Source organism: Chthoniobacter flavus Ellin428 (assembly GCF_000173075.1).
Classification (GTDB): Bacteria; Verrucomicrobiota; Verrucomicrobiia; order Chthoniobacterales; family Chthoniobacteraceae; genus Chthoniobacter; species Chthoniobacter flavus.
Window position 1 is genome coordinate 511,462 of the sequence record NZ_ABVL01000003.1, and the last position, 46,533, is coordinate 557,994.

41 protein-coding genes and 1 pseudogene (1 of these 42 only partly in view) are annotated in these 46,533 nt (G+C 61.6%); 27 read left to right on the forward strand and 15 right to left on the reverse strand.

Features of this window, described 5'->3' with window-relative positions:
- Positions 1-23, forward strand: the end of a protein-coding gene (gene aroC, locus CFE428DRAFT_RS07680; protein WP_006978926.1) for a chorismate synthase. The gene continues 1,060 nt to the left of window position 1, outside the view; 23 of the gene's 1,083 nt are visible here — the last part of the coding sequence; its start codon lies off the left edge, out of view; its stop codon occupies positions 21-23.
- Between the two features lie 285 nt (positions 24-308).
- Here the strand turns inward: aroC and CFE428DRAFT_RS07685 are convergent, their stop codons facing one another.
- Positions 309-1,271, reverse strand: coding sequence for an NADPH:quinone reductase (locus tag CFE428DRAFT_RS07685; RefSeq protein ID WP_006978927.1), 963 nt, complete (start codon positions 1,269-1,271; stop codon positions 309-311).
- 139 nt (positions 1,272-1,410) lie between these two features.
- Here CFE428DRAFT_RS07685 and CFE428DRAFT_RS33220 point away from each other — a divergent pair, with 139 nt between their 5' ends.
- On the forward strand, positions 1,411-1,806 hold the full coding sequence (locus CFE428DRAFT_RS33220) for a DUF6572 domain-containing protein (RefSeq protein WP_006978928.1): 396 nt from the start codon (positions 1,411-1,413) through the stop codon (positions 1,804-1,806).
- A 220-nt stretch (positions 1,807-2,026) separates the two neighbouring features.
- Here CFE428DRAFT_RS33220 and CFE428DRAFT_RS07695 read toward each other — a convergent pair whose 3' ends face one another.
- A complete protein-coding gene (locus tag CFE428DRAFT_RS07695) occupies positions 2,027-3,418 on the reverse strand; it encodes a Gfo/Idh/MocA family oxidoreductase (protein ID WP_006978929.1) in 1,392 nt (463 codons plus the stop codon).
- A 137-nt stretch (positions 3,419-3,555) separates the two neighbouring features.
- On the opposite strand from CFE428DRAFT_RS07695, the gene CFE428DRAFT_RS07700 reads away from it, so the two are divergent.
- Positions 3,556-4,440: an alpha/beta hydrolase gene (locus tag CFE428DRAFT_RS07700; protein WP_006978930.1), complete on the forward strand. Its 885-nt coding sequence runs from the start codon at positions 3,556-3,558 to the stop codon at positions 4,438-4,440.
- 153 nt (positions 4,441-4,593) lie between these two features.
- Here CFE428DRAFT_RS07700 and CFE428DRAFT_RS07705 read toward each other — a convergent pair whose 3' ends face one another.
- From CFE428DRAFT_RS07705 to CFE428DRAFT_RS07710, 3 genes are all read right to left on the reverse strand, one after another.
- Positions 4,594-5,805, reverse strand: a complete 1,212-nt coding sequence (locus CFE428DRAFT_RS07705) for a phospholipid carrier-dependent glycosyltransferase (protein ID WP_006978931.1) — start codon at positions 5,803-5,805, stop codon at positions 4,594-4,596.
- 346 nt (positions 5,806-6,151) lie between these two features.
- Positions 6,152-6,355: a type II toxin-antitoxin system HicB family antitoxin gene (locus tag CFE428DRAFT_RS35495; protein ID WP_006978932.1), complete on the reverse strand. Its 204-nt coding sequence runs from the start codon at positions 6,353-6,355 to the stop codon at positions 6,152-6,154.
- 111 nt (positions 6,356-6,466) lie between these two features.
- Positions 6,467-9,319, reverse strand: a complete 2,853-nt coding sequence (locus tag CFE428DRAFT_RS07710) for an aconitate hydratase (RefSeq protein ID WP_006978933.1) — start codon at positions 9,317-9,319, stop codon at positions 6,467-6,469.
- 194 nt (positions 9,320-9,513) lie between these two features.
- Here CFE428DRAFT_RS07710 and CFE428DRAFT_RS07715 point away from each other — a divergent pair, with 194 nt between their 5' ends.
- The 5 genes from CFE428DRAFT_RS07715 to CFE428DRAFT_RS07735 all read left to right on the forward strand — a co-directional run bounded on the left by CFE428DRAFT_RS07715 (position 9,514) and on the right by CFE428DRAFT_RS07735 (position 14,903).
- Positions 9,514-9,909: a (R)-mandelonitrile lyase gene (locus CFE428DRAFT_RS07715; protein ID WP_006978934.1), complete on the forward strand. Its 396-nt coding sequence runs from the start codon at positions 9,514-9,516 to the stop codon at positions 9,907-9,909.
- 173 nt (positions 9,910-10,082) lie between these two features.
- Positions 10,083-11,999 (forward strand): trypsin-like peptidase domain-containing protein, encoded by a 1,917-nt coding sequence (locus CFE428DRAFT_RS07720; RefSeq protein ID WP_006978935.1) that lies wholly within the window; start codon positions 10,083-10,085, stop codon positions 11,997-11,999.
- A gap of 57 nt (positions 12,000-12,056) precedes the next feature.
- Positions 12,057-13,925: a trypsin-like peptidase domain-containing protein gene (locus CFE428DRAFT_RS07725; protein ID WP_006978936.1), complete on the forward strand. Its 1,869-nt coding sequence runs from the start codon at positions 12,057-12,059 to the stop codon at positions 13,923-13,925.
- Between the two features lie 144 nt (positions 13,926-14,069).
- Positions 14,070-14,483 (forward strand): hypothetical protein, encoded by a 414-nt coding sequence (locus tag CFE428DRAFT_RS07730; RefSeq protein ID WP_006978937.1) that lies wholly within the window; start codon positions 14,070-14,072, stop codon positions 14,481-14,483.
- Between the two features lie 39 nt (positions 14,484-14,522).
- A complete protein-coding gene (locus CFE428DRAFT_RS07735) occupies positions 14,523-14,903 on the forward strand; it encodes a J domain-containing protein (RefSeq protein WP_006978938.1) in 381 nt (126 codons plus the stop codon).
- Between the two features lie 163 nt (positions 14,904-15,066).
- Here the strand turns inward: CFE428DRAFT_RS07735 and mfd are convergent, their stop codons facing one another.
- Positions 15,067-18,315, reverse strand: coding sequence for a transcription-repair coupling factor (mfd, locus tag CFE428DRAFT_RS07740; protein ID WP_006978940.1), 3,249 nt, complete (start codon positions 18,313-18,315; stop codon positions 15,067-15,069).
- A 470-nt stretch (positions 18,316-18,785) separates the two neighbouring features.
- Between mfd and CFE428DRAFT_RS37115 the strand changes: the two genes are divergently transcribed.
- On the forward strand, positions 18,786-19,178 hold the full coding sequence (locus CFE428DRAFT_RS37115; RefSeq protein ID WP_006978941.1) for a hypothetical protein: 393 nt from the start codon (positions 18,786-18,788) through the stop codon (positions 19,176-19,178).
- Positions 19,179-19,197: 19 nt separating this feature from the next.
- Positions 19,198-20,238, forward strand: coding sequence for a DUF3500 domain-containing protein (locus CFE428DRAFT_RS07750; RefSeq protein WP_006978942.1), 1,041 nt, complete (start codon positions 19,198-19,200; stop codon positions 20,236-20,238).
- 8 nt (positions 20,239-20,246) lie between these two features.
- Here CFE428DRAFT_RS07750 and CFE428DRAFT_RS07755 read toward each other — a convergent pair whose 3' ends face one another.
- Positions 20,247-21,482, reverse strand: a complete 1,236-nt coding sequence (locus tag CFE428DRAFT_RS07755; protein WP_006978943.1) for a hypothetical protein — start codon at positions 21,480-21,482, stop codon at positions 20,247-20,249.
- Between the two features lie 209 nt (positions 21,483-21,691).
- On the opposite strand from CFE428DRAFT_RS07755, the gene CFE428DRAFT_RS07760 reads away from it, so the two are divergent.
- The 7 genes from CFE428DRAFT_RS07760 to CFE428DRAFT_RS07785 all read left to right on the forward strand — a co-directional run bounded on the left by CFE428DRAFT_RS07760 (position 21,692) and on the right by CFE428DRAFT_RS07785 (position 29,766).
- Positions 21,692-22,963 carry an adenylosuccinate synthase gene (locus tag CFE428DRAFT_RS07760; RefSeq protein ID WP_006978944.1) on the forward strand — a complete coding sequence of 424 codons (1,272 nt, stop codon included), beginning with the start codon at positions 21,692-21,694 and terminating at the stop codon, positions 22,961-22,963.
- 426 nt (positions 22,964-23,389) lie between these two features.
- Complete coding sequence (locus CFE428DRAFT_RS07765) at positions 23,390-25,390, forward strand: hypothetical protein (protein WP_006978945.1); 2,001 nt, start codon at positions 23,390-23,392, stop codon at positions 25,388-25,390.
- 176 nt (positions 25,391-25,566) lie between these two features.
- Positions 25,567-26,277, forward strand: coding sequence for an isoprenyl transferase (locus tag CFE428DRAFT_RS07770; protein ID WP_006978946.1), 711 nt, complete (start codon positions 25,567-25,569; stop codon positions 26,275-26,277).
- An 8-nt stretch (positions 26,278-26,285) separates the two neighbouring features.
- Positions 26,286-27,020 carry a sigma-54-dependent transcriptional regulator gene (locus tag CFE428DRAFT_RS38810; protein WP_006978947.1) on the forward strand — a complete coding sequence of 245 codons (735 nt, stop codon included), beginning with the start codon at positions 26,286-26,288 and terminating at the stop codon, positions 27,018-27,020.
- Complete coding sequence (locus CFE428DRAFT_RS40345) at positions 26,935-27,735, forward strand: sigma-54-dependent Fis family transcriptional regulator (protein WP_049975574.1); 801 nt, start codon at positions 26,935-26,937, stop codon at positions 27,733-27,735. The genes CFE428DRAFT_RS38810 and CFE428DRAFT_RS40345 overlap by 86 nt, the downstream gene beginning before the upstream one ends.
- 328 nt (positions 27,736-28,063) lie before the next feature.
- The gene (locus tag CFE428DRAFT_RS07780) at positions 28,064-28,840 is read left to right on the forward strand and encodes an aminotransferase class IV (protein WP_157447453.1); all 777 of its coding nucleotides are present in this window, start codon (positions 28,064-28,066) and stop codon (positions 28,838-28,840) included.
- A 413-nt stretch (positions 28,841-29,253) separates the two neighbouring features.
- Positions 29,254-29,766, forward strand: coding sequence for an REP-associated tyrosine transposase (locus CFE428DRAFT_RS07785; protein WP_006978950.1), 513 nt, complete (start codon positions 29,254-29,256; stop codon positions 29,764-29,766).
- 160 nt (positions 29,767-29,926) lie between these two features.
- Here CFE428DRAFT_RS07785 and CFE428DRAFT_RS07790 read toward each other — a convergent pair whose 3' ends face one another.
- The 4 genes from CFE428DRAFT_RS07790 to CFE428DRAFT_RS07805 form a co-directional block, all read right to left on the reverse strand.
- Positions 29,927-30,556: a DUF417 family protein gene (locus CFE428DRAFT_RS07790; RefSeq protein ID WP_006978951.1), complete on the reverse strand. Its 630-nt coding sequence runs from the start codon at positions 30,554-30,556 to the stop codon at positions 29,927-29,929.
- A gap of 50 nt (positions 30,557-30,606) precedes the next feature.
- Positions 30,607-31,506: an AraC family transcriptional regulator gene (locus tag CFE428DRAFT_RS07795; protein ID WP_006978952.1), complete on the reverse strand. Its 900-nt coding sequence runs from the start codon at positions 31,504-31,506 to the stop codon at positions 30,607-30,609.
- A 470-nt stretch (positions 31,507-31,976) separates the two neighbouring features.
- Positions 31,977-32,858, reverse strand: a complete 882-nt coding sequence (locus tag CFE428DRAFT_RS07800) for a hypothetical protein (RefSeq protein ID WP_006978953.1) — start codon at positions 32,856-32,858, stop codon at positions 31,977-31,979.
- Positions 32,859-32,959: 101 nt separating this feature from the next.
- Positions 32,960-33,457, reverse strand: coding sequence for a hypothetical protein (locus CFE428DRAFT_RS07805; RefSeq protein WP_042724563.1), 498 nt, complete (start codon positions 33,455-33,457; stop codon positions 32,960-32,962).
- Positions 33,458-33,564: 107 nt separating this feature from the next.
- Between CFE428DRAFT_RS07805 and CFE428DRAFT_RS07810 the strand changes: the two genes are divergently transcribed.
- Positions 33,565-33,951, forward strand: a complete 387-nt coding sequence (locus tag CFE428DRAFT_RS07810; RefSeq protein WP_006978955.1) for a DUF488 domain-containing protein — start codon at positions 33,565-33,567, stop codon at positions 33,949-33,951.
- A 59-nt stretch (positions 33,952-34,010) separates the two neighbouring features.
- Here the strand turns inward: CFE428DRAFT_RS07810 and CFE428DRAFT_RS07815 are convergent, their stop codons facing one another.
- From CFE428DRAFT_RS07815 to CFE428DRAFT_RS07825, 3 genes are all read right to left on the reverse strand, one after another.
- Complete coding sequence (locus CFE428DRAFT_RS07815) at positions 34,011-35,660, reverse strand: sigma-70 family RNA polymerase sigma factor (RefSeq protein ID WP_006978956.1); 1,650 nt, start codon at positions 35,658-35,660, stop codon at positions 34,011-34,013.
- Positions 35,661-35,741: 81 nt separating this feature from the next.
- On the reverse strand, positions 35,742-36,212 hold the full coding sequence (locus CFE428DRAFT_RS07820) for a hypothetical protein (protein ID WP_006978957.1): 471 nt from the start codon (positions 36,210-36,212) through the stop codon (positions 35,742-35,744).
- A 103-nt stretch (positions 36,213-36,315) separates the two neighbouring features.
- Complete coding sequence (locus CFE428DRAFT_RS07825) at positions 36,316-36,762, reverse strand: arsenate reductase ArsC (protein ID WP_042724640.1); 447 nt, start codon at positions 36,760-36,762, stop codon at positions 36,316-36,318.
- Between the two features lie 156 nt (positions 36,763-36,918).
- Between CFE428DRAFT_RS07825 and CFE428DRAFT_RS07830 the strand changes: the two genes are divergently transcribed.
- From CFE428DRAFT_RS07830 to CFE428DRAFT_RS07855, 7 genes are all read left to right on the forward strand, one after another.
- Complete coding sequence (locus CFE428DRAFT_RS07830; RefSeq protein WP_006978959.1) at positions 36,919-39,543, forward strand: bifunctional YncE family protein/alkaline phosphatase family protein; 2,625 nt, start codon at positions 36,919-36,921, stop codon at positions 39,541-39,543.
- Positions 39,544-39,807: 264 nt separating this feature from the next.
- Positions 39,808-40,023 (forward strand): hypothetical protein, encoded by a 216-nt coding sequence (locus tag CFE428DRAFT_RS37120; RefSeq protein ID WP_006978960.1) that lies wholly within the window; start codon positions 39,808-39,810, stop codon positions 40,021-40,023.
- Positions 40,024-40,087: 64 nt separating this feature from the next.
- Positions 40,088-40,840 carry a DUF1028 domain-containing protein gene (locus tag CFE428DRAFT_RS07840; RefSeq protein ID WP_006978961.1) on the forward strand — a complete coding sequence of 251 codons (753 nt, stop codon included), beginning with the start codon at positions 40,088-40,090 and terminating at the stop codon, positions 40,838-40,840.
- Positions 40,841-40,912: 72 nt separating this feature from the next.
- Positions 40,913-41,137 (forward strand): hypothetical protein, encoded by a 225-nt coding sequence (locus CFE428DRAFT_RS07845; protein WP_006978962.1) that lies wholly within the window; start codon positions 40,913-40,915, stop codon positions 41,135-41,137.
- A 959-nt stretch (positions 41,138-42,096) separates the two neighbouring features.
- Positions 42,097-43,377, forward strand: coding sequence for a Gfo/Idh/MocA family protein (locus CFE428DRAFT_RS07850; RefSeq protein WP_006978964.1), 1,281 nt, complete (start codon positions 42,097-42,099; stop codon positions 43,375-43,377).
- A 562-nt stretch (positions 43,378-43,939) separates the two neighbouring features.
- Positions 43,940-44,125, forward strand: coding sequence for a hypothetical protein (locus CFE428DRAFT_RS37125; RefSeq protein WP_006978965.1), 186 nt, complete (start codon positions 43,940-43,942; stop codon positions 44,123-44,125).
- Positions 44,103-44,342: a hypothetical protein gene (locus tag CFE428DRAFT_RS07855; RefSeq protein WP_006978966.1), complete on the forward strand. Its 240-nt coding sequence runs from the start codon at positions 44,103-44,105 to the stop codon at positions 44,340-44,342. Before CFE428DRAFT_RS37125 ends, CFE428DRAFT_RS07855 begins: the two co-directional genes overlap by 23 nt.
- Positions 44,343-44,460: 118 nt before the next feature.
- Here CFE428DRAFT_RS07855 and CFE428DRAFT_RS07860 read toward each other — a convergent pair whose 3' ends face one another.
- Positions 44,461-45,210 carry an SDR family NAD(P)-dependent oxidoreductase gene (locus tag CFE428DRAFT_RS07860; protein WP_006978968.1) on the reverse strand — a complete coding sequence of 250 codons (750 nt, stop codon included), beginning with the start codon at positions 45,208-45,210 and terminating at the stop codon, positions 44,461-44,463.
- 233 nt (positions 45,211-45,443) lie between these two features.
- Between CFE428DRAFT_RS07860 and CFE428DRAFT_RS07865 the strand changes: the two genes are divergently transcribed.
- Positions 45,444-45,782 carry a cupin domain-containing protein gene (locus tag CFE428DRAFT_RS07865; RefSeq protein WP_006978969.1) on the forward strand — a complete coding sequence of 113 codons (339 nt, stop codon included), beginning with the start codon at positions 45,444-45,446 and terminating at the stop codon, positions 45,780-45,782.
- 291 nt (positions 45,783-46,073) lie between these two features.
- Positions 46,074-46,533, forward strand: a pseudogene (locus CFE428DRAFT_RS07870) (hypothetical protein); the annotation flags it as partial.

Consider the following 46,533-nt stretch of genomic DNA (forward strand, 5'->3'; position numbering starts at 1 on the left):
GTCAGCGCGGGCAGGTGGGGTAATCCGCCAGACTGAATCTGGCATTCGCTGAAAGCGTGCGTTGGCGATTCTTCTAATCGCGGAGCGATTCATGCCTGTAGCCGTGGACTTTAGCCCACGGAAACCTTTTCCCAGCGGCCTCGTCGCGGAGCGACGTTGGCCTTTTGGCGGTGAGTCGCGGTCGCAAACGTCGCTCCGCGACGCGCCTCATGGACGCCCTTCCGTGGACTAAAGTCCACGGCTACAGGCAAACATCGCTCAGCGATTGAAAAGACCGCTGTCGTCCACTGGCTGAATGTCGATTTAGCCTAGTTCACCAGCACGATCTTCCCCGAAGCTCCCGGAGCCATCACGGTCTTGTGCGCTTCGGCTGCATCCGCGAGCGGAAACTCGCGGGCGATGATCGGGTGGAGCTTGCCTTCCTTCAGCCCCGAGACGATGGCCAGATGCGCTTCGGTGAGCACCGGTGCGGGTGTGCCGAAAACCATCACGCCGCGAACATCGGCGTTGCGCGCCATGAGGTCGCGCGGATTGATTTCCACCGGTCCACGGCTGCCGACGATGACTACGCGGCCGTTGTTGGCCAGCATGGGAAGGTCTTTGCCCAGATTGACGCTGGCCAGCATCTCCAGGATGAAATCCACCCCGCGCCCGTCGGTCGTATCGAGGATGCGTTCCGGATAGTCCTTCGAATGATGGTCGAAAACCGCGTAGGCGCCTTGATCGAGCAGTAGCAAACGTCCTTCGTCGGTGCCACCGGTGGCCAGCACACGCGCTCCCACGGTTTGCGCGAGTTGCACAGCGGCGAGACCGACTCCGCCTGTGGCGCCGTGGATGAGGATGATCTCGCCCGAGCGCAGATGGCCACGATGAAACAGGGCGACGTGGGCCGTCGTGTAGGGCACGCCGAGCGCCGCGCCTTGGGTAAAGGAGACGTTGTCGGGCAGGGGATGAAGATGGACGGGTTCGCAGAGGGCCTGCTCGGCGTAAGTGCCAGTGACCGAACCGGCGAGATAAACACGATCGCCCACTTTCCAGCCGGTAACGCCGCTGCCGAGCGCGGCGATCGTGCCTGCGCCATCGGTACCCGGAGTATAGGGCGGCGGCGGCAGCTTGGCATACTTGCCGGAGCGGATGTAGGTTTCGACCGGGTTGATGCCGATCGCCTGGATGCGGACGAGGATCTGGCCGGCGGCGGGAGTGAGATCGGGGACGGTGGCGACCTGGAGGACATCAGGCTCGCCGAATTGCTGGACGCGGATGGCTTTCATGAACGCGGAGGAGGTTCGCTGTTAGCGGATGTTTGCGGAAGAAGGAAGTCCGAGTTCTTTCGCGAGGGGGCGGAAGGCTGCGCGTAAGCGGCGAGGAACTTTTGACATTCGGCCCCGGCTGGACAATTCATTGCACCCTGTGAGTTCTGAATCCATCGACCCATCTCCGCGCGGCGTAGAGTTTGCGGATGTCATCGACGTCATCGCCGAGGACGCGAATACCGGCGAAGTCACGCTGATCATGCTGGAGCCGCGTCCTTGGGACGGATCGGAGGTGCGCCTCTTTCAGCTCCAGGAGAAGATCAACGCGTATCTCTCCTTCGCGCTCGATGGCGAGATGGCCGAGTCGTTTCCGCAATTCGACGGAAAGAAGATCCGCGTCCAGCTCGATTGCGTGGGCATGCCACCGAACGACGTCGTCGGCTTCCTGAGCATGGTGCGCGACCAGATTGCGTTTCAAGGCATCAATCTGGAAGTGCGGGTGATGGGCGAAGGCGGTTGCGGTCCGGGCTGCGGCTGCCACGAAGGCCATTGACCGGCTTGGGAAAAGCCGCAGTTCTTAATCTTACTCTTAATCGTAATCTTACTCTTCCGCCGTCCGCTGGCCGAGGGGATTAAGATTAAGATTACGATTAAGATTAAGAGTTAAAATAGAACTGCCGGGGAAGCATGGCCTCCCCGGCAGGTACCCTCCATACGGAATCTTTCTTCGGCTTCTGCGCGGGTTAAACAGAAGCGATGGCGAATCGAGCGGCTTAGGCTTTGTCCTGAGGCTGGTATTCGTACTTCTTGACGATGCCCGGCTCCGGCACAGGATACTTGCCGTCCTTGTCGCACTTGACCGGCGGCGGTCCGTCCATCGTGAACTTGTCCGCGTCGGGCGCGAAGGCGTGGTCGCAGTTGAGGAAGTCGTCCCAGGTGATCTCCTGCGCGGTGTGGCCGGCCATACGGCCCATGCCCGTCGCCACGCTGGCGTCGACGCCGCGCTTCACTTCATGGTGCGGTTGGTCGGTGCGGATGGCGCTGACCAGCGCATCCCATTCGTTCTGGTAAGGATTCGTCGTGTCCGTGCTCTGCCAGATCTGGTTGGCGCGGCTCGGGTTCTGGCCCTTGTAGGTGCTGGAAGGCGTGCCGATGTCGCCATTCTTGGAGACGATCGCCAGGCCCTTGCTGCCGTGCAGATAGCTGGAATAGAGGGGCAGCGCGCCGACCATGCAGCGGCCGTCCATGTAGAACTTGCTGCCGTCCTCGAAGGTGTATTCCACCGAGTAGCTGTCGAAGTTCTGGTCGACGTAATTATAGCGATAGTGACGTCCACCCACCGTCTGCGCCTTGATCGGCCACGCATTCTTCATCCAGCAGAGATGATCGATGTGATGGATGTAGAAGTCGGCGAAGCAACCGCCGCTCGCCCAGAGGAAGCTGTGGAAGCGGCTGATCTGCCAAAGCAGTTCGGTCGGCGCCGACTTGTCGGTCAGGCCGGGCCACTTTTCCGAAAACGCGGAAGCCAGCGGGCCGGACATGCGATAGCCGCGCATGTTGATGATCTCGCCGATTTCGCCATCCTGCACGCGCTTGTGCAATTCCTGCATCGGCTTGCTGTGGCGGGACATGAGACCGACGCCGACTTTCATGCCTTTCTTTTCCGATTCCTCGGCCATGGCATACATCTTCTTCGCGCTCGCACCATCGGCGATGAGCGGCTTTTCCATGAAGACGTTCAGCCCCTTGTCGATGGCATAACGGAAGTGCACCCAGCGGAACGCGAGGGGGGTGGTGAAGATGGCGATGTCGCCTTTCTTCAGCGAATCCATCGCGTGCTTGTAACCATCGAAGCCGATGAACTTGCGGTCATCCGGCACGTCGACTTTGTCTTCGTGCTGGGTCTTGAGCGACTTGTAGCTCTTATCGAGCCTTTCCTGATACACGTCGGCCATGGCCACGAGCTTGACCGGCGGCCCGGTGACCGACATGGCGTTGTGCGCCGCACCGGTGCCGCGGCCACCGCAACCGATGAGCGCGACTTGCAGCGTGTCGTCGCTGGCGCCGTGGACGAAGGGGACGCTGACGCCGGCGAGTGCGGAGGCAGCGGCGGTGGTTTTGAGGAATTGACGCCGAGTGGGCGTGTGTATGAGGGGGTCGTTCATGGTGAGAGTGCTAACGGTGCGCGGTGCGCGGATGTTCTGTCAATGCTTCAAAGAGCCGGAACCTTAGACGTACTTGCGTAAGGTTTTTGCACTTGCCGCCCTTGCACTGCCGGCGAAAAAGCGAAAGCATCCGCGACATGATTTCTCCCCGCGTTCTCTCGTTGCTGTGTGTCTTCGTCGTCGGTTCGGTGGTCGCCGCCGAGCATCCCACGGAACCGATGCGCCTCTGGGCGGGGAAAGCGCCCGACGCACTCGGCGACGCGCCGAAGGATATTCCGACGCTCACGCCGTACTGGCCGGCCGACGACCAGGCGAGTGGAGCGGCTTTCATCGTTTGCCCCGGCGGCGGCTATCGCAATCTCGCCGCGCACGAAGGCGAGCCTTTTGCCAAATGGCTGAACTCGCTGGGCATCGCCGCCTTCGTGCTGAAGTATCGCCTCACGACCGATGGCTATTTCGTGCCGACCACGTTGCTCGATGCGGCCCGCGCACTGCGCACGGTGCGCGCGCACGCCACGGAGTGGGGCATCGATCCGAAACGCATCGGCATGATCGGCTCCAGTGCGGGTGGCCATCTCACGGCCACGCTCATCACGCAATTCGACAACGGCAAACCGGATGATGCGGACCCTGTCGAGCGCGTGAGCTCGCGGCCCGATCTCGCGGTGCTGTGCTACGGCTTCATTCTTTTCGATCAGCCGAATCCGGAACGTGAAGCGCGTTTCCTCGGCGCGCATGCCACACCGGAGTTGAAGAACCTGCTCTCGCCGCGGCTCAACGTGCGGAAGGACACGCCGACGACATTCATCTGGCAGACGGTCGAGGACGAAAAGGTCCCGGTCGACAATGCCTTCGCCTTCGCCGACGCCATGCGCGAGAAGGGTGTGCCGTTCGATTTACACCTCTATCAAAAGGGCAAGCATGGCATCGGCCTCGGCTTCAAGACATTCGATCCCGAGAAGCTGCACCCGTGGACGCGCGACTGCGCGTTCTGGCTGAAGGAGCACGGGTTTATGAAGTGAGGTTCACACCCGCATTGCTCGCCTGAACCGACATTCGAGCTGGAGGCAGGGCGCATCGCGGAGCGATGCCAGGCCTGTAGCCGTGGACTTTAGTCCACGGTAGCCTCATCAGAGCGGCCCGTCGCGGAGCGACGCCTGCCTCTTATTCCAACGCTATTTCAGAATCCGCACCGCGCGGAGCATGTATTCCGGAATAGGATCGTAAAGATTCTGGCCGAGGGCATTTTCCCGAAAGATGACGTTGTACTGGCGAAAGGTCATCAGGCAGACCACTCCGGTCAACGCCGCCGCCCACACCACGGGATGCCGCCGCCGCGTGGTCAGCGATGAGATTGCCATGACAGCAAAGAGCGCGAGGGGAAAGTCCCACATCGCGGTGTAGCGCAGGTTCATCCCATACTGCACGTTACCCATGATGAGGTAAGTGGTGACGAGGAAGAGCAGCCAGTATCTCCCCACCGAGCCTTTGGGCTGGCCGCGGAAGATGCCGCACAGCGCCAGGAGAAAGACGAGCGGGCTGAGGAGGACCAGCTCGATGAGATAGCGGTTCCAAGGACCGTCGCCGGTTTTGACAGCGTAGGGGATTTGCGGTGAACGCTCGATGTAGATTCGGAAAGTCTCGCCCAACACGGAAACGCCGCCGGCGGTAAGGACGAGCACCAGCACCCCGAGCAATCCAGCGCAGGTCAGTGCGACGAAAACGGGTCGGCGATCGGTCGAGAAACCGAGGCGTTTACCGAGCAGCAGCGCCACGATCAGAAATAGCGCCACGAAAGCGGCGATCTCCTGTTTCGTGAGGAGCAGTGCCCAGGCGGCGAAGCCCGCGGTAATCGCCCATCCGAGGCGGCGCGGCTGTTGAAAGCATTCCCAAACCGAGACCGCCGTGAGCAGTGCCCAAAACGCCGCCACGCCATCGATAAAGACAAATTGCGAGAGATGAATCTGCAGCGGTGCACAGATGAGCAACCCGAGGACGGCCAGCGCCATGCGTGGGGTGACCCAGCGGCGGGCAAAGAAAAACCCCGTCAGCGCAAAGAGAAAGCTCCCCACTGCCGAGACCATCCGCAGCGCTTCGTAGGAATTCCACTTTGTCAACCGGGTGAGTAACCACGCCGGGACGACGTAGCCCACTCGACTCGGTGGCAGAAAGACGATTTCGGCTTTGCTGGCCTGCTCGACATAGTCATGGAAAATGGCGGGATAGGAAGCGATGCCGTGCTCCGCGAGACGGTCGACATAGGCGATATAGACCTGCTCGTCGAAGTTGCTCGGGAAACCCGGATCGCGATGGAGCGGGAAGCGGAAATACGCGCCGAAGATCGTTAGCAGGACGACTACGGACCAGTAGACGATGGAGCGGGGCATGGGACTGGGAGTTTGAAGGGCGAAAGGCAATCGAGCTTGGATAGTGTTCACGAATGGCTAAATGGCGTCGGGGAAGCATCGTCCCGGAGGGACGGCAGAATTTAGCCGGTGGCGAAAGCCACCGGAATCTCCCACCAACATACGCGAAGCCCCGGAGGGGTGCGGGACGCGACACTTTTTCATTTCCACCGCCCCTCCGGGGCGAATGATAGGTGTGCGGGTTCCGGCGGCTTTCGCCACCGGCTAAATTCCGTTGTCCCTTCGGGACAGTATCCGTTCAGCGGATACCCGGGACACATTCGCCGCCTTGCTTCTCCGGGATTCATAGGTACGACAAAGTGGTTGCTCAAGAGACAGCGATCTCGACGATCCTCGCATCTTTGGGCAATCGAAGCGGTGTGGGTTCGAACCACAGCTCCAGTGCCTCGCGGGCATTGGCGATCGCGTCCACCCCGCTGTCGCCGGTGGATGCGCACCCCGGAATTTCCGGAAAATACGAAGCCCAACGGCCCGTGGTAGCATGCTGTTCAACTACGAGGCGGAGTTTCATGGGCTGGTTCCGGTCGGAGCCTTAATCTTAATCTTACTCTTAATCCTAATCTGTCTCTTTCCGGTTGGGGATTAAGATTAAGATTAGGATTAAGATTAAGAAAACCTGGCGCTATGCGCCGAGCAATTGCCGCAACACATAGGGCAGGATGCCGCCGTGGCGCACGTAGTCGACTTCGATGCCGGTGTCGATGCGGCTCTTCACGGTGAGCTCTTCGCTCTTCCCGTTGGCGCGGTGGATGACGATCTTCACGTCGCTCATCGGCTTGATGTTGTCGTCGAGACCGAGCACGTCGATGGTCTCCGTGCCGTCGAGTTGGAGGGTCTGCGCGCTCACGCCTTCGGGGAATTGCAGCGGGACCACGCCCATGCCGCACAGGTTGGAGCGATGGATACGCTCGAAGGATTGGGCGATCACGGCTTTTACGCCGAGGAGCAGCGTGCCTTTCGCCGCCCAGTCTCGCGAGCTGCCGGTGCCATATTCATGGCCGGCGAAGATGACCAGCGGCGTGCCGGCCTGCTGATACTTCATCGAGGCATCATAGATCGACATCTGCTCGCCGTCGGGCTGATGCTTGGTCACGCCACCTTCCACGCCGGGCACCATGAGGTTCTTAATGCGCACGTTGGCGAAGGTGCCGCGGGTCATCACGCGGTCATTGCCGCGGCGCGAGCCGTAGCTGTTGAAGTCTTCCTGCGACACACCATTGTCGAGCAGGAACTTGCCCGCGGGGCTGGTCTTCTTGATCGCGCCGGCCGGGCTGATGTGATCGGTGGTGACGGAATCGCCGAAGATGCCGAGCGAACGCGCGCCCTTGATCTCGGTGATGTGTCCCGGCTCCATGCCGAAGCCCTCGAAAAACGGCGGCTCCTGAATGTAAGTCGACTTCTCGTCCCACGAATAAACTTCACCGACAGACGAGGGGACTTCGTTCCACTTCGGGTTCTGATTGGCGAAGTCGGTGTAGAGCTTGCGGAAGACCTCGGGCTTGAGTGCGCTGGTCATGGCTTCGCGGATTTCTTTGAGGCTCGGCCAGATGTCCTTGAGGAACACGTCCTGCCCATCCTTGCCCTTGCCAAGCGGGTCCTTGCTGAGGTCGATATCCACCGTGCCGGCAAGCGCGAAGGCGACGACGAGCGGCGGCGACATGAGGAAGTTCGCCTTGATATTCTGATGCACGCGCGCCTCGAAGTTGCGGTTGCCCGAGAGCACGCTGGCGGCCACGAGATCGTTCTTGTTGATCGCTTCCTCGAGCGCGGGATGCAGCGGGCCGGAGTTGCCGATGCAGGTCGTGCAACCGTAGCCGACGGTCTGGAAGCCGAGCGTGTCGAGATACTGCTGCAGGCCGGTCTTGGTGAGATAATCGGTGACCACGCGCGAGCCGGGCCCGAGCGAAGTCTTCACCGCCGGATTCACCATGAGGCCTTTCTCCACGGCCTTTTTGGCAAGCAGGCCGGCGCCGAGCATCACGCTCGGGTTGGAAGTATTCGTGCACGAAGTGATGGCCGCGATGAGCACGCTGCCATTGCCGACCTTCACGTCCGCCTTCTTGTAAGGCGACGCGGCGAGGTCCGCGGCGGAGTCCGGCGTCGGCCGGTTGGTGATCATCTCCGAGACGTGCTGTGGCGTGCCTTCCTGCAGGTGATTTTTCGCCTGCGCCGCGTCGGTGGAGAACATGTTGTGATGCCCATTGGTGTTGGAACCATTGATGTGCACCGGCACTTCGAGTGCGATGTCAGCTTCCTTCTTGCCGTAGCCGCCATCGGGCACGGACTTGGTGAGGAGCGAGCGGAAGGTGCTGCCGAGCTCAGGCAGGACGATGCGATCCTGCGGACGCTTCGGGCCGGCCACGCCGGGCACCACGGTGGAGATGTCGAGTTCGAGGTCGACCGAGTAATCGATCTGGCCTTTGTTCTCCGGAATGCCCCACAGGCCCTGCGCCTTGTAGTAATTTTCAAACGACTTTACGTGCTCTTCGCTGCGGCCGGTGCCGGTGAGGTAGCGCGTGGTTTCTTCGTCCACGCCGAAGAAGCCCATGGTCGCGCCGTACTCGGGCGCCATGTTGGCGATGGTTGCACGATCGACCACCGGGAGCGACTTCGCGCCCGGGCCGTAAAATTCGACGAACTTGCCGACGACCTTCGCCTTGCGCAGCATCTGCGTGACGTGCAGCACGAGATCGGTGGCGGTGACGCCTTCCTTGAGCGCGCCGGTGAGGTGGACGCCGACGACTTCCGGCGTGAGGAAATACACGGGCTGGCCGAGCATGCCGGCTTCGGCCTCAATGCCGCCCACGCCCCAGCCGACCACGCCGAGACCATTGATCATGGTGGTGTGCGAATCGGTGCCGACGAGGGTATCCGGATAATAGACGCCGTCCTTTTCCAGCATGCCCTTGGCGAGGTATTCGAGATTCACCTGGTGCACGATGCCGATGCCCGGCGGCACGACGCCGAAGGTCTGGAAGGCTTGCTGGCCCCACTTGAGGAGCTGGTAACGCTCGCGGTTGCGCTTGAACTCGAATTCGAGATTGAGCTCGAGCGCCTGGGCGGAGCCGAAGAAATCGACCTGCACCGAGTGGTCGACGACGAGGTCCACCGGCACGAGGGGTTCGATCATTTTCGGGTCGCGTCCCAGCCGCTCCACGGTGGAGCGCATGGCCGCGAGGTCGACGAGCAGCGGCACGCCGGTGAAGTCCTGCAAGACGACGCGGGCCACGAGGAAGGGGATTTCCACCTGGGCGGGCTTTTTGGCGTTCCAGTTGGCGAGGGTCTTGACGTCCTGCTCGGAGACCTTCTTGCCGTCGCAATTGCGGAGGACGGATTCGAGGACGATACGAATGGAAATGGGGAGGCGCGAGATCGGACCGACGCCTTGCTTTTCCAAGGCGGGCAGCGAGTAGAAGCTGCCTTGTTTACCGGAACCCAGTTCGAATTGCTGCTTGGTCTTGAATGCGTCGCTCATGATTAGTCATCCACAAAAGCGAATCGCGGCATGGGTCGCAAGAGAATCATATAGGGTGGGGTGGGGTGTTTTTAAACGCAGAGACGCGGAGACGCAGAGGTCGCAGAGATTTTGGAGCGAGCCGATAGCTGTGCATTCTCGAGCTGGAGCTGGGGCGCGAATGGGGTTATCAAAGAGGCTCATTCCCTATCTCTATGGAAATCAAAAGAATTGGCTCCCAAGCATCCAACCCTGGACCGGCGGATTGGTTTACCGGCACGGTACGGATTGATCCCTTGTTTCAGGCGGCGGCTCCGGGACGTGCGGTCGGAGCAAGTGTGACCTTTGAGCCGGGCGCGCGGACGGCGTGGCATACCCATCCGCTGGGGCAGACTTTGATCGTGACCTCCGGGTGCGGGCGCGCGCAGCGCTGGGGCGGACCGATCGAGGAGATCCGCCCCGGGGATGTCGTCTGGTTTGCACCCGGGGAAAAGCACTGGCATGGCGCGGCGGCGACGACGGCGATGACGCATCTCGCGATCCAGGAGCAGCTCGATGGCAAGGCGGTCGACTGGCTGGAGAAGGTGAGCGACGAGCAGTATCGCGGGTGAAAGGAAAGGCAGAACATCCAACACCCAACACCCAACACCCAATCACGCAAGCGCACTGCAGTACGCCTCTTCATTGGATGTTGAGTGTTGGACGTTGGATGTTGGGCGTTCTGCCTTCCCGCCGCCCCGTTTGACATTTGCATCTTGCCCAGGACGCGGCATCTTCGCCGCAGATGAATGGTGCCCCCTTTGCGGACAGCGCAGTAGAATACCACGTGCTGCGGCGTGGACAGATGTTAGGCCCCTTTTCCGAAGAGGAATTGCGGGCGGGGCTGGCCGACGGGCGGTTCGAGGAGACGGATTTTGTCCAGACCGAGGGGCAGAAGCATTGGCGTCCTCTCAAGCGGGTTTTCGGGGGGCAAGGACACGAGATGAAGGGCGCGCTGGCGCCGGACTGGAATAGTATCCTGAAATGGGCGTGGTGGCGGTTGCGGTCTCATTTTGATGAGCAGTTGGGCGGGATGGCGATTGTGTGTCTGTCCATCGGGGTGCTGTTTCTCGTGCTTTCCAAATGGCCGTTTGTCTTTTGGGTGCCGTGCTTTCTCCTCGCGGCGCTGGCCGGCGTGATCCTTTTCCGGCGCGAACGCAAGGTGCCCGCCGTGCTCGTGCTCGTGGGGGTGATTGCCGTGCCCTGGCTGTTTCTCCATATCGGCGCGAAAGCGGTGGCGGACAAGATTCCCGGCCTCACCTCGAGCGTGGCGATAGAAGAGAGCCCGAGCGACGCGCCGACGACGATTTCCGCACCTGCGGCAGACCCCGGAGCGGCGAAGGTCGAGCCTGCCGCGGCGCCGGCTTCGCCCAGCCTGCTCGATAAAGCGACGGGCCTCGCCAGCTCGGTCGTGACTCTTTTCAACCGGGTGAAGGCGCCGGCTCCCGATTCGTCGAATTCATCGCCCGCATCGGCCTCGCTTCCAACTGAGCCGCAACCCGCGCTGGCGCCGCCGCCGATTGCCTCCATTCCACAGGATCTGACCCCGCTGGCTCCGCCGAAAGCCCAGCCGCCGATCCCCGGCTTGCCGCCAGTCGGGCCGACGAAATTGGCGGCGCCGTCATTGGCGCCTTCCGCCGCGCCGGCGGGAAACAAGGAAGAGCCGCCCGCCTTCGTGCCGCAGAATGATGCCCTGGTCATCATCAAAGGGAGCAATGGTTCGGGCAGCGGTTTCCTGTGCCGTCTGGGCGATAAGGCGTGGCTGTTTTCCAATATTCACGTGATCTCCGAAGTGCGGCAGCCCGTGATCACGCGGCTCGATGGCGTCTCGATCACCCCGGGGACGGCGGAATTGGCTGTGGGCCGGGACATCGCGCGCCTGGCGCTGACCCAGCCGCCGCGGCATGTGCTGGAGGCGACGACGGATTTCGATAACGACGTGCACATCGACGATGATGTGATCGTGCTCGGCAACAAGGGTGGGGGCGGTGTGGTGACCGAGTTGAAGGGCAAGGTCGTGGGCATTGGTCCAGACCGGCTGGAGGTTTCGGCGGAATTCATTCCCGGCAATAGCGGCAGCCCGATTATCCACCTGAAGACGGGGAAGGTCATCGGCATCGCGACGTATCTTACGAAGCGCTACGAGGAGTTTTCCTTGCATCCGCAGGGCGGCGCGAGTGGCGTCCCGACGAATGGCAAGGGCGAGGTGGTGGTGCGCCGCTACGGATATCGGATCGACAAGGTGCCGGCGTGGGAGCCAGTGAATTGGGCGGAGATGTACGCGGAGGCCGAACAGATGGAGCAGGTCTCGAAATTGACCGAGGATATCTTCGATTTTCTGTCCGCGTTGCGGAATAAGAAGGAGCCGAATTTTGCCACGGATACGCTGCGCCGGCCGGCGGCGGATTGGATGAGCCGGGTGCGCGAGGGGCACCCGAGCGAATCCGATCGGCGCACGGCGACGCAGGGCTTTCTCAATTCGCTGCGGTTCATGGTGCGGATCGATGTGGCGAATCTCGATGGCCGCATGCGCTACACGTATTTTCGCAACAAGCTCAGCGACGAGACGAAGGTGCGCGATCAACTCTACCAGGCGTTCAATACCGAATTTGCCGACATCAGCGCTCCGGAATCGCGCCATAGCATGAGCCACAAACGGTGAACCGTTTTGCCGGTTTGCGATTGGCATCTCGGAACTAACGCGTCATTTTCGCCGCCGATGAATGGATCGCCCCCTGCGGAAACTGTCGCCTATCACGTGTCGAAGGATGGAGTAGTGTCTGGCCCGTATTCGGAAATGGAACTGCGCGAGGGCGTCGCGTCGGGGCGTTTTGCCACGGGCGATCTGGTGCATGGGACCGGGCAGGCCGACTGGCTGCCGCTGGATGAAATTCTCGCGATGCTGAAGCCAGCGCAGACGCCGCAAGCTCGGCAGGCATCGCCGCCAGTGGCGCCGGGCGATGTGCCGGATTGGCGGAGTATTTTAAAATGGGCGTGGACGCGATTGTGCCGGAGCGTCGTGGAGCGAGGATTGACCACGGGCGCGATCTGCCTGCTGCTCGGTCTGCTGGCGCTGGCGCTCTCGCGCTGGCCGGTGGTCTTTTGGGCACCGTGGCTGGCGATTGCGGTGGTGGCGGGTGTGGTGCTGCTGCGCGGTGGTCGCAAGGTGACGGGCGCGCTGCTTTTACTCGCGGTGATTTTGCTGCCGTGGTTGTGCCACCATTACATCATGTCGAAATTGCCGGCGGAGAAGACGGAACCGGTGACACGGATCGAACCAGCCGAGCCTTTGCCCGTGGAAGAGAGCCGGCCGAAAGGGCCGGTCGCGGCGGCACCGAGCGAGCCGGTTTCCGCGCCGGTCGTGGTCAGTGCGACGCCCGCGCCTTTGCCTGTCGCGGCGCCTGTGGCTGTCCACGCACCGACTTCTGCCGCGTTGCCTGCTCCGGCGGCCTCGATGGTCCCGGCGACACCGGTGCCGGATTCGTTTCTGACCAAGGCGGGCAAGCTCGCGGGTTCCGTGGTGCCTTATCTCAAGAAGGCGGGAGAGTCGCTGCCGAAGCTGCCGGATTTCTCGAAAAAGAAGGAACCGCAAGGCAACGTGCAGCCCAATGGCGATGTCATAGTGCCGGGCGCGGCGGAGGATCTCAGCACGATGCTCTTGCACCGGGATTCCATCGCCGCGGTGAAGGATGGGGCGGAGATCATCGGCAATGGATTCATTTGCCGCATGGGAAATCAGACGTGGTTGTTTTCGAACACGCACCTGTTAGGCATCAGCAGGCCGCCGCGCTTTGTTCTGTTGGACGGAGAAATGCTGACTCCCGATGCGGTCGCAGTGGCGGCGGGGCCGGATGTCTTTCGCTTCCCGGTGGCGAAGGCGCCCGAGCATGTGTTCGAGGCGATGCCGGACTTGGGGACGGCGGTGCAAATCGGCGATGGCTTGATGGTGATGGGCAATGCGCAGGGAGGCGGCGTGGTCTCTTCCTGGCAGGGGACGGTGACGGGCGTGGGGCCCGATCAGATCGAGGTGAGCGCTCCTTTTGCGCCCGGCACCAGCGGCAGCCCGATCATTCATCTCAAGACCGGCAAGGTCATCGGCATCGCGACCTATTCTCGACGGCCCTACGACGAATTTGGAAACGACGTCCGCTTGAACGGTACCAAGATCGGGCGCCATTTTGGCTATCGGATCGATAAGATACCCGGGTGGGAGCCGGTGAACCCGGGGGAGTTTTACGCGGAAGCGGACAAGCTCTGGAAAATCTCCCAGCTCACGGAGGACATTTTCAATTTTTACGAAAGCGTCTCCGCCCAGACGCCGACGCACTACCGCACCGACACGCTGCGCGTGGCCGGCATGCAATGGGAGCAAAAGGTTAACCGGCACGACCTGAGTTCGGCCGACCGGGTGCAGGCCGGGCAGACTTTCCTCAATGGCATGGCCTTCATGGTGAAAGCCGATGTCAAGGCGGTCGACGGGCACTTGAGCTACACGTATTTTCGCAATCGGCTCGAAGCGGAAATAAAGGTTCGGGAAAAGCTCTTTGAACAACTCAAACCGCTGCTCGAGGCGGCGGGGCATAAATAACGCATGATCCCGCGCAGCGGGAACGAATGACGAAACGCGTCCAATGTGGGAGCGATATTTGGCGTTCGAAAGTTCGTTCCCGCTCCGAGGGATCATTCTCATTGCTCTCCTCCCGTTCCTGAGTTGAGATGAGCCATCTCCTCCATGAATTCGCTCTTTCGCCGCCTTCGTGAATATCCGTGCGCGCCGCCGGCGGATGGAGGACCGGGTTCGCCTTCCGGTGCGGCGCCGTTGGGCGTGCAGCCGACCTTGGAGATTGCCGGGGAGCAACGAATTCCTTCGCCGACGGATGAGCAGATTCGCGCGGCGGTGGGGAGTCTGGATGCGTGCACGACGTACGCGTTTCTCATTCTCGATCGCGATGCGCGGCATTCCATGGAGATCAGTGGCGATGCACGCGAGGGTTTCGAGGTGGAACATTACGATGGCGTTTCGGGGCGGCGTTATCGCGGAGTCGGAGATTTTGGTGCGGAGCAGATCATTACGCTGCTCATTGCCTATCGAAATAATGCCGCCGGTTGGCCGGCGCTGGCGCAATGGGAGGAAGTGGATGAATAGTGGTGGTGTGATTCTGAAATCGATGAACGCACCGCAGCCATGACCACGCCGAAGAAACCAGGCGGGAGCATGAGCTGGCTGGATTTCGCCTTCGGCGTGGCGTCGCGCACGGCGAAAAAGCTGCATGCGGAATTTGAAGCAGGCCGCGAGGGCCGGCCTTCGCCCGCGGAGGAGCAACAGCGACGCGCGGCGTCGTCACCACGCCAATCGGCGCCGTCAGGGCCGCCATGGTGGGAGGTGCTGCGCGTGCCACGCGGCGCATCGCTGAAGGAAGTGACAGCGGCTTACCGCGAGCTCATCGCCCAAAATCATCCCGACAAGGTGGCGCATATGTCCGAGCGCATCCGCCGCGTGGCGGATGAGGAGACGCGGCGGATCAATGCGGCCTACGAAGCCGCGCGGCGCATGTTGAAGGGCTGAACCGCAAAAGCGGGATCGGGGATGGCCACAAAAAGGCGCAGGAGGAACAAAAAATTCATTCCCCAAGCCAGCGGGCGACACACATGGAAATAGGAGTGGCCTACGAGGGCTCTTCTTTTGTGTCTTTTGTGCCTCTTTGTGGCCATCCACCCAAAAACCGCTGCTACAGACTGCGAATCATCCCCAGCATTTCGCGCAGGCGTTCGCTGGGATCGGTGGCGGTGAGGCGCGGGAATTTGCCGCCGATCTGCACGTAATCGCCGCCACGGGTGAGGATGAGTTTGCCGTCGCGCGCTTCCACCATGGTGAATTTGCGCGCGGTCGCGGCGAGCTTGATCTCGGTCATCACGAGCAGATTTTCCGCGGCCTCAGGCAAGACGCCGTAACGATCGCGCCACGTCTTGCGAATCGTATCGAGTTGTTCCTGCGTCGTGACCTCGGCGAGCTTGCGATATGCCTGGATGCGTGGCTGGGATTCGCCGATGTAGACACTGGGAAGGAAGGCGGGGGCGAAATCGGAGATCGGAGTTCGGAGTTCGGAGTTCGCGGCCGATCCTCGTCCTGCCATTTCCGATCTGCCATCTTCGATCTTCGAACTCCGATTCAAAAATTCCGCCTCACGTGTGGCCACGAAGTCCGTGCGCAGCACGACCTCCAGTCGCGCGCGCACTTTCTCGCCCTTCAGCTTGGCGATGGCCTGCTTGAGCAGCGCGCAATACAGGTCGAAGCCAATGTTCACGATATGCCCGCTCTGGGCCGTTCCGAGGATGTTGCCGGCGCCGCGGATTTCCAGGTCGCGCATGGCGATTTTGAATCCGGCGCCGAGCGAACTGTATTGCTTGATGGCGTTGATGCGGCGGCGCGCCTCGCCCTGGGTCATCATCTCGCGCGGGAGCAAGAGGTAGGCGTAGGCCTTGTGCTGCGCGCGACCCACGCGGCCGCGAAGCTGATAGAGATCGGCCAGGCCGAAGCGGTCGGCGCGGTCGATGATGATCGTGTTCGCATTCGGAATATCGAGGCCGCTCTCGATGATCGTCGTGGAGATGAGCACATCCGCCGCGCCGCTGACGAACTCGTGCATCACGTCCTCGAGTTCATGCTCATCCATCTGACCGTGGCCGATCACGCAACGCGCCTTCGGGCAGAGCTTCTTGATCTTGTCGCGCATCATCTCGATGGAGTGCACGCGATTGTGCAGGAAATACACCTGGCCCTGCCGGCTGAGTTCGCGATTGATGGCGTCGCGGATGATCCGCTCGTCGTAGGGACAGATGAGCGTTTCCGTCGGGATGCGGTTGAGCGGCGGCGTCTCGATGGTGCTCATGTCCTTCGCGCCCATGAGCGAGAGATAGAGCGTGCGCGGGATGGGCGTGGCGCTGAGTGTGAGCATGTCCACGAGCTTGAACATTTCCTTGAAACGTTCCTTGTGCAGCACGCCGAAGCGCTGCTCTTCATCGATCACGACCAGCCCGAGATCCTTGAAGAGAATGTCCTTCGAGATCAGCCGGTGCGTGCCGACGACGATGTCCACGCGGCCGTCGGCGAGGCCTTGCACCGTCTTGCGCTGCTCGGCGGCGGTGCGGAAGCGGCTGAGCAATTCCACCGTCACCGGGTAATCGCTCATGCGCTCGCGGAAATTGCGATAGTGCTGTTCGGCGAGCACCGTCGTCGGCACGAGGATGGCGACCTGCTTGCCGCCCATCACCGACTTGAAGGCCGCGCGAATCGCCACTTCCGTTTTGCCAAAACCCACGTCGCCGCAGATGAGCCGGTCCATGGGCCGCTCGGATTCCATGTCCGCCTTGGACGCGGCGATGGCCGTGAGCTGGTCGACGGTTTCCTTGAAAAGAAACGACGACTCGAATTCGCGCTGCCATTTGTTATCCGGCGGAAAGGCGTAGCCGACGGCTGTCTCGCGCTCGGCATGCACGGCGAGGAGCTTCGAGGCGTAGTCGAAAACCGCTTTCTCCGCGTTCTTCTTCGCTTTGGCCCATTTGCCGTCGCCGAGCACGGAAAGGGCCGGATTCTTTTTGCCCACGCCGACGTAGCGCGAGACGAGGTAGCTTTGTTCCAGCGGCACGTAGAGCCGGGCGTCATCGGCGAAGGCGAGGACCAGCACTTCCTCCGTTTTGCCATCGGCGCGCGGGATGGATTTCATGCCCTCGTAGCGGCCGATGCCGTGCTCGAGATGCACGACGTAATCGTCCTCGTTTAGTTCGCTGAAATCGATCTGCGAACGGCTGGCCTGCTCGCGCGCGCGGCGCAGGGCCATGCGGCGGGCGCGGGTGTTGCGATAGCGGCCGAAGAGCTCGGCATCGCTGAGCACCGCGACCTTTGCCGAGGGAAAAGTGAAACCGCAATTGAGCGTGCCGACGGTGAATTGCAGGGCATCCGCCTCGACCGGCGGGAGCAGGTCGTGCAGACGTTCGATCTCGCCTTCGTTGTTGCAGAAGACGTGCACCCGCCAGCCCTCGGTGCGCCATTCGCGGAGCTGGGAAAAGAAACGCTCGCGCTTGATTTCATCGACGACGAAATCACCGGCTTCGAATTCGCCAAGGCCGTGATCGAAGAAGGCCGTGGAATAATCCTCCGCGCCCTCGGTGGCCGCGCCCTCCGAATGCTCCATGATCCGCACCTGGGCGGCGAACCAACTGGCCTCGGCATCGATGGTGATGTCGCGCTCGGTGACCAGTTCCTGGAGCTTGCAACTGGCCCGCTCCGCGGCGGCTTCGCCGAGCAGAAGCGTCACCGTGTCGAGATGCTGCACGCTGATCTGGGTATCGAGATCGAACTCGCGCAGGGAATCGATCTCGTCGTCGAACAACTCGATGCGCACGGGCAACGAATGGTGAAAGGAAAAGACATCGAGAATGCCGCCGCGCACCGCGAACTGGCCACGGGCCGAGACCTGAGGCACGTGCTCGTAACCGGCCTCGGCAAGTTGCTTGAGCAGCTTCTCGCGGTCGAGGCGCGTGGAGCGGCGCAGGCGGATCTCGAGTTGCTTGAGCGCAGCGGGCGAGGGGACTTCATCGTCCAGGCTGGCCCGGGTGAGCACCACCACCTGCCGGCCCTTCACGCTGGTCAGCCGTTGCACGATGCCCAGCCGCTCGGCGATGCTCTCCGGGTCGGGCAGCGCGCCTTCCACCGGCGCACGATCGATCTCCGGGAAAAACAGCGCGTCCGGGAACCACTGGAGCAGTTCATTGTGCATCGTCTCCTGCGTGCGGACATTCGGGCAGACGATCCAGACTCGGGCCTTGGCCTGCTGCACGAGCAGCGCGGCGAGAAAAGGCTGCGCCGCCGCCACCACGTGCTCGAACGACACCGCCTCGCCCTTGCGAACAAGCGCCAGCTTCGCCTCCAGGGGAGGCGCGGCAGCGATTTGCTCGAGCGGGTTGGGTGGTGTTTTCACGAAAAGGGCTGAAAGCTGTCGTTCATTCGGGGCGTGTTCGCAAGCACACAAAGGAGCCCGGGGCTAACATCCAACATCCAACGTCCAACACCCAACATCCAATGGCGCAAGCGCGTGACGCGCGCTCTTTCTTCATTGGGCGTTGGATGTTGGGTGTTCTTTCTCTCACGCTCCAAGATGACCGCCGATTTTGGGGTCCAACCGCGGCAAAATGTGTGCCTTTGGGGGCGGCGACTTCCCAGTCGCCGACCGAATCCAACGTGCGAAGCGCCATCCTCAAGGCGTCGCTCCGCGACGCAGGGCGACCTGGAGATCGCCCCTCCCAGGGTTTTCTGCCTCACGACTCCTCGTTTACTTCGGTTGTGCCTTCCTCCTTCGCGTTTGGAATTCGTGAGCGGGCCCGAAAACTTGCTCGCGGAGATCCATTTTCGGGTGGATACTCCGCTTGCCGTTCCATCCCCCATGCTCCCATGAAACGCGTGTCATTTCTCACTGCGCTGACTGTGTTCGCTGTCGCGATCGCGACCGCCAAGGCCGAAGACCCCAAGCCGCGCCCGCGCGGAGGCTTCGATCGTCCGCTGGCGGATACGCCGCGCTTTGGCAATCCCGGGGCGAGTCCGAAGCTCACCATGGTGGACTTCCGCGCGCTGCTGGAGCATTGGGCGGATTTCGATGCGAACAAAAACCAGCTCCTGGAAAAGAGCGAGGTGCCGGAGCTGTTTGGCAAACTCTTTGATGAGGCCGATCTCAATCACGACGGCGTTCTCGATGAACACGAGCGGACGTTGGTCACGCAATCGGCGACCACGAACACCACCACGGCCACGACCACGACGGTTCCCGTTTCCGCTGCGGCAAAATAAACCTCCACTCCTTCTTCCCATGAACACGATCTCTCCCGTCGATTGTCAGGAATGCGCGGGCGCTATTTCTCCCATATCCACCGTGGATCGCCGCGGTTTCTTCCGCCTCGTCGGCGGCGCGGCCGTGGGCTCACTAGCCGGCCGCCTTCTCGTGAATGGCGCCTCGGCTGCGCCGTTGCGGCCCGTGGATCATGTGGCCAAGCCGACGGAGGAGCTGGTGCGCGAGTTTTACGCCAGCCTGAATCCCTTTCAGCGGACGCAACTCGTCTTCCCGTGGAATTACACCGGCGCCGGCGATACCCCGGCGCGGCTCGGCGTTTACAATACGGCCATCGGCAAGGCGATCGGCGAGACTTGCACGAAGGCGCAACGCGAACTCATCGAGCGCATCATGATGTCCATGGCTTCGGGCGACGACGGCTGGCGCAAGATCACCCGCAACGGCGGTTGGGATACGAACGACGGCATTCTCTCCTGCGGCGCGTATGTCTTCGGCGATCCTGAAGGCGACCGGAAGTTCAGCTTCCTCTTCACCGGGCATCATCTCACCATGCGTTGCGACGGAAATTCCGAGCCGAACACGGCCTTCGGGGGCCCGATTTTCTACGGCCACATCGTCAATGGCTACAGCGAGCGCAATGTCTTCAACGAACAAACGCGCAAGGTGATGAGTGTCTTCGACGCACTCAATGCCGATCAGCAGAAGCACGCGATCATTGATGGACGCCCGGCGAATCGCGCGGACACCGTTTTCTTTCCGACGGAAGGGCGCGAATTGCCCGGCATTTGCGGCACCGACTTGAGCGCGGACCAGAAGGGGCTCATCGAGAACGTGCTCAAGGACGTGCTCGCGCCGTATCGCGAGGAGGACGTGGCGGAGGTGATGGACATTGTGCGGGCCAACGGCGGCATGGAGAAGATTCACCTCGCGTTTTATCGCGACACGGAGACGAGCGAGAAGGAACCGTGGAGCTACTGGCGTCTGGAAGGGCCAGGCTTCATCTGGAATTTCCGCGTGCTGCCGCATGTGCACACCTACGTCAGCGTGGCGAAGGTGTAGACGACGGACTACTTCGTGACCGCGAAGCCTTCCGCCATGCGCAGGCTCGCGCAGATGCGATCGATGATCGGCTTCGTCGGCGGGTCCGCTTCCGGGTCCCAGCAGGTTGCCAGGATGATGGTGCCAGCCGCAGTGGGGATGGTATAGACTTGGACCGAGCGAAGGTTCTTTCCCGGATCGATCGACTGGCCTTTGCACAAAGCCCCGGTACGCCCGGCAAGCTCGACGCGTTCGGCCGTGACGTCGGACTTGAGGAAATAGCCTTTCGACTCGAGTGGATGCGCGGCAGTTTTCACGAAGGCCGTGGCGAAACGGTCGAGGTCGTTTTGCGAAGCGTCCTTGAGCTGTTGCGCGGTGTAGGTGGGGGCCTGCATGCTCAGTAAAACAAAGGTGTCCTCGAACTCACCGGGCGGTGCGAAACGCCATGCACTGTTTGCCTTGGGCGTCCGCGGATGGCCCGCCAGCGCGGTGACGGGTATCGCCGGCTGTGCTGGCGTATCGGGATTATTGGCCTGCCAGTCCTTGGGCAATTCCAGGGCGACGCCGAGAAAGGCTTCGATTTTCAGGAACTCGATATTCGCGGCGGAAGGAGTGGCGGCCGGGCCGCCGGCGTCAGCGTGGGTCTCTCCGCCGGGTGTCGCGCCAGACGCGGTGGTGGATGCGGTCGCCTTATGGAACGTCATGCCCTCGAGATCGAGAAAGGTTTCGCCCGTGCTCGTGTCGGTGAAGGTGCGCAGCCCGCGCTTTTCCACCATGCCGACCTTGTCGGCGGGAGCCGGCCCGAGGACGGCCTCCGCGACGGAGGGTTCCGTCCACACCGCGCCGGTCGCGCGGTCGGCATCTTTGGGCGTGTAGTAGAAAAGACTCAAGGAACCGGGGGCCGAAAGTTGAATGGAGTTCCGCCTCACTCCCACGATCCCCGCCTTTTGCAGGAAATCCTCTTCCGCGCTGGTTTTCTGCAACACGCGGTGCCGTTCAAGAAACGTCGCCTTTTGCCCGGTCGCGGCCATGGTCCAGCGTCCGCTGATGGAGGACGTGTGGCGATGATCCAGCGGCGTCGTGGATTCGCGCTCGAAAGTGCCGTCCGCCTTGATGTTCAGGCGCCAGGATCCGAGGACGGGATTGCTCCACTGCCAGTGCCCGACGGGATTCGGCGGCGGCAGCTCGACGACGGCAGATCGATGACACGCAACCAGCCCGAGGCCGAGCAGAGCGGTGAAAAGGAAAAGAAGAGGGGACCTCATCGGGAGGCGGTTAACTAACGAGTGAATGAAGCATTGGTCGACTTCTATTCGGCCGATCTCTTCAAACGGACCGATTTGTCACCCACATGACACATTTTCCTCTGGCCAGCGCGACGAATGCCTCTATTGTCGGCAAACGTCCCGCAAGGCGCCTCCCCGGTGCCCGGGACGTTTTTTAACGTCCACACATCACCATCTCCCGTTTAGTCATGTCCAATACGATTCTGGTCGGCGCCCAATGGGGCGACGAAGGCAAAGGCAAAATCATCGACTTCCTCACCGAGACGGCGGACATCGTTGTCCGTTCGCAGGGGGGGAATAATGCCGGCCATACCGTGATCGTCGGTGGCACGAAATACATCCTGCATCTCATTCCCAGCGGCATCCTGCGCCCGGGCAAGAAGTGCGTGATCGGCAATGGCGTGGTCATCGACCCGGTGGCCGTGGCCAAGGAAATCGACGGCCTGCGCGAGAAGAAGATCAAGGTCACCAAGGACAACCTGCTCATTTCGGATTGCGCGCACCTCGTGCTGCCGTATCACCGCGTGCTCGACGAGCAACGCGAATCGAAGAAGGGCAAGAACAAGATCGGCACCACCAAGCGCGGCATCGGCCCGGCGTATGGTGACAAGGCCGCGCGCATCGGCCTGCGGATGGGCGATCTCATGCAGCCGGCGCTCTTCTCGGAAAAGCTCGCGCAACGGATCAAGGAGAACAACGCGGTGCTGAAGGCGCTCGGCGCCAAGCCGCTGAAATTTGCCGAGGTGAATGCCGCCTACCTCGAAGCTGGCAAGAAGCTCGCGCCCTTTGTGGGCAACACGGTCGTCTATCTGCACGAAGCGCTTCGCCAGAAGAAGGAGATGCTCTTCGAAGGCGCGCAGGGCACTTTTCTCGATATCGATCACGGCACGTATCCCTACGTGACGTCTTCGAATACCACGGCCGGCGGCGCTTGCACCGGTTCGGGCGTGGCGCCGCACCGCATCGACCGCGTGCTTGGCGTGATGAAGGCCTACACCACTCGCGTGGGCGAGGGGCCTTTCCCCACGGAGAACGCCGAGTTTTCCGACATGCTGCACGGCATGGGCCGCGAATTTGGCGCCACCACGGGACGCGCCCGTCGCTGCGGCTGGTTCGACGCCGTGGCCGTGCGCTACGCCGGGATGATCAATGGCATCGATGACATCGCCGTGACCAATCTCGATGGCCTCGACACGCTGGCCACGATCAAGATCTGCACGCACTACAAGATCGGCAAAAAGACCGTGGACGTGCCGCCGTCGGATTTCCAGCAACTCCGCGACGCCAAGCCCGTCTATATCGAACTGCCCGGCTGGCAAAAGCCGACGCATGAGGCAAAGAAATTCTCCGACCTGCCGAAGAACGCGCGCAGCTATCTGCAGACGATCGCGAAGCTCACCGGCGCCAAGCTGACCATCGCCAGCGTCGGCCCGAATCGCGACCAGACGATCGTGTTGTAAGCGCCGATCGGCGCTTGCCGATAGGGTTCTTCCCGCACGCACTGCGCTCTTCGCGTTCGTTCCTGCAGGCCGATCGTATGCTCGGGCCGGCCCACAGCCTGTCCAGTCTGCGGTGAAACCGCTTATCCTTTATGTAAGCCCGAAAAGACGCGGCGCTCTTTCTTCCCGACGTGCGAAGAGATAGCGGAGACGAATCTTCTTGAACGTGCGGAAGAAATGTAACCCCGTCGATTGTGGAGCAGAACGGAGGCTGATACACGAGACGAATGATCGATAGCTCCCACCGTATTTCCCGTCGCAGCGCCGTGAAGGCCTGCGCCGCACTGGCTTTTTCGGCGACACTGCCGGCGCCACCGATCGGCCACGCGGCTGCGCCCGGGCGGGCGGGCAGCGTGGAGAATCCAGAATCCTTCTTCGTCCCCTGGGTTGCATCACATCCTGCGCATCCATCTGCCACTGGATGTCGCGGAGCGCCGCACGGCGAGAGGTGATCGACTATTGCCGGCGGACGAGCTGCAGCGAAGTCCTGCTCTTCACCACCTCTACGATCACGCGCCGTCATTCCAAACCCTGGATGAGATCGGCAGCTACGTGAATGCCATCCAGCCCCGCATCGAAGAGCTTCGCCATGCCGGTGTGACGGTGAGCGTGAATGTCCTGCAAACGCTGGGGCACGTTTATTTCCCGACGGCTCAGGAGAAGGATTTCCCATTTCAGCGCCGGGTTTACGCGGGCGGAAGGGTGAGCACGGAGGGCGCCTGCCCCCTCGACCTGAAGCTCCGCGATTGGGTGACCGGCGCCTACAAGATCTATGCGGGATTGCGGCCGCCCGTGCTTTTTGTCGACGACGATTTCCGCACCTTCATGTCGGGCGAAATCTCCTGTTTCTGCCCTCTCCATCTGCGAGCGATCAGCGACCTGGCGGGCCGGCCGGTAACGCGGGAAGAGGTTGTCCAGTCGCTGCTGAGCACCTCCTGGCCCGCTCCGGAGTTGCGCCGCCACTACTATACGGCGACGACTCGCGGGTTCGTGGATCTGGCCGCGCAAATCCGCGCTGCCGTCGATACGGTCTCACCGGAGACGCGCGTGGGATTGATGGCGGCAGCATGGCCGCGCGGCGCCCAAGGGGTGGATGTCGCGGCCGTAGCCCAAGCGCTGGCCGGGCCGCATCGCCCGCTGTTGCGCCCGCAGATTTCCTTCTACAGCGAGGATTACATCCGCGACGCCGCCCCCGCGTTTCTCAATCCTGCCCGGATGCGTGCCACCTTGCCGGAGACATTCGAATACTGGCCCGAGATCGAGAACTATCAGTACAGTCTCTACGCAAAATCGGCGCGCTGCACTTTTGCCGAGATGGCGACGACCGTCCTGAACGGATTCAATCATCTTGCTCTCAATATTTTTGACATGTTCGGCTCTCCACTCGGCGACTCGGCCCGGTTGGTGGAACGCCTGGAAACTGGGCGCCGTTTTCTCGATCAACTGCACCGCCTGGTCCCAGAAGGAAGCCGCGCGCAAGGCGTACACGTCTTTGAGCATCGCGATCAGTTGCGCGTGCGTCGCACGAATTCTCTCGGGGCGTTGTTTGCCAGCGATCAAATGACCAGACGCCTGCCAGTGCTCGGTCTCCCCATCGCTTACGGCGTCGAATCGCCATGGCAGGTGATCACGGGCGATGATGTCCTGGCTCTCGAAGATCAAGAGTTGGATCGGCTGCTGGCGCCCGGCGCGCTCCTCGACGCAACCGCCGCATCGGCCCTGGAACTCCGCGGCCAGGCGGAGAGGATCGGAGCCAAAGTCGGGCCGGCGATCCCTCTCGATGAACTCGGCTACGAGCAATTCGACGACCCGGAGATTTCACCCTCCCTGCAGGGCCGTGCTTTCCCGCTGCGTCCCCTCGTGCAGGCGGGAGACTGGCGGCGACTGGTGGTCACGGGGACCAATCCGCGCATGGGCTCGAAGATTCGCAATTACCGGCGCGAGGTCGTGGGCTCAAGCCTCCTGCTGACGGAAAATGCGCGCGGCGAGCGCTTCGGCATCCTGGCGTTTAGTGGCCAGGGCAATCGCCACCTGATGGAAAATCTCATGCGCCCCGAGCAGTTCCGGCAGACCCTGGGGTGGATCGCCCGCCGCCCGGTGCCGCTCTGCACGCACCACAGCGCGCCTTACCTGTGGCCGATCTGGAATCGCACGGCCGACGGCCGTCTGGTCATTGGCATCGTGAATCTCGCCACCGATAGTTACGACACACTCCCGCTTATCCTGGCGCGCGATCTCTCGCTGAAAAATCTTTCCATCGTCACCGCGGAAGGAAATCTCATCCCGGCGAAAGCCCGCGAACCCCAGCGCGTCGACAAGGACACGGTCCAGATCGAGCTTCATCACCGCCTCGAGCCTTTCGAAGTAGCGGTCTTCGTTGCGACATAGCGGTTTAAATGCGTCTCCCGTCCTCAAGCGCTTCGCACTAGGGAATGAGTGCTGAAGCATTCGATGTCAAGGCATGCGGAAACTGCGTTTAACAGACTATTGGTATTGGCAAGCGGGGCATGCCGATAGATGTTTGCGATTCCATGATTTCCGCGCCATCCGTGGTTCAGCCGCCAATGAGCAATCCGCTTCCGATTCCCAAGCACGTCGCCATCATCATGGATGGCAACGGGCGTTGGGCGAAGGAGCGCGGGTTGCCCCGGATGAAGGGGCACGAGCAAGGGGCGGAGTCGGTTCGAGCGGTGACCGAGGCCTGTGTCGAACTCGGGGTCGAGTATTTGACCGTTTACGCTTTCTCGACGGAGAATTGGAAGCGACCGGCGGCCGAGGTGAATGCGCTCTGGACGCTGCTCGAGCATTTCATCGAGCAGGAGACGCCGACGTTGATGAAAAACGGCGTGCGGCTCCAGGCCATCGGCCGCATCCACGAACTTCCGGAAAGCTGCCAGACCGCGCTGCGCAAGACCATCGAGCTGACGGCGAACAATCCCAAGACCACGCTTGTCCTCGCCCTGAACTACAGCGGGCGCACGGAGATCATCGACACGGTTCGCAATCTCTGCCGCGAGGCCGCGGCGGGCGCGCTGGATATCGAGTCGCTCGATGAAAAGGCCTTCAGCCGGCATCTTTACACCGGCAATTTCCCCGATCCCGATCTGCTCATCCGCACCTCCGGTGAGCTGCGTTTGTCAAACTTCCTGCTGTGGCAATTGAGCTACACGGAGATCTACGTAACGCAGAAAATGTGGCCGGATTTCTGCAAGGAGGACTTGCGCGACGCCATCAGGGAGTTCAATAAACGGCAGCGCCGTTTCGGCGGCCTCTGAATCCCCTGATGGAAAAAGCTCAAACCATTCTCGTAGTTGACCCTGAAACGGACTTTTTGGACTGGGTGCAGCACCAACTTGGCACCCCGACCACGCGAGTCATCACGGCGACTACGGCCGACGATGGATACAAGATTTTCTGCCGGGAAGCGCCCGACCTGCTGATTTCGGAAACGCATCTCTCGCCTTTCAGCGGGCAGGATTTGCTGGTCAAAGTCAAGCAACGGGAGCCGAATGCCATCGTGGTGCTGACCAGCGGCTTCGGCACTACCCAGAGCGTCATCGAGTCGATGAAACTGGGCGCGTTCGATTTCATTCGCAAGGAGACGCTGCCGTTCAATCTCAAGGTGGTGGTCGATGCCGCACTGAAGGCGCAGGCGGAGATGAAGGCGGCGACGACGTTCAAGCCGCAACTGACCGTCGAGGAGCACCAGGACAACATCGTCGGCAAATCCGCGGCGATGCAGCAGGTCTTCAAGATGGTCGGCCGCGTGGCGCACAGCGATGCGCCGGTCATGATCACCGGCGAGAGTGGCACCGGCAAGGAATTGGTGGCCCGCGCTATTCACCACTACAGCGGCCGCAGCGTGAAGAGCTTCGTCGCCATCAATTGCGCGGCCATTCCCGAGCAACTGCTCGAGAGCGAGCTCTTCGGTCATGAGAAAGGGCGCCTTCACCGGCGCCACCGGCACGCGCGTGGGGCGCTTCGAGCAGAGCAGTGGCGGCACGCTTTTCCTCGATGAAATCGGCGATATGCCGCTGCAATTGCAGAGCAAGATTTTGCGCGTGCTCCAGGATGGCGAATTCTCCCGCGTCGGCGGCAATGAAACGCTGAAGACGGATGTGCGCATCGTGGCCGCGACGAACAAGAATCTCGAGCAGGAGGTCGCCAAGCGCGCTTTCCGCGAGGATCTTTTCTACCGGCTGAACGTCGTCCGCGTGCAGTTGCCGCCATTGCGTCAGCGCACCGAGGATATTCGCCTGCTGGCCGAATACTTCCTGCAGAAAGTCGCCACGAAAAAGCTTCTGCCGCGACTGCGGATTTCCGAGGAGGCGATGCGCCTGTTCGAAGGGTATTCATGGCCCGGCAACGTGCGCGAACTGGAGAATACCATCCAGCGGGCTTGCGTCCTGGCGGCTTCCGACCTGCTCACGCCCAAGGATATCCCGATCGGCAACGAACCGCCCGGCATGGCTGTCCCGGAGGCGGTGGCCGGAAGCGCCGCGCCGTCCGCTGCGCTGACCACCGAGAATGCCATCGAGGTCCTGCTCAAGGCCGCGCAAGCCGATCCGGACGTGCAGCTTCTCCCGTGGCTCGAGCGCGAGTTCACGCTCTACGCGATGAAAGCGACCAAAGGCAACCAGGTCCGCGCGGCGAAGCTCCTCGGTATCACCCGCGCGACCCTGCGCAAACGCATCGAGCGTTTCGGCATCACGCGCGAGTTGACCATTTCGTAGGCGGCCTGGCCGCCGACCAGAGGTTACCGCGAATGGACGCCAATGGACGCGAATCGAAGCCCGGAAGTCGGAGGGTGTTTGATTTTAAAACGCAGAGGCGCAGAGACGCAGAGAAGAGGAGCAGTAACCGAAGGCCCATCCATTTAAACGCAGAGGACGCGGAGAATGCAGAGGGCCGCAGAGAATGGTTGGCGTATGCAGCCGGGCCATTCCGGCTGGCCCGCGCAGCTTCTTTAAACGGCACCCAGTGGTCGCTGAGATCGAGAGAGCGCGGAAGGCGGCTTCCGAGAAAGCCGAGGCCTGCTGAAGAGTTATCATGGAAGCGAAGATGAAATCCTGGATCTGGACTGGCGCCGCCTACAAAACCTGCAAGACCGTGCCGCTCACGGACCGTGGCTTTCGCTACGGCATGTCGGTCTTCGAGAGTTTGCGGGTAAACGCGGGTGGGCCGGAGTTTTTCGACAAACATCTCGCGCGCATCATTCAGGCCTGCGCGGAACGCGATATTCCGGTCGATGAATCTGGGCTCGCCGCTGCGCAGGCGGTGCTGAGCGATCCCAAAACGTGGAGGGCGCTGCTCCGTCAGCGCCCTGATTCAGGGCCGCTTGCCCCTCCGATGTCGCCTGCTCGCAAACCAAAGCCACCCGAGGACCTCACTGCCGGTTTTGCCCGCATCTATGTCACCGCGGGTGATGGCGGTCCTGCCACGCTTGCCGAGCACCCGCGCATCTTCGTCTTCATCGAGCCCCGCACGCCGCCCGGTCCCGATGATGCCTGGGAAGTCGGCCTGCACGACGAAAGTTACCAGCCGCTCTTTGGCGGATTGAAGACCGCCAACTATTGGTTCAACAGCGATGCGCTGGCCCAGGCTCGTCTCCGGAAGTTCGACGAAACGATCCTCTTCAACGATCGCGCCGAAGTCGTCTCGGCCTGCTGCGCGAATATCTTCGTCGTCCGCGACGATCGCCTCTGCACCCCGCCGCGGAGCAGTGGCTGCCGCGCGGGTGTCATCCTGTTAATGGGTCATCGCCCGCCGCAAAGTCGAGGAACGCCGTCTCCGTCGCGAAGACATCGTCAATGCCGACGAGATCTTCCTCACGAATAGCTGGCTCGGCGTCATGCCCGTGGCCACCGTGGAAGGCCGACCGCTGGGGCATCGCATGATCGGGCCACGGCTGTCAGCGGAACTGGCGCAGCGGAGGAGTGAGAACGAAGAGGCGCTGTAGGCATTCACGCATCCATCCACACCCTTCGTGCCGTTCACGCCCCTCGTGCCCAAACTCCATTTGGGCACGCGCTTAGGAGCGAAGCTTTGCTTCGCATGGAGGGGGTGTCTGCGGGCGGAATTGAACGATATCCGGCCCGCAGACGCCCCCGCCGTGCGAGATGGAATCTCGCTCCTAATTGCGTGCCCAAATGGAGTTTGGGCACGAGGTTCGGGCACGGGGTGTCGAGAGGTAGCGCGAACGTGCTCGGGTGTGCTTGCCCCAAGCAGGGCGTGCTTATAACCTTCCGTACATGCGCAGTCGCTATCGGATAAACGAGCCAGATGCTGCTCATTTCATTACCGCGACCGTGGTCGAGTGGTTGCCCGTTTTCACCACTGCGGCATGCTGCGACCTGCTCGTGCAATCACTGGCGTATTGCCGCACTCACAAGCAATTGCAGATACACGCTTGGGTGATTCTCGATAATCACTTTCATGCCATCCTCGCCGGGCCGAAGCTCGCCCACACGATTCGCGATTGGAAGCGGTTCACCGCTGGCGCGCTCCTCAAACAACTGCGCGAGGAAAAGCGCCAATGGTTGCTGAATCAGCTCAACTATCATTGCGCGGCACACAAGGCGACCAGTGAGCACCAGCTCTGGCAGGAGGGCGTTCATCCGCAAGCGATCATCAACGACGACATGATGCTGCAGAAGCTGGAGTATGTGCATAACAACCCAGTGAAACGCGGGATGGTGCTTCGCCGGAGCATTGGAAATACTCATCTGCACATGAGTGGCTGGATGGGGCGGCGCCGGTTTTGAAATGCGATGATTGGCGATAGGGGCCGAGCGCTCCTACCCGCAGACACCCCCGCCGTGCGAGATGGAATCTCGCTCCTAATTGCGTGCCCAAATGGAGTTTGGGCACGAGGGGGCACGAGAGCGGGTGTGTAGAGGGGTTAGAGGAATAGCTCGCCCAAGTTCACCGCATCGCTGACGCGAGCGTTTCGCTTGTTTCCTCGACGGGGATTTCCGCCCGCACGCCACGCCGTTTGCGCAGATATGCCTTGGCCGAATCCGCCATCACCAGCACGCCGGCGCCCAACATGATGGTGTCCTTCACCACCAGTCGCCCGCGGCCGCTGAGATACGGGAAGCCGTGGGTGGTGTCGCCGAGGGAGGCGACCCAGGACTCGGGTGTGGTGATGAGAAAGGAGAGCGTGACTACGGCCATGACGGCGACGAGGAAGCCGCCGAGGGTGGCGAATTCGGGACGCCACGGGTGCAGGCAGAGCAGGAGACCGTAGAAGACGATGACGGCGCCGAGGCCGGAGGAGAAGGTGTAGGTGTGATTCTCTTCGTGCCACTGGCGGTTCGCTGGGACGAGCTGGCCCTCGGGGTTCATGTGCTTCTTATAATCCGGCACGGGATAGTGGTAGAAGAAGCCCATGAAAGGGCTGTTGGCGACGAAGGGGACGATGCCGTCGGCTTCGTATTTGCAGACCTTCAAGCTGCCGATCCAGACGAGGACGATGATGAGGCCGAGCCGGGTGAGGGCGACGCCGAGACGGTCGGCGCGCGCCGCGAGTTCGAAAAGGGAGGTGATGTTCATGGCATCATCCTAGCCGCACGAACGCGAGGCGGAATGGACGGAAGGCGCGGCTACATGGACAAATTGCGCCCACTGCGGATGGCGGTCTCGAATTCCCGAAAGGCCGAGGGCGAAAAGCCGGTGCCGCGTTTGAAGAGCCGGCTGAAATATAATTCATCGTCGAAACCGACCTCGGCGGCGATTCCCTTCACCGGTTTGCGCGTGTGCAGGAGTTGCCATTTGGCGTGTTTCAAAATGCGCTCACGGATAAGCGTGGTGAGCGTCTTGCCGAGCTGGCTTTTGACGATTTTGCCGAGGGCTTTCGGCGACAGATGCAGCCACGCGGCGTAGTCAGCCGGGCTGTGCGCGTGGGGGTAGTGCTCCTCGATGAGCGCGGTGAGGCGATCGAGCACGGCGGGCGGCCGGGTGTTGGGCGCGGCTGTGGTGCACTCCTGCTGCTCGATCTTGTGACGCGTGGCCTTGATGAGGAAGACCTTGAGATACGAAAGCAGGATCTCGGAATGGGCCAGCCCGGCGGTCTGCAATTCTTTTTCCATCTGCGCGATGAGACTGGCGAATTCCGCGGAGCGCGGGTCGTCGAGGGCGATGACTGGGCGGCCGTAGAGATCGTTGAACAGGACGCCGTTGCAGCCGACTTCTTCGTGGTAGGTCTCGATGCAAAAGAAGTTCGCGTGAAACTGGATACTCGTGCCGCCGATCGCGGAGTCCGGCGCGAGAAAGAAGGTCTGATACGGTGTGACGAAGAGCAGCGTCGGTGCAGCGAAGGCGTAGGACTGCAGATCGACATGAAAAGTGCCGCGGCCTTTTTGCACCCACAGTACGGTGAAGAAATTGTTCCGCTGCGGTTGCTGGTAATCTGGCGCGCGGATCGGTGCGATCTTGAACGCCACGTCTCCGCGTCGCGGGTCAAATAGTTGCAGCGGGACGGGGCCGGGGGCGGGATTCTTCACAAGAGACGCAGGAGAGCGATCCCTTTGTCTCGCGGTGATCCGTTACGCGCAAGCGGATACGAGCCTGGCATGAAGCAGTTGTGCGCTTGGAGCATTTTAAACAAAACTGTAGCCGCGACTGATTTAGACGCAGAGGACGCCGAGAACGCAGAGGCCGCAGAGGAGGAAACAAAAGGATGAAGATGAAGTGAAGTGCGCCACGCGGTTTTTGGAGATCGACACTCGCTGTCGGGTAACGCGCTTTTTCATCCCTCATCCTTTTCTCCCTCTGCGGCTCGCCCGTTGCCGACCACCGCTATTCCCCTCCTCCTCCTCGGCCCTCTGCGTTCTCGGCGCCCTCTGCGTTTAAATCTGCCCCAGTATCTCGGATGATGTACGGCTACAGTTTAAGTCTCATCCGTGCAACCCGTAATCCGTGTGTCAAAAATCCCTCGTCCGACTTTCGCTACGCCCCTCTTGGCGCGAGGATTTCAGCGAACGGGGGCGGCGATGGCGTTGGGATGGGTGGTCAGCCACGCCTGGATCTTGTCGGCGCCGGCTTTGAAAACGGCGTCGCGTTCCGTGCCTGGACCGTTCGGGCCGGCGCAGGGAATTTCCACGATGAACTCGCTGACGGTGGCATCGACCACGGCCATGTTGGGCGCCCAGCCGCCTTCATCGGGGCCGCCAAAGCCCGCGGCGACCGCCCGCGGGACCTTGTTCAATTCGTTCTCGTGATGCACGAAGACCAGGACGAGCGAGTCCTTGAAGGCTTCGTAAAAATGCAGGAGTGCATTGCCGCCGCCGCTCTGACGGGCGGAGACGCGCTTGTCGAAGAATTGATTCCAGACCATGAGGAATCCGAGCGGCTTGTGTTCGCGCTGGGCCTTGGCCTTGGCTGCCGCGAGGCTGTCGAGGTTGAAGGCATCGCTCATGTGCACGGCGCCCACGGGTGCTTTCTTTGCGTCTTCGAGACCTCGGGTGAAGCGATTGGGAAGATTCGCCGGTTGCAGCGCCTGGGCAGTTTCGGACGGAAAAAGCGTGACAGGAGTATTGGGCTCCGAAACGGAGGGCGGCGGAGTGGTGTGATGGGCGCGATAGGCGGCGACGGCTTCCGCCGAGGCGACTGCGGCTGGGGCGCGCAGGAAATCGATCAAGGCCGGAGATGCACCCGCGGCGCGCAGAGCGCGTTCCTGCTCGGCGGTGAGCGGCTCGAGCAACTTGCGCCGCGCCGCTTCGTTCAGGATCGTTTGCTGGTTTTCACCGGTGCGGAGAAGCAGCGAGATCTCCTGGTAACTGATCGGGTCCGCCGCAATGGCGGAGGAGAGTCCGAGCAAGCCGAGGGAGAGGATAACGAGCGCGACGCGTTTCATAGAGAGTGCCCGGAAAGAAGCACGTGGCATACCGGCGGACTCATCTCTCGAAGGGGAGCACACGGATTCACCGCGAAGTCACAAAGCCCGCGGCGATCCGGTCAATGCCTCAGGAAATTCTTCAGCGGGGCGTAATACATATCCGCAGAGGGCATGGGCTGGAGTTTGCCATGCCACATCGTTTCTGCGTAGAGCGTGAGCAGGAAGGAAAAATGAGGATCTTCCAATTCCTTGGGCGTGACGGTGAATGTGCACGTCATCGTTTTGTCACTTCGCTCGGCAGGTAATTTGCGGACCGGTGAGGCGGTCTCGGAGCGGAAAGGAAGCGCGGGGTTGTCCTTTACTTGCTGCTCCGAGTGCTGCTCGATCACCACGTTGGCCAATACGGTTGTGACCATGGATGGGAACTTCGCACCGTGATTGAGGATCTTGAAAGTGAACTGGATATCTCCGTTCGGAAGGCGCTCGGGATGAATACGAAATTCCAGTGGAGTTTGGGTCGGCCCGCCGGGCTTTAGTTCCATCAGCGTCGAAGCCGCTCCGACCGTGGAAGAAATCGCGAGTAAAACGACAACTGCGGCGAGCCAGGGACACCACATGGCGGAATGCTCTCATTTACCGCTCAGGAGCTCCATCCCATAATTCACGGGAGTGGAAACAAAGAACCGGCGGCGTCTTCCGCAGCGTAGTCATGAGGAACACCACCATGCTCAAAACCAAATCCATTCATACCCCGATCAAGAAGGAAGACGGCCTGCGCATTTTGGTGGCGCGCTATCGTGGACATCGCGTGCCGACGAGTCTCTACGATGTGTGGATGGCGTGTCTCGGGCCGAGCGAGCGGTTACTCAAGACGGTGCATGAGATCGATTGGCGGGATTGGTCGAGGAGTTATCGCCAGGAGATGCTGGGCGAGGGAGAACATGAGAAGGAGAACCCGGTGATTCGTAATGCGGGGCAGAAGTTTACGCTGCGGCTGATCAAGCATCTGGCGAAGGAACAGAATGTGACTTTGCTTTGTCATTGCCCGGAGGATACGGAGCATTGCCATCGGTTTCTGCTGCGGGATTTGATCGAGAGCGCGAAGGTTTGAGCGGCGGAGCGGTGGAGGAAGGCAGATGGTCCCGCGGCGCGGGAGCAGATGGTCGGCGCTCAGACTGACTTCTGCTTCAGCACGCGCCGGGCGCGGTGGGCCTGCCAGACCATGAGCCATACCGGGCACCAGGCGATGCTGAAGAGCAGGGGATGGCGCATGAGCCAGTTGGCGTAGTAGAAGAAGGCGATGGAGCGGTCGGCTTCGCGCGCGGCGGCGTCGTTGGCGTGTGCGGCCCAGGCGGATTGACCCACCGCGAAATCGCGCGCGGCGGCCATGCCACCTTCCGCTGCGTGCCAGCCGAGGGCGGTTCCGCCGTGGGCGAAATAGCCGATGGCCAGGCCGCCCGTCGCGCCATAGAGTCCGATGGCCAGGCCGGCAAAGGCGACGGCGCCGAGGGAGACGCCACCCATGGCCATGAGACCGAGGGAAAATCCGCCGATGCTAATGCCACCGACCGCGAATCCACCGATGGAAAGGAGGACACCGATGGCCACATCGCCAATGGCGATCCACCCGATGGCGGGGCGCAGCTTCGTGCCATAGGGACGTCCGGTGCGGATGTGCAGCAACGGCAGTCCGAGGAATTTCCAGGGGCTGATGTATTCGAAAGTGCGCCACACCTCAGCGGCACGAGCGGTGGCTTCGGGGCTGCGATGAGCGGCTTGCGCGGCGCGCACGCGCAAATGGGCCCGGCGGAAGCGAAGGATCATCACCGTCAACGCAACCACATAAAGCAGCGGCAAGAGCGAGCCGAGGGCGACAGCGAGGCCGGTGCGCTCGTGCCAGATGCGGTATTCGAACGGCATGGCGAAGCCCATGAGGACGAGGAAGGCAATGACGAGCCAGACCATGGCGCTCGCCTGGCGGCGAATGAGCCGGCGTTCTTCTTCGGTTTCGGCGGCATCGAGGCTGGCGCGCACGCCAAACCATGCCCCGAGACAGCCGGCCAGCGGTCCAATGAGCAGGGCGAGAAAAGACAGCCAGCCGACAGACGTGGCACTGGCCCCGGTCTTCACGGCGGCGGTGCCGAGCGTGGCCGCGGTGGCTGAGGTTTTCACGAGCGGCAGCGCGGCGATGACGCCGAGGGTGAAGGCGCGGCCGGGTGTGCTCATGCGCAGCGCACCTTCCACGAAGCGGGCGACTTGCTCCTGCAGCAGTTTGCGGCCGCGCGAGAGGCGCTGTTTGGCGGCGTCCTCGGTGAGTTCGAGCGCGGCGGCCACCTGCTCCACGGATTGTTCTTCGCGGTAGAAGAGGATGAGCGGTTCGCGATAAGTCTCCGGGATGCGCTCGAGCGAACGCCAGAGGATCGCCTCTTCCTCACGCGAAATGGCCTGGTCGGCGGGGCCGGGCGTGGGCACGTGATGTTCGTCCTGGAGTTCCTCCGCGGCGCAAGCGGGTTCGCGGCCTTCGCGCCGCCGGGTGTTGGCGCTGAGTCGTCGCGCGATGCCGCACAGCCACGGGCGCAATTTTTCCGGCTCGCGGAGCTGGCGCAATTCCTTCCACGCGACGAAGAAGACTTCCTGGGCGAGATCTTCGCTGCGGCTCAGGCTGCCGGTGGCGTTGTAGGTCAGCGAGCAGATGAGCGTCTGGTAGCGCGTGACGATTTCGGCAAAGGCGGGTGCTCCGTCCACGAGACAGCGCTGGACGAGATCGGCGTCATGGGGAGCAGTGGCGGCCGCGGTGGGCATGGGGTCGAGATGGATCATAGCACTCTCGAAGTGGTCGGCGGAGGGGAAAAGGTGACGGGGTATTTTAGTGCTTGGTAATTAGTGATCAGTGAGCAGTAATCAGTGACCCGTTTTTCGGGCGAAGAAATAGGTTCGGGCCGCAGGCCGGCCGAGGGCGAGATGGACGGAGAGGACGAAGGCGCAGAGGATGGCGCCGACGACGGTGATCCAGAGGCGGAGGCCGAGGGGCAGGTGAGGATAGAGGAACCAGATGCCGATGGAGGGCAGCGCGTAGAGAATCGCGACGAGGAGTGCGAGGATGCGGGTGGTCCACCAGGCCCAACGGTGGCGGGTGCAAATACCCCAGAAAAGTGCGGCCGGCAGCGGCAGGACGAAAAGGCTGCGGGCGATGGCGTGGTCGTGCCGGAAATAGGAATCGGAGATTTTCCAGCGTGAGCAAGCCGAGGAAGAGGATGAGGACGAGGGCGACGAAGAGGACGCTGTGCGGGAGGCGAACCCGGGAGGCCGGATTGCGGGGCGAAGGGAAGAGCGGTGTGGGAGGTGGACGCGGGCGGGAGTGATTTCGTGCATAAGTACCCGCAAGTGGTCCGCTCTCGCGAAAAGGTGACGGACAAAAGAATGAGCGGCGCCCGGAAGGACGCCGCTCATCGATCAACCGAAAGCCGTTGCCGCTTTAATACGCGGCGTTGCAGACGCCGGAGAGTTCTTCGCACCAGGTGGCCACTTTCGCGGCGATGGCGTTGCGGACGTTGCGCGTTTCCTCGAGACGCTCGGCGTGGATGCCGGCGAATTGCGATGGATCGGGAAAGCCCCAATGCAAACGCTGGCCGCCGCCGGGGAAGATCGGGCAACGTTCGGCGCTGGCTTCGTCGCAGACAGTGATGACGTAGTCGTAGGTCTGGCCCGCGCGCAAAATGTCCTGCACCGATTTCGTCGCGTGGCGCGAAATGTCGATGCCGTCTTCAGCCATGGCTTCAATCACGATGGGATTGAGTTTGCCGGGCTCGAGTCCGGCGCTGTCCGCCTGAAAATTTTCACCACAGTAGCGGTTCACGAAGGCCTCCGCCATCTGGCTCCGCGCGCTGTTATGAATACAGACGAAAAGAATTTTCGTTTTCATGGCGAGGGGGGAAATTAAGGCCACGAGCACGGGGTTCGGCAACTGGAAAAGCATTTGCATGAGCGCGGAGGAGCGATAACGCCGGTCGCAAATCGATTTTCAAGCTTCCCCAGCGCAACGATTTGCGTCACGGAAGGGACCCTCCCTCCCACGACCATGAAGTTCCTCCCCCCAGTCCTTTGTTTTTCCCTCGTCTGCGGAATCAGCGGCCTCGCGAAAGACGCGGCGCCATCGAAAACGGCGGCACCGCGCAAGCTCGTTGGCGAACAACCGGAGGGCGGCGTGCTGGTGACGACGAATCAAATCGTCACACCGATTGGGAAGGTCGAGCGCACTGAGGGCGTGCGGCCGAAGGACATGGCGCTCTCGCCGGATGGCGCGACGCTGGCCGTTCTGACGACGTCGAAAGTGCTTTTCTACACACCGGATGGCACCTTGAAAACGAGCGTCGCGGTCAAGCCGGGGCCGCTCGGTCTCGTGTGGCGGCCGGATGGATCGGCGCTGTATGTCAGCGGGGAGGATGGCGCGGTCTACCGCATTGCGCGCGAGGGAGCGGCGTGGAAGGCGACGACCTTTCCCGCGGTCGACCCGGCGAAGAAGGTGAAGCTGTTTTCCCTGCAGGATTTGTCGCCCGCCAGTTCGGCGAAGGAAACCACCGGGCCGCGGCGCAAGCACGATCCGCAGGTGACCGGTCTGGCGGTGTCGCCGGATGGAAAGCGGCTCTACGTCGCGCTGGGAATCAGCAACGCGGTATCCGTGGTCGACCTCGATTCGCTGCAAGGCGGAGAGCTGATCCCGACCGGGATCGCGCCGTACCGCATCGCGCTCTCGCCCGATGGCCGGACGCTGTATTGCGCGAATCGCGGGGGACGCGCTCCGCGCGCCGGCGAAGCCAGCGCTCCGTCGGCGGGGACCGAGGTGCGCGTGGACCCGCGCACCGACGCGGCCCTGCGCGGCAGCCTCACGATCATCGACACCGAAAAGCTTACGGGCGCGGAAGTCGAAGTCGGACGCCAGCCTTCCGACCTGGCGTTTTCCACGGATGGCAAGACGCTCTACATCGCCAATTCCGATGACGATACCGTGGGCGTCTTCGACACCGAAAAGCAGAAGCTGGCCGGCAGCTTTGCCTTGCACCCGGAGCAGGATCCCGGCTTTGGACAGATTCCCAATGCGCTGGCCCTGTCGCACGATGGCAAAACGCTCTTCGTCGCCTGCGGCGGTGCGAATGCAGTGGCCGCGCTCGATCTGCCGGGCGGAAAGATTTCCGGTTACTATCCCGCGGGCTGGTATCCCATTTCCGTGGTGGAACGCGATGGGCGGCTTTTCTTCGCGAGCAGCAAGGGCTTCGGCGCGCGCTATGCGAAGCCGGGCGAAGGGTACAAGGTGCTGGGTTCGATGGGCACGATGCAATTCATCGAGACCGCAAAGTTGCCGCCGAAAGCGGAACTCACGCGACAGGTCGCGTTGAACAATGGCTGGGGCAAGGAAGAGTTGCCGGCGCGTCCGGATCGGAAACCGATGCCGATTCCCGAGCGAGCGGGGGAGCCGTCGCTTTTCAAGCACGTGGTCTTCATCATCAAGGAAAACCACACCTACGACAGCACGCTGGGCGACATGGCCGCGGGTAATGGCGAGGCGAAGCTCTGTATGTTTGGCGAAGAGGTCACGCCGAACCAGCATGCGCTGGCCCGCCAGTGGGTGTTGCTCGATAACACTTACACCAGCGGCACGAATTCCGCCGACGGACACCAGTGGACGATGTCCGGCGTGGCCAATGGCTACATGGAGCAGAACTACGCCGCGCATTCGCGCAGCTATCCTTACGATGGCGGCGATCCGCTGGCCTATTCGCCCGAGGGATTTTTGTGGAATGCGGCGCTCAAGGCCGGGAAGTCCGTGCGCGTGTATGGCGAGTTCGTCAACAAGCCGCACATTCTCGACAAGACGACGGGAAAGAAGAGCACGCCGCCGTGGAAGGATCTCTGGGCGGATTACCACGCGGGCGGGGCGAAGTTTGAGATTACCTCGGACACCGACAACGCCGCGCTGAAGCCGTATCTGCATCCGCACTACATCGGCTTTCCGACGAATGTTTCCGACCAGTGGCGGGCCGATCAATATCTGGCGGAGCTCAAGACCTTCGAAGCTTCCGGGAAGATGCCCGACTTGAGCATCCTGCTGCTGCCGAACGATCACACGACGGGCACGAAGCCGGGCTTTCCCACCCCGCGCGCGGCGGTGGCGGACAACGATCTGGCGTTGGGGCGGATCGTCGAAGCGCTGACCCATTCGCGCTTTTGGAAGGAGACGCTGGTCCTGGTGATCGAGGATGATTCACAGCTCGGGATGGATCACGTTGACGGACATCGCACGATGGCTTTTTGCGTGTCGCCGTACACCCGGCGCGGGGCGGTGGTGAGCGAGGTCTACAATCACACCTCGCTCCTGCGGACGATGGAGCTGGTGCTGGGATTCCCGGCGATGAATCGCTTCGACCGGACGGCGACGCCGATGACGGCGTGCTTTGGCGACCGCGCGGATGAGTCGCCCTACACGCTCATCGCCAACCGGGTGCCGCTGGATGAGATGAACCCGCCGGCATCGGCGTTGCGCGGTGAGCGGAAGCGTTGGGCGCTGGCCTGTGCGCGGCTCGATTGGTCGGATGTGGATCGCGCGAATCCGAACGTCGTGGCCCATGCAGTATGGGAGGTCCAACGGCCCGGCGAAGCCTTTCCCAGGAAGTGGTACAATCTGAATGTGAAGGGTGATGAGGACTAAGAGATTGTGAAATAAAGCGGCAGCGAGATTATTTGGCCCGCGAATCACACCGATGACGCGAATGAAAAGTACGCCCATTTGGGTCATTCGTGTTATTCGCGGGCCCTTTTTTCACAGTCTCTAAGCGATTTAACGGACTGTTAGATTCGTTGCAGCGCTGTGCTGGAACGTTGCTTTCCCAGCGCGGCCGGCTTTGCACGAAAAGATACGCGCACCGGGGCGGGAGGTTGCGAATTGGCTTCAAAATTGAACCCTTCTTTCGCCATGTCTGAACTGAACCATCTTCATTCCTGCGTCGAGGAGAAGCCCGAGCTTTACGAAACCGTGCAGCTCTATTTTGAGGACGACCATCGGGAGACTGGTCGATGGACGGGACGGTTTTGGTGGAGCCACGGCCACGAGGTAGTCCCGACGTGCTGGCAGTATTTCGAGCCACACTTTTCCGGTGCGCCCCGGGTGGTGTATGGGCTTCGCCATTAGGTGGAATTAGGTAGAAGCCGATTCCGCGCGTGCGTGCCGGTCGCGTCGTCGCTACGATGACGGGATGCTTGGTCGCGTTTTTCTGCTGCTGCTGTTTCTCGCTGGAGGTCTGACGCTGCACGCGGCCGATCCGGAAGTGCACACTTTTTCCATCGTGGCTTTCGATCCGGCGACCGGGGAACTCGGGGTCGCGGTGGAGAGCAAGTATTTCGGCGTGGGCAGTGTCGTGCCGTGGGCCAAGGCAGGAGTGGGCGCGGTGGCTACGCAGGCCCGCGCCAAAGTGAGTTTTGGACCAGAGGGATTGAAGTTGATGGAGGACGGCAAATCGCCCCGGGAAGCCTTGGACGCGTTGCTCGCGGCCGATCCGGATGCAGCGGAGCGCCAGGTGGGAATGGTCGATGCCAAAGGCCGTACCGCGGCGCATACGGGGGCGGATTGCATGAGGTACGCCGGAAATCGCGAAGGGAAGAATTACACCGTCCAGGGCAACCTCCTCGCGGGTGAGGGCGTGCTCACGGCCATGGCGGAAGCTTTTGAGGAAGCGCAGAAAAAGGCGGGCAGCGAGCTGGCCGATTGGCTCCTCGCGGCGCTGCAGGCAGGGCAGAAGGCTGGGGGCGATCGCCGCGGACAGCAGAGCGCGGCATTGCTGGTCGTGCATGCCGGCGGCGGCCCCGGTGGCGACAATGATCGCTACATGGACCTGCGCGTGGAAGATAATCCCCAGCCGATTGAGGAACTCGCCCGGCTTCGAGCGTTGCACGCGGAGTTTTACGGGCCGGTGCGGGACAAGTTGCCGACCGGGGCGCCGAATCGTTAGAGCGGCGATCTGGTGCGGACGAGATTGTCAAAACGCCGCAAATGCGGTGTAAATTGCGGCACACGCACACCCATGTCCCGACGCACTCGACAAACTGACAAGCTATTGAAGGAACAGGATACCGTGGGAGCGCAGCGCGCCGAACGGAAGGAGTTGGAGGAAATGAGCGGGAGGAAAAAGGTGGAGGCGTCGCGCGTGCGGGCGCAGCGGGCGTTGTCGCTGGAGGATAAGCCGGACGACACGGAGAACCGTCCGCAGCGGATCGCCCGGGTAGGCAAGCCGTTGAAGCGGCCTTAGCCGAGGGATACACCTTCGGTTGATCCCCGGGGAAGTCGGCAATTTCTGCAATTTCTGCAAATTCGGCATACCCCCCCACCCGCCGCTCTCTGCAAATTCTGCAATTTCGGCAGGACTCCCCCCGCGGCCAGCATGGCCCCGCCTCTTTCAAGCCGAGATCGGGGAATGAATGGCCACAAAGAGGGACAAAGAGCACGGAAACAGGCCATGGTAGAGCACGGTAGCTCCCAGAACGGTATCCTTGCGCGTCAGCTCTACTAGCTTGGGTAATCTCTCCCTTTTTAGGAATTTGTGTCCATGGATGTCCATGGGTACTCCTGTGTGTTCATGGGGACTATTGTGTATTCATGCCTTTCCTTGCGGCGCGGGAGGAGGCAACGCCTTCGGTAGGCAGGTCGTGTTTACGAATTGAGCTGAGCGACGCGTCACGCTTACGTTTTTAGTGCGGCGCTGCTGCCTAACCATTACCCACATCTCAAAAAGACTGCGGATGGGGCCCGCGAATCACGCAGATAACGCGAATGGGGAGGATTTTATTCGCGTGATTTGCGTGATTCGCAGGCACTTCTTCTCTCCGCGGGATCTTAAAAAAGATGTGGGTAATGGTTAGGCAGCAGCGCCGCACTCCAAAACGCAAGCGTCCATGGCCCGCCGATTCGAATTCGTAAACGGGTTTGCGCCGCGGTCCCATAGGCGTCTCTCCCGCAGAGCGCGATCGGCTTTCGACTGCGTTTCGGTCGTCATACTCCCTTCACTTCGCTGCTAATGACCGCGAGGAGGCGGTTTATTTATTCTACGGGGCCGCTGGGACCGACCGGTTGGGGGGGTATGCCGAATTTGCAGAAATTGCCGAAAATGGGCGGGTGGGAATGTGTAGGATATCAGCGGATGTGTGGTAAAGTGCGTTTGAATTAACAGAAACAGGCAAAGAGGGAGCGCGGGCGAGGGTATAGACGGGTATGCAATCTCCCTCCCGCCGCCAATTCCTCCAGCAGACTTCTCTCGCTCTTGCCGCCACAGCAGCGCTGCCGCTGGCCTCGCGGGCGGCGACGAATATCACCAGCGACCGGTTGCGGATCGGGATCATCGGCTGTGGCGCGCGTGGGTCGGGGGCGGTGGCGCAAGCGCTCACGGCCGATAGCAATACGGAGCTCTTTGCGATGGGCGATGTCTTTCCCGAGCAGATCGAGAAGAGCATTGGCGTGATCGGTGCGCAGTTCAAAGACAAGCCGGGCCGGGTGAATGTGGCCGAGGAGCGCAAATTCGTCGGGCTCGATGCCTACCAGAAGGTCCTGGCGAGCGGTGTGGATCTGGTGGTGCTGTCCACGCCGGGCGGTTTTCGGCCGATGTTGCTCGATGCGGCGGTGAAGGCCGGCAAACACATCTTTTGCGAGAAGCCGATGGGCATCGACCCGACCGGCGTGCGTTCGGTGCGCGAGTCGGTGAAGCTGGCCAAGGAGAAGAAGCTCGCCCTGCGCGCGGGCTTCAACATGCGCTTCGAGCCGGCGTATCGCGAGGCGATGCAGCGCATTCACGATGGGCAGATCGGCGATATCGTGGCCATCTACTCGACGCGCATGGCGAATCGGCTCACGCGCTTCAGCGGCGAACGCAAGCCGGGGGAAGGGGACCTCGAATGGCAGCTCCGCAACTGGCACCATTTCGTGTGGCTCTCCGGTGACTGGATCATGGAAGTCTCCGTGCACAGCGTGGACAAAATCGCCTGGGCGATGCGCGATGTGCCGCCGGTGCGTTGCGTGGCCAGCGGGGCGCGGCAGCAGCAGACGCTGGGTAATGTGTGGGATCAGTTCGACATCACCTACGAATGGGAAAACGGCACGATCGCCGTGCTGAAGACGCGTTACCAGGACGGCTGCTACAACGATCATAGCGACGTCATCATCGGCACGAAGGGGCGCTGCTTTTTCAACGGCTACAAGGCGCACATCACGGGCGAGAACCCGTGGCGTTATCAAGGGCCGACGGTGGCTTCGCACCAGATAGAGCACGACGAGCTCTTCGCCGACATCCGCGCGGGCAAGATCCCGAACGATGGCGATCGCATGGCGCAGAGCACGCTCATGGGCATCATGGGGCGCATGTCTGCCTACACGGGCAAGGAAGTGACGTGGCAACAGGCGTTGGACTCGAAGCTCGAGACCATGCCGAAGAATCTGGCGTGGGACATGAAGCTCGAAGTGCCGCCGCCCGCGGTGGCCGGGCACACGCCGTTGGTCTGAAAGTTAAGAGTTGATAGTTGAGAGTTGAGAGTTGAGAGCCGGTTCTCGGACTTTCATGTCACCGGCCGGGACTCGCTCTCTCTCGGCTTCCTGCCGAAATGAACTTTCCGGCGATAATGCAAAAGAGAACGGCAGTTTTAAAAGTCCGCGGATGCGGGGATCCTTCGCCAGCAGCTGAACTGAGCGGAGCGCCGTCACCTGCCGAAAGGCAGCCCGCAAGGGCGGCGCGGCGCTGCCGAGTTAACGGGCGCGCTCCCCGGAGTTCTCCGACGATCTCGCCTCGCTAACGCACGCTATAGATGAGCGCGACCGCGAAAAGCAGCGATCGGAAGAGCGGAAGGCGAAAGGGCGCGATCATAAGTGACCCCTAATGCATCGTGCCGAGAGACAAAGCCGGCGGTATGGAGGGGCATTCCGTGGACTTTGGAATGTCAACGAATCGCCGCTTGTTAGCCACAGTACGAATCAACTGTCGTATCGCGTTCCAACTGACAGCAACGTAGGGGTAAAACCTGAATTCATACGGCCAGACCTTATCGGGGCAGGCGAATCCTCCTGTAGAATGAAACTGGGAGATGCTGCAAAAGGCCGTATTCAACTCCAGCCGCTGGGCGGGAGATGGACGCTCTTCGTCGATGACAAGTCCGTCATTAGTACGACCGATCGGCATTGGCTGCGCCGGTTCGCAGTGACGCTGCGGCAGAATCTCTCCAAGGACCATTCCCATGAGCACAACGGACACGGGTGACCAGGACCCACTCGAGGGATCCATATTTTACCAGGAGTTTCTCATCGAGAAGGACGAGATCCTCCGACACAAGTGGATCGAGAGCGAGAAAGCTGGCTACGACATTGGTTTTGAAAAGGCGCTCATCGACTGGATGCTGCGCCACCGATCCTGCTGGCTGGACCGACGTCGCAAAGAACGCGAAGCGCGCGAGGCGCGGCGTTTCAGGTCGAGCTAGCGTTGGACGAATGTGACGGTCAGCGAATCGTACCCCACGACCTGCTGGTCGCGGGCCTCGTTTTCGACGTGCTCTTCGGGCCGGTGCAAGGTGATCTCCATGAGATGAGTCGGCGAGATCAGGAATGCGCCCAGCCGCGGTCGGCGAGAATTTCCTGGCCGGTGATGGCGCGACTGGCGCCACTGGCGAGGAAGAGCACGACCTCGGCGATGTCCTCCGATTGCAGGAGTTCCGGCACACATTGCGACTTCCGGATGAGGCGCTTCACCGCGGGCGTGACGAATTGCTTCAGCTGCCGCTCCGTCATGATCCAGCCGGGCGACACGGTATTCACGCGAATGCCGCGCGGGCCAAGCTCGCGGGCCAACGCCCGCGTGAAGCCGAGCACGCCGCCCTTGGTCGCGACATAGGCGGTCATCGGCGATGGGGCGGTGTGAAAGGTGAGGGAGGCGAGATTGACGATGGCGCCAGTAGCGTCGGGAAGTTTCGGAGCGACTTCGCGCGCCATGAGAAAATAAGCGCGCAGATTGGTGGCAAAGAGATCATCCCAATCGCGGACCGACATGCTTTCCAGGGCCATGCGCGGATCGCGGGCGGCGTTGTTGACCAGCGCCTGGATGAGCCCGCCGCCCTTGGTGATGCTCTTCACCCAGCGGACGATCTGCGCCTCGCGGGTGAGATCGACCTGGGTGAAGAAAGCGCGTTCGCCGAGTTCGCGGGCGAGCGATTTACCGGCGTCGTCGTCGGTGTCACAAAAATGCACGGTGGCTTCCTGGGCGTGAAAGGCGCGGACGATGGCTCCGCCGATGCCATTGGCGCCGCCGGTAACTACGATGTTGCGATGGCGGAAATCAGCGTAGGAAGACATAGGGGGTGGCGGCGGTGGCGAAATTAATGAAATATCGGCCACTGCTTTTACGTTCAATACAGAAAGCCATTACACGATGTCATGTCATCCCAGACCACTTTCTTAAGTTCCTGCTCCCTGCCTCGCTGGGTGGTTATTCTTTTAACAGTCCTCTTCGCCGGTGCGACCAGGCCACCGCCAGGCCCGGTAGACCGCATTGATCTGCGCGCCGCTTGAAGATATGCACGGGCGATATGGAAATTCCCGTCGGAAACCTCCTGCGAATCGCGAGCGACACGACCGATCGCGAACACATCCATTCACTCCTCGTCAACGACGCCCTGCGGATCGAGCAGATCGTTTCGTATGGCCACCCGAGTCCGGCGGGATTTTGGTACGATCAGCCCGACCCCGAATGGGTGATGCTGGTGCAGGGTTCCGCGACTTTGGCTTTCGACGGAGAAGGAGCCGTGAACCTGAAAGCCGGTGACTATTTGCTGATTCCCGCCCACCGGCGTCATCGGGTGGAATCTGTGTCCGCGGATGCGCTCTGGCTGGCGGTGCATTTCCGGCAGCCGAAGGTCACTTTCTGAGAGCGTGTACCGAAAGTCGGACAAAGGGAGTTTTTGACCTCGGATTACGCGGATTGCACGGATGAGACGGGTCGACACGGATTTCTGTAATCCGTGCAATCCGTGAAATCCGTGATGGCATGAAGTCATTCAGCAACCGGCGCTGTGCAGACCGAAAGGTTTGGTGCAACGTCCCTGGCGGAACCCGTGAGTGCTTGCAACACGCACTGGTGGCCGAAGGTCCCAAGGTTCGATGATTGCGCTGAGCTAACTGCTCCTATCCGTGATTGAACCGAGGCGGAAGGCACCCTCGTGGGGCGACAAGACCCCGAATGCCTGAATGCCAACTTCCGTCCGTGGACCAATCCAGATTGGCTGCCAGCGCCGGTTGCCCTGACTCTTAACCAAGAAACTGGAGAGCGACCACTGAAAAAGAACACACCCTCGACAACGAAGAAACCAAAGCCGCCGGAGCCGACGCCACCTCCGGAGGTCGAACTTTATACGGCACCGAAGCCGCCCAAGCAGGGGCGGATCATCGGCCTGGACTGCCACCCGGATACCTACACGGCGGCGGTCTTTGTGGGGCAGACACCGCATGACGCCCGCAAGGTAGGGGCCCGCGATCGCCTCAGCCTGGAGCAATTGCTGGCTTGGGTGGAAGCGGAGTTTACGCCGGAGGATCTCTTCCTTTTGGAAGCCGGCTCCAACAGCTTTGCCATCCACCATCGTCTGCTGGCCTTGGGGCGGCAAGCCGTGGTGCTGGAAAGCT

Coding starts and splice junctions, on each gene's coding strand:
- CFE428DRAFT_RS07750 (WP_006978942.1), top strand. CDS start 19,198: ATGAACACGATCTCTCCCGTCGATTGTCAGGAATGCGCGGGCGCTATT.
- CFE428DRAFT_RS07850 (WP_006978964.1), top strand. CDS start 42,097: ATGCAATCTCCCTCCCGCCGCCAATTCCTCCAGCAGACTTCTCTCGCT.
- CFE428DRAFT_RS38810 (WP_006978947.1), top strand. CDS start 26,286: ATGGAAAAAGCTCAAACCATTCTCGTAGTTGACCCTGAAACGGACTTT.
- CFE428DRAFT_RS07770 (WP_006978946.1), top strand. CDS start 25,567: ATGAGCAATCCGCTTCCGATTCCCAAGCACGTCGCCATCATCATGGAT.
- CFE428DRAFT_RS37120 (WP_006978960.1), top strand. CDS start 39,808: ATGTCTGAACTGAACCATCTTCATTCCTGCGTCGAGGAGAAGCCCGAG.
- CFE428DRAFT_RS07755 (WP_006978943.1), bottom strand. CDS start 21,482: ATGAGGTCCCCTCTTCTTTTCCTTTTCACCGCTCTGCTCGGCCTCGGG.
- CFE428DRAFT_RS07725 (WP_006978936.1), top strand. CDS start 12,057: ATGAATGGATCGCCCCCTGCGGAAACTGTCGCCTATCACGTGTCGAAG.
- CFE428DRAFT_RS07855 (WP_006978966.1), top strand. CDS start 44,103: ATGAGCACAACGGACACGGGTGACCAGGACCCACTCGAGGGATCCATA.
- CFE428DRAFT_RS07815 (WP_006978956.1), bottom strand. CDS start 35,660: ATGATCCATCTCGACCCCATGCCCACCGCGGCCGCCACTGCTCCCCAT.
- CFE428DRAFT_RS07845 (WP_006978962.1), top strand. CDS start 40,913: ATGTCCCGACGCACTCGACAAACTGACAAGCTATTGAAGGAACAGGAT.
- CFE428DRAFT_RS07790 (WP_006978951.1), bottom strand. CDS start 30,556: ATGAACATCACCTCCCTTTTCGAACTCGCGGCGCGCGCCGACCGTCTC.
- CFE428DRAFT_RS35495 (WP_006978932.1), bottom strand. CDS start 6,355: ATGAAACTCCGCCTCGTAGTTGAACAGCATGCTACCACGGGCCGTTGG.
- CFE428DRAFT_RS07830 (WP_006978959.1), top strand. CDS start 36,919: ATGAAGTTCCTCCCCCCAGTCCTTTGTTTTTCCCTCGTCTGCGGAATC.
- CFE428DRAFT_RS07800 (WP_006978953.1), bottom strand. CDS start 32,858: ATGAAACGCGTCGCGCTCGTTATCCTCTCCCTCGGCTTGCTCGGACTC.
- CFE428DRAFT_RS37125 (WP_006978965.1), top strand. CDS start 43,940: ATGAAACTGGGAGATGCTGCAAAAGGCCGTATTCAACTCCAGCCGCTG.
- CFE428DRAFT_RS07710 (WP_006978933.1), bottom strand. CDS start 9,319: ATGAGCGACGCATTCAAGACCAAGCAGCAATTCGAACTGGGTTCCGGT.
- CFE428DRAFT_RS07840 (WP_006978961.1), top strand. CDS start 40,088: ATGCTTGGTCGCGTTTTTCTGCTGCTGCTGTTTCTCGCTGGAGGTCTG.
- CFE428DRAFT_RS07780 (WP_157447453.1), top strand. CDS start 28,064: ATGAAATCCTGGATCTGGACTGGCGCCGCCTACAAAACCTGCAAGACC.
- CFE428DRAFT_RS07810 (WP_006978955.1), top strand. CDS start 33,565: ATGCTCAAAACCAAATCCATTCATACCCCGATCAAGAAGGAAGACGGC.
- CFE428DRAFT_RS07785 (WP_006978950.1), top strand. CDS start 29,254: ATGCGCAGTCGCTATCGGATAAACGAGCCAGATGCTGCTCATTTCATT.
- CFE428DRAFT_RS07705 (WP_006978931.1), bottom strand. CDS start 5,805: ATGCCCCGCTCCATCGTCTACTGGTCCGTAGTCGTCCTGCTAACGATC.
- CFE428DRAFT_RS40345 (WP_049975574.1), top strand. CDS start 26,935: ATGAGAAAGGGCGCCTTCACCGGCGCCACCGGCACGCGCGTGGGGCGC.
- CFE428DRAFT_RS07695 (WP_006978929.1), bottom strand. CDS start 3,418: ATGAACGACCCCCTCATACACACGCCCACTCGGCGTCAATTCCTCAAA.
- CFE428DRAFT_RS07825 (WP_042724640.1), bottom strand. CDS start 36,762: ATGAAAACGAAAATTCTTTTCGTCTGTATTCATAACAGCGCGCGGAGC.
- CFE428DRAFT_RS07730 (WP_006978937.1), top strand. CDS start 14,070: ATGAATTCGCTCTTTCGCCGCCTTCGTGAATATCCGTGCGCGCCGCCG.
- CFE428DRAFT_RS07860 (WP_006978968.1), bottom strand. CDS start 45,210: ATGTCTTCCTACGCTGATTTCCGCCATCGCAACATCGTAGTTACCGGC.
- CFE428DRAFT_RS07735 (WP_006978938.1), top strand. CDS start 14,523: ATGACCACGCCGAAGAAACCAGGCGGGAGCATGAGCTGGCTGGATTTC.
- CFE428DRAFT_RS07865 (WP_006978969.1), top strand. CDS start 45,444: ATGGAAATTCCCGTCGGAAACCTCCTGCGAATCGCGAGCGACACGACC.
- CFE428DRAFT_RS07715 (WP_006978934.1), top strand. CDS start 9,514: ATGGAAATCAAAAGAATTGGCTCCCAAGCATCCAACCCTGGACCGGCG.
- CFE428DRAFT_RS07760 (WP_006978944.1), top strand. CDS start 21,692: ATGTCCAATACGATTCTGGTCGGCGCCCAATGGGGCGACGAAGGCAAA.
- CFE428DRAFT_RS37115 (WP_006978941.1), top strand. CDS start 18,786: ATGAAACGCGTGTCATTTCTCACTGCGCTGACTGTGTTCGCTGTCGCG.
- CFE428DRAFT_RS07820 (WP_006978957.1), bottom strand. CDS start 36,212: ATGCACGAAATCACTCCCGCCCGCGTCCACCTCCCACACCGCTCTTCC.
- CFE428DRAFT_RS07720 (WP_006978935.1), top strand. CDS start 10,083: ATGAATGGTGCCCCCTTTGCGGACAGCGCAGTAGAATACCACGTGCTG.
- CFE428DRAFT_RS07700 (WP_006978930.1), top strand. CDS start 3,556: ATGATTTCTCCCCGCGTTCTCTCGTTGCTGTGTGTCTTCGTCGTCGGT.
- CFE428DRAFT_RS07805 (WP_042724563.1), bottom strand. CDS start 33,457: ATGTGGTGTCCCTGGCTCGCCGCAGTTGTCGTTTTACTCGCGATTTCT.
- CFE428DRAFT_RS07685 (WP_006978927.1), bottom strand. CDS start 1,271: ATGAAAGCCATCCGCGTCCAGCAATTCGGCGAGCCTGATGTCCTCCAG.